Source organism: Streptomyces sp. NPDC005017 (assembly GCF_042873115.1).
In the GTDB taxonomy this organism is placed as follows: Bacteria; Actinomycetota; Actinomycetes; order Streptomycetales; family Streptomycetaceae; genus Streptomyces.
In genome coordinates, this window is record NZ_JBIALD010000004.1 from 343,336 (window position 1) to 399,537 (window position 56,202).

General features: G+C 73.2%; 49 protein-coding genes and 2 pseudogenes (1 of these 51 only partly in view). 28 read left to right on the forward strand and 23 right to left on the reverse strand.

Annotated elements, in window-relative coordinates; all coding sequences use genetic code 11:
• The first annotated feature begins 89 nt into the window (after positions 1-89).
• The 7 genes and pseudogenes from ACFYR0_RS08770 to ACFYR0_RS08800 all read left to right on the forward strand — a co-directional run.
• Entirely contained in the window at positions 90-1,361 is a 1,272-nt protein-coding gene (locus ACFYR0_RS08770; protein ID WP_389323483.1) for a helix-turn-helix domain-containing protein, read from the forward strand.
• Between the two features lie 419 nt (positions 1,362-1,780).
• The gene (locus tag ACFYR0_RS08775) at positions 1,781-2,617 is read left to right on the forward strand and encodes an ABC transporter ATP-binding protein (RefSeq protein WP_389323488.1); all 837 of its coding nucleotides are present in this window, start codon (positions 1,781-1,783) and stop codon (positions 2,615-2,617) included.
• Positions 2,614-3,420, forward strand: a pseudogene (locus ACFYR0_RS08780) (ABC transporter ATP-binding protein); the annotation flags it as partial. The gene ACFYR0_RS08775 and the pseudogene ACFYR0_RS08780, both read left to right, overlap by 4 nt.
• A gap of 173 nt (positions 3,421-3,593) precedes the next feature.
• Positions 3,594-4,490: a branched-chain amino acid ABC transporter permease gene (locus tag ACFYR0_RS08785; protein ID WP_389323491.1), complete on the forward strand. Its 897-nt coding sequence runs from the start codon at positions 3,594-3,596 to the stop codon at positions 4,488-4,490.
• On the forward strand, positions 4,483-5,607 hold the full coding sequence (locus tag ACFYR0_RS08790) for a branched-chain amino acid ABC transporter permease (protein WP_386380120.1): 1,125 nt from the start codon (positions 4,483-4,485) through the stop codon (positions 5,605-5,607). Before ACFYR0_RS08785 ends, ACFYR0_RS08790 begins: the two co-directional genes overlap by 8 nt.
• Positions 5,604-6,875 (forward strand): ABC transporter substrate-binding protein, encoded by a 1,272-nt coding sequence (locus tag ACFYR0_RS08795; protein WP_389323494.1) that lies wholly within the window; start codon positions 5,604-5,606, stop codon positions 6,873-6,875. Before ACFYR0_RS08790 ends, ACFYR0_RS08795 begins: the two co-directional genes overlap by 4 nt.
• Before the next feature lie 190 nt (positions 6,876-7,065).
• Positions 7,066-7,619: pseudogene (locus ACFYR0_RS08800) on the forward strand (ATP-binding cassette domain-containing protein); the annotation flags it as partial.
• Positions 7,620-7,673: 54 nt separating this feature from the next.
• On the opposite strand, the gene tgmB reads toward ACFYR0_RS08800, so the two are convergent.
• The 6 genes from tgmB to ACFYR0_RS08830 form a co-directional block, all read right to left on the reverse strand.
• On the reverse strand, positions 7,674-8,663 hold the full coding sequence (tgmB, locus tag ACFYR0_RS08805) for an ATP-grasp ribosomal peptide maturase (RefSeq protein WP_389323497.1): 990 nt from the start codon (positions 8,661-8,663) through the stop codon (positions 7,674-7,676).
• A 13-nt stretch (positions 8,664-8,676) separates the two neighbouring features.
• Entirely contained in the window at positions 8,677-8,868 is a 192-nt protein-coding gene (tgmA, locus tag ACFYR0_RS08810) for a putative ATP-grasp-modified RiPP (protein WP_386380124.1), read from the reverse strand.
• Between the two features lie 570 nt (positions 8,869-9,438).
• Positions 9,439-10,566, reverse strand: a complete 1,128-nt coding sequence (locus ACFYR0_RS08815) for a hypothetical protein (protein WP_389323500.1) — start codon at positions 10,564-10,566, stop codon at positions 9,439-9,441.
• A 682-nt stretch (positions 10,567-11,248) separates the two neighbouring features.
• Complete coding sequence (locus tag ACFYR0_RS08820) at positions 11,249-12,619, reverse strand: FAD-dependent oxidoreductase (RefSeq protein WP_389323503.1); 1,371 nt, start codon at positions 12,617-12,619, stop codon at positions 11,249-11,251.
• A 470-nt stretch (positions 12,620-13,089) separates the two neighbouring features.
• A complete protein-coding gene (locus ACFYR0_RS08825; protein WP_389323506.1) occupies positions 13,090-13,869 on the reverse strand; it encodes an SDR family NAD(P)-dependent oxidoreductase in 780 nt (259 codons plus the stop codon).
• 174 nt (positions 13,870-14,043) lie between these two features.
• On the reverse strand, positions 14,044-15,603 hold the full coding sequence (locus ACFYR0_RS08830; protein WP_389323509.1) for an APC family permease: 1,560 nt from the start codon (positions 15,601-15,603) through the stop codon (positions 14,044-14,046).
• Between the two features lie 475 nt (positions 15,604-16,078).
• On the opposite strand from ACFYR0_RS08830, the gene ACFYR0_RS08835 reads away from it, so the two are divergent.
• Together ACFYR0_RS08835 and ACFYR0_RS08840 are read left to right on the forward strand one after the other, a co-directional pair.
• Complete coding sequence (locus ACFYR0_RS08835) at positions 16,079-16,816, forward strand: D-Ala-D-Ala carboxypeptidase family metallohydrolase (RefSeq protein ID WP_389323512.1); 738 nt, start codon at positions 16,079-16,081, stop codon at positions 16,814-16,816.
• Between the two features lie 104 nt (positions 16,817-16,920).
• Positions 16,921-17,607, forward strand: coding sequence for a lipoprotein (locus ACFYR0_RS08840; protein WP_389323515.1), 687 nt, complete (start codon positions 16,921-16,923; stop codon positions 17,605-17,607).
• Positions 17,608-17,672: 65 nt separating this feature from the next.
• Here ACFYR0_RS08840 and ACFYR0_RS08845 read toward each other — a convergent pair whose 3' ends face one another.
• On the reverse strand, positions 17,673-18,599 hold the full coding sequence (locus ACFYR0_RS08845; protein WP_389323518.1) for a GNAT family N-acetyltransferase: 927 nt from the start codon (positions 18,597-18,599) through the stop codon (positions 17,673-17,675).
• Positions 18,600-18,821: 222 nt separating this feature from the next.
• Between ACFYR0_RS08845 and ACFYR0_RS08850 the strand changes: the two genes are divergently transcribed.
• On the forward strand, positions 18,822-19,661 hold the full coding sequence (locus tag ACFYR0_RS08850; protein WP_389323521.1) for an alpha/beta fold hydrolase: 840 nt from the start codon (positions 18,822-18,824) through the stop codon (positions 19,659-19,661).
• A 17-nt stretch (positions 19,662-19,678) separates the two neighbouring features.
• On the opposite strand, the gene ACFYR0_RS08855 is transcribed toward ACFYR0_RS08850, so the two are convergent.
• The 3 genes from ACFYR0_RS08855 to ACFYR0_RS08865 all read right to left on the reverse strand — a co-directional run bounded on the left by ACFYR0_RS08855 (position 19,679) and on the right by ACFYR0_RS08865 (position 21,442).
• Positions 19,679-19,951, reverse strand: a complete 273-nt coding sequence (locus tag ACFYR0_RS08855) for a hypothetical protein (protein WP_389323524.1) — start codon at positions 19,949-19,951, stop codon at positions 19,679-19,681.
• A gap of 251 nt (positions 19,952-20,202) precedes the next feature.
• Positions 20,203-20,766, reverse strand: a complete 564-nt coding sequence (locus tag ACFYR0_RS08860; protein WP_389323527.1) for a hemerythrin domain-containing protein — start codon at positions 20,764-20,766, stop codon at positions 20,203-20,205.
• A 223-nt stretch (positions 20,767-20,989) separates the two neighbouring features.
• Positions 20,990-21,442 (reverse strand): YbhB/YbcL family Raf kinase inhibitor-like protein, encoded by a 453-nt coding sequence (locus ACFYR0_RS08865; protein WP_389323530.1) that lies wholly within the window; start codon positions 21,440-21,442, stop codon positions 20,990-20,992.
• 236 nt (positions 21,443-21,678) lie between these two features.
• Here ACFYR0_RS08865 and ACFYR0_RS08870 point away from each other — a divergent pair, with 236 nt between their 5' ends.
• Complete coding sequence (locus tag ACFYR0_RS08870) at positions 21,679-22,161, forward strand: hypothetical protein (protein ID WP_389323533.1); 483 nt, start codon at positions 21,679-21,681, stop codon at positions 22,159-22,161.
• Between the two features lie 241 nt (positions 22,162-22,402).
• Positions 22,403-22,972: a PadR family transcriptional regulator gene (locus tag ACFYR0_RS08875; protein ID WP_386380138.1), complete on the forward strand. Its 570-nt coding sequence runs from the start codon at positions 22,403-22,405 to the stop codon at positions 22,970-22,972.
• Positions 22,973-23,033: 61 nt separating this feature from the next.
• Here the strand turns inward: ACFYR0_RS08875 and ACFYR0_RS08880 are convergent, their stop codons facing one another.
• Positions 23,034-23,423, reverse strand: a complete 390-nt coding sequence (locus ACFYR0_RS08880; RefSeq protein ID WP_389323536.1) for an SRPBCC domain-containing protein — start codon at positions 23,421-23,423, stop codon at positions 23,034-23,036.
• Positions 23,424-23,565: 142 nt separating this feature from the next.
• Between ACFYR0_RS08880 and ACFYR0_RS08885 the strand changes: the two genes are divergently transcribed.
• From ACFYR0_RS08885 to ACFYR0_RS08895, 3 genes are all read left to right on the forward strand, one after another.
• Positions 23,566-25,269, forward strand: a complete 1,704-nt coding sequence (locus tag ACFYR0_RS08885; RefSeq protein ID WP_389323539.1) for a hypothetical protein — start codon at positions 23,566-23,568, stop codon at positions 25,267-25,269.
• Between the two features lie 210 nt (positions 25,270-25,479).
• Positions 25,480-26,835 (forward strand): diacylglycerol/lipid kinase family protein, encoded by a 1,356-nt coding sequence (locus ACFYR0_RS08890; protein ID WP_389323542.1) that lies wholly within the window; start codon positions 25,480-25,482, stop codon positions 26,833-26,835.
• On the forward strand, positions 26,835-27,410 hold the full coding sequence (locus ACFYR0_RS08895; protein ID WP_389323545.1) for a phosphatase PAP2 family protein: 576 nt from the start codon (positions 26,835-26,837) through the stop codon (positions 27,408-27,410). Before ACFYR0_RS08890 ends, ACFYR0_RS08895 begins: the two co-directional genes overlap by 1 nt.
• 57 nt (positions 27,411-27,467) lie before the next feature.
• On the opposite strand, the gene ACFYR0_RS08900 is transcribed toward ACFYR0_RS08895, so the two are convergent.
• The gene (locus tag ACFYR0_RS08900; RefSeq protein ID WP_389323548.1) at positions 27,468-28,571 is read right to left on the reverse strand and encodes a CapA family protein; all 1,104 of its coding nucleotides are present in this window, start codon (positions 28,569-28,571) and stop codon (positions 27,468-27,470) included.
• Between the two features lie 192 nt (positions 28,572-28,763).
• On the opposite strand from ACFYR0_RS08900, the gene ACFYR0_RS08905 reads away from it, so the two are divergent.
• From ACFYR0_RS08905 to proC, 3 genes are all read left to right on the forward strand, one after another.
• On the forward strand, positions 28,764-30,209 hold the full coding sequence (locus tag ACFYR0_RS08905) for a glyceraldehyde-3-phosphate dehydrogenase (protein WP_386380144.1): 1,446 nt from the start codon (positions 28,764-28,766) through the stop codon (positions 30,207-30,209).
• A 129-nt stretch (positions 30,210-30,338) separates the two neighbouring features.
• Positions 30,339-31,226 (forward strand): NAD(P)-dependent oxidoreductase, encoded by an 888-nt coding sequence (locus ACFYR0_RS08910; protein WP_389323552.1) that lies wholly within the window; start codon positions 30,339-30,341, stop codon positions 31,224-31,226.
• Positions 31,227-31,479: 253 nt separating this feature from the next.
• The gene (proC, locus tag ACFYR0_RS08915; protein WP_389323555.1) at positions 31,480-32,307 is read left to right on the forward strand and encodes a pyrroline-5-carboxylate reductase; all 828 of its coding nucleotides are present in this window, start codon (positions 31,480-31,482) and stop codon (positions 32,305-32,307) included.
• 172 nt (positions 32,308-32,479) lie between these two features.
• On the opposite strand, the gene ACFYR0_RS08920 is transcribed toward proC, so the two are convergent.
• Positions 32,480-32,947 carry a winged helix-turn-helix transcriptional regulator gene (locus ACFYR0_RS08920; RefSeq protein WP_389323558.1) on the reverse strand — a complete coding sequence of 156 codons (468 nt, stop codon included), beginning with the start codon at positions 32,945-32,947 and terminating at the stop codon, positions 32,480-32,482.
• A 95-nt stretch (positions 32,948-33,042) separates the two neighbouring features.
• Here ACFYR0_RS08920 and ACFYR0_RS08925 point away from each other — a divergent pair, with 95 nt between their 5' ends.
• Positions 33,043-33,543: a PaaI family thioesterase gene (locus tag ACFYR0_RS08925; protein WP_389323561.1), complete on the forward strand. Its 501-nt coding sequence runs from the start codon at positions 33,043-33,045 to the stop codon at positions 33,541-33,543.
• A 45-nt stretch (positions 33,544-33,588) separates the two neighbouring features.
• On the opposite strand, the gene ACFYR0_RS08930 is transcribed toward ACFYR0_RS08925, so the two are convergent.
• On the reverse strand, positions 33,589-34,182 hold the full coding sequence (locus ACFYR0_RS08930; protein WP_389323564.1) for a TetR/AcrR family transcriptional regulator: 594 nt from the start codon (positions 34,180-34,182) through the stop codon (positions 33,589-33,591).
• Between the two features lie 147 nt (positions 34,183-34,329).
• On the reverse strand, positions 34,330-36,246 hold the full coding sequence (locus ACFYR0_RS08935; protein WP_389323567.1) for a glycoside hydrolase family 5 protein: 1,917 nt from the start codon (positions 36,244-36,246) through the stop codon (positions 34,330-34,332).
• 110 nt (positions 36,247-36,356) lie between these two features.
• Here ACFYR0_RS08935 and ACFYR0_RS08940 point away from each other — a divergent pair, with 110 nt between their 5' ends.
• Together ACFYR0_RS08940 and ACFYR0_RS08945 are read left to right on the forward strand one after the other, a co-directional pair.
• Positions 36,357-36,587, forward strand: coding sequence for a hypothetical protein (locus ACFYR0_RS08940; RefSeq protein ID WP_389323570.1), 231 nt, complete (start codon positions 36,357-36,359; stop codon positions 36,585-36,587).
• Positions 36,587-36,979 (forward strand): hypothetical protein, encoded by a 393-nt coding sequence (locus ACFYR0_RS08945; RefSeq protein ID WP_389323573.1) that lies wholly within the window; start codon positions 36,587-36,589, stop codon positions 36,977-36,979. Before ACFYR0_RS08940 ends, ACFYR0_RS08945 begins: the two co-directional genes overlap by 1 nt.
• A gap of 18 nt (positions 36,980-36,997) precedes the next feature.
• Here the strand turns inward: ACFYR0_RS08945 and ACFYR0_RS08950 are convergent, their stop codons facing one another.
• From ACFYR0_RS08950 to ACFYR0_RS08960, 3 genes are all read right to left on the reverse strand, one after another.
• A complete protein-coding gene (locus tag ACFYR0_RS08950) occupies positions 36,998-38,257 on the reverse strand; it encodes a VWA-like domain-containing protein (RefSeq protein ID WP_389323576.1) in 1,260 nt (419 codons plus the stop codon).
• Positions 38,254-39,495, reverse strand: coding sequence for an AAA family ATPase (locus tag ACFYR0_RS08955; RefSeq protein WP_389323579.1), 1,242 nt, complete (start codon positions 39,493-39,495; stop codon positions 38,254-38,256). Before ACFYR0_RS08955 ends, ACFYR0_RS08950 begins: the two co-directional genes overlap by 4 nt.
• Before the next feature lie 106 nt (positions 39,496-39,601).
• Positions 39,602-40,993, reverse strand: a complete 1,392-nt coding sequence (locus ACFYR0_RS08960) for a hypothetical protein (RefSeq protein WP_389323582.1) — start codon at positions 40,991-40,993, stop codon at positions 39,602-39,604.
• 317 nt (positions 40,994-41,310) lie between these two features.
• On the opposite strand from ACFYR0_RS08960, the gene ACFYR0_RS08965 reads away from it, so the two are divergent.
• Positions 41,311-42,195, forward strand: a complete 885-nt coding sequence (locus tag ACFYR0_RS08965; protein WP_389323776.1) for an aminoglycoside phosphotransferase family protein — start codon at positions 41,311-41,313, stop codon at positions 42,193-42,195.
• Positions 42,196-42,364: 169 nt separating this feature from the next.
• Here the strand turns inward: ACFYR0_RS08965 and ACFYR0_RS08970 are convergent, their stop codons facing one another.
• The gene (locus ACFYR0_RS08970; protein WP_389323585.1) at positions 42,365-42,778 is read right to left on the reverse strand and encodes a VOC family protein; all 414 of its coding nucleotides are present in this window, start codon (positions 42,776-42,778) and stop codon (positions 42,365-42,367) included.
• Between the two features lie 229 nt (positions 42,779-43,007).
• Between ACFYR0_RS08970 and ACFYR0_RS08975 the strand changes: the two genes are divergently transcribed.
• Both ACFYR0_RS08975 and ACFYR0_RS08980 read left to right on the forward strand, forming a co-directional pair.
• Positions 43,008-43,406 (forward strand): DUF4440 domain-containing protein, encoded by a 399-nt coding sequence (locus ACFYR0_RS08975; protein WP_389323588.1) that lies wholly within the window; start codon positions 43,008-43,010, stop codon positions 43,404-43,406.
• A gap of 120 nt (positions 43,407-43,526) precedes the next feature.
• The gene (locus ACFYR0_RS08980; RefSeq protein WP_389323591.1) at positions 43,527-44,132 is read left to right on the forward strand and encodes a TetR/AcrR family transcriptional regulator; all 606 of its coding nucleotides are present in this window, start codon (positions 43,527-43,529) and stop codon (positions 44,130-44,132) included.
• A gap of 105 nt (positions 44,133-44,237) precedes the next feature.
• On the opposite strand, the gene ACFYR0_RS08985 is transcribed toward ACFYR0_RS08980, so the two are convergent.
• On the reverse strand, positions 44,238-44,873 hold the full coding sequence (locus ACFYR0_RS08985) for a hypothetical protein (RefSeq protein ID WP_389323779.1): 636 nt from the start codon (positions 44,871-44,873) through the stop codon (positions 44,238-44,240).
• Between the two features lie 289 nt (positions 44,874-45,162).
• Here ACFYR0_RS08985 and ACFYR0_RS08990 point away from each other — a divergent pair, with 289 nt between their 5' ends.
• Entirely contained in the window at positions 45,163-47,208 is a 2,046-nt protein-coding gene (locus ACFYR0_RS08990) for a discoidin domain-containing protein (protein WP_389323594.1), read from the forward strand.
• Positions 47,209-47,502: 294 nt separating this feature from the next.
• Here the strand turns inward: ACFYR0_RS08990 and ACFYR0_RS08995 are convergent, their stop codons facing one another.
• A complete protein-coding gene (locus ACFYR0_RS08995) occupies positions 47,503-50,877 on the reverse strand; it encodes a pyruvate carboxylase (protein ID WP_389323597.1) in 3,375 nt (1,124 codons plus the stop codon).
• A 244-nt stretch (positions 50,878-51,121) separates the two neighbouring features.
• On the opposite strand from ACFYR0_RS08995, the gene ACFYR0_RS09000 reads away from it, so the two are divergent.
• On the forward strand, positions 51,122-52,789 hold the full coding sequence (locus ACFYR0_RS09000; RefSeq protein WP_389323600.1) for a serine/threonine-protein kinase: 1,668 nt from the start codon (positions 51,122-51,124) through the stop codon (positions 52,787-52,789).
• Positions 52,786-53,781 carry a hypothetical protein gene (locus tag ACFYR0_RS09005; RefSeq protein ID WP_389323603.1) on the forward strand — a complete coding sequence of 332 codons (996 nt, stop codon included), beginning with the start codon at positions 52,786-52,788 and terminating at the stop codon, positions 53,779-53,781. Before ACFYR0_RS09000 ends, ACFYR0_RS09005 begins: the two co-directional genes overlap by 4 nt.
• Positions 53,782-54,025: 244 nt before the next feature.
• Here ACFYR0_RS09005 and ACFYR0_RS09010 read toward each other — a convergent pair whose 3' ends face one another.
• A complete protein-coding gene (locus tag ACFYR0_RS09010; protein WP_389323606.1) occupies positions 54,026-54,313 on the reverse strand; it encodes a hypothetical protein in 288 nt (95 codons plus the stop codon).
• A gap of 90 nt (positions 54,314-54,403) precedes the next feature.
• Between ACFYR0_RS09010 and argG the strand changes: the two genes are divergently transcribed.
• Positions 54,404-55,849 carry an argininosuccinate synthase gene (argG, locus tag ACFYR0_RS09015; RefSeq protein ID WP_389323609.1) on the forward strand — a complete coding sequence of 482 codons (1,446 nt, stop codon included), beginning with the start codon at positions 54,404-54,406 and terminating at the stop codon, positions 55,847-55,849.
• Positions 55,850-55,976: 127 nt separating this feature from the next.
• Here the strand turns inward: argG and ACFYR0_RS09020 are convergent, their stop codons facing one another.
• Positions 55,977-56,202, reverse strand: partial view of an alpha-lytic protease prodomain-containing protein gene (locus ACFYR0_RS09020; RefSeq protein ID WP_389323612.1) — the 3' portion only. It continues 1,130 nt past the right edge of the window; only the last 226 of its 1,356 coding nucleotides appear in the window; its start codon lies off the right edge, out of view; the stop codon is at positions 55,977-55,979.

Below are 56,202 nucleotides of genomic sequence, written 5' to 3' on the forward strand. Positions count from 1 at the left end.
AAGAGATGTTCGACCCCTGGGGACCGACCGGACGGTATGCCATCCTTCCGACAGGACGAGTCAGGTCGCACACCTGGGGGAGGACCGTGATGCACCGAGCCCTGAAGCACCGCACGCCGCACCGCACCGTACCGGCCGTCGTACCGGCACCGCGGACGAGGCCCGTCCGGTCGTTGATCGACGCCGAGGCCATCACGGTCCTGCATCGCGCGGCCCGCGTGCTGCTGGCCGACCTGCCCGAACTGACCGACCGGCTGCTGGCCACCGTGCAGGACCAGGAGCCCGCCTACCGGGCGGCCGTGGCCGACGACCCGGTGGCCGTATGGCAGGAGGTGCACCGCTCGCTGCGGCACAGCGTCGCCTCGCTGCTCGACCCGCGCGGCTCCCGGGACGCCGCCCGCCGCTGCTCGTGGAAGATCGGCGCCGCACGCGCGGAGCAGGGCGTACCGCTGGACGCCCTGTTGCACGCCTTCCGGCTGGGCGGGTCCCTGGTGTGGCAGCGGCTGGTGGAGGAGACCTCGCGGACGGCGCCCGAGGACGTGCGGCTGCTGGTCCATGTCGCCTCCGACATCTGGAACTTCGTCGACGAGCACTGCACCCTCGTCGCGGACGCCTATCACCACGTCGAGCGGCAGCTGGCCTGGCAGCGCGAGAACAGGGTGCGGGTGCTGGTCGGGGCCCTCCTCGACGGCACCAGCCGGATCGCCGACCTCCCCGAGACCGCGCAGGCGCTGGAGCTGCCGGAGCAGGGGCGCTGTGCCGTGCTCGCCGTCACCGCCGGGCGGGGCGCGGGCCCGGGCGCCGCCGGGGCGCGGGCCGCCGTCCTCGTTCCGGGTGTGCGGGTGCACTGGCATACGGGCGGGGACGTGGACTACGGCATAGTCCTGGTCCCGGAGGGCGACATTCCGGTGTGCGAGGCCGTCGAAGCGGGTACCGGGCTGCGGATCGGTGTGAGCGGTGTCGTCGCGGGGCTGGCCGCGGTGGGGGAGGCCCGCGCGCAGGCCGACCTCGCGCTGAGCCTGTGCCCGCCGGAGGGCGGTGCCGTCCGGCTCGCCGAGCAGCTGCCCGCCGCCCTCGTCGTCTCCAGCCCGGATCTCGCGGCCGCCCTCGCCGACCGTGCGCTCGGCCCCCTCGCGGAACTGGACCCCGCCGACCGCGAGGTGCTCCTCGACACTGTCGCCGCCTGGCTGACCTGCGACGGTTCCGCTCAGCGGGCGGGCGAGCGGCTGTACTGCCACCGCAACACCGTGCTGAACCGGCTGCGGCGCTTCGAGCAGCTCACCGGGCGCTCGTTGCAGCGGCCCCTGGACGTGGTGGAAGTGAGCCTGGCGCTGACGGCGCGCCGTGCGGTGCGGGACTGACCGCACCGGGCCCGGCCGCAGGGTCCTCGACGTCCGGGAGGGCGGATCGTCCGCGATCCGCCCTCTCCGCATGCCCCGCCCGCCTCGCGGCGCCATCCCCGCCCGCCTCGCGGCGCCCTCCCGCCTCACCCGCCCCCTCGCGGAGCTCTCCCCGCCACGCCCGCCCGCCCTGCCGCGCCCCTCCGCCACGGTCGCTCACCTGCTACGACCCCGGTCCGCCACGCCCCCGCCCGCCCTGGTCCCGCACCCCTTCGGCACGTCCCCTGGGCGTCGGCACAACGACCCGCCGCCTGTCTTGGGACCTCGCAGCCCTCCTGCTGATCGCTCTGTACCGGCCCCGCGCGGCCGTGTTGTCGTGAGCTCCCCTTCCCGCAGACCCGTGCCCCGTACGCCGGTCGGCACGGACCCGAGGAGCCGCGATGCCCGAAGCACCACCGGACGACGCGCCCGCGCTGCACGTCGAGAACCTGGACGTGACCTACGGCCGGGCGCTGTCCGCACTGCGTTCCGTGTCCCTGACCGTGCCGCCCGGCGCCGTCGTGGCGCTGCTGGGCGCCAACGGCGCCGGAAAGTCCACCCTGTTGCGGGCGGTCTCCGGCACCCTGCGCCTGCACCGCGGCCAGGTCACGGCCGGCCGCGTCCGGTACGGCGAGACCGCGCTCGACGGGCGGGACCCCGTCACCGCGGTACGCGCCGGAGTCGTCCAGGTCCCCGAGGGCAGGCGGGTCTTCGCCGGCCTCACCGTCGACGAGAACCTCCGCTCCGGCGGTCTGGGCCTCGGCCGCCGCGCCCCGGCGCAGGTCCGCGCCTCCCGCGACCGGGTGTTCGCGCTGTTCCCGCGGCTCGCCGAACGCACCCGTCAGCAGGCGGGCCTGCTCTCCGGCGGCGAGCAGCAGATGCTCGCCATCGGCCGCGCGCTGATGGCGGCACCCAGGCTGCTGCTGCTGGACGAGCCCTCGCTCGGCCTCGCCCCGCGCATGGTGCACCGGATCGCCGAGGTGATCCGCGAGATCAACGCCCAGGGCACCGGCGTGCTGCTGGTCGAGCAGAACGCGGGCATGGCCCTGTCGCTCGCCTCCCACGCCTACGTCCTGGAGGTCGGCCAGGTCCGGCTCTCCGGCCCCGCCGACGAGCTCGCCCGCACGGACGCCGTGCGCCGCCTGTACCTGGGCGAGAGCGCCGACGACGAGACCGGCGGCGACACCGGCGAGACCGCGCAGGGTGCCCGGGCGGCCGACGCTCAGGGGGCGGCGTGACCGACCGGACCATCACCCCGCCGCCCGTCCTCGAGGTGCGGGACGTCACCGTCAGGTTCGCCGGGCTCACCGCCCTCGACAGCGTCTCCCTGACCGTCGAACCCGGCACCGTCCACGCCGTCATCGGCCCCAACGGGGCGGGCAAGTCCACCTGCTTCAACGTGCTGTCGGGCCTGTACCGGCCCACCTCCGGCACGGTCCGCCTCGGCGAGACCGAGCTGACCCGGCTGGCTCCGCACCGCATCGCTGCGCTCGGCGTGGCCCGCACCTTCCAGAACATCGTCACCACCGAGGGCACGGTCGCCGACAACCTCCTGGTCGGCCGTCACGCGCTGAGCCGCGCGGGCTACGCCGCCAGTGCCCTGCGGCTGCCCGGCGCCCGCCGGGAACAGCGCGAGCACCTCGCCCGCGCCCGGGAGATCGCCGAACTCACCGGTCTCGGCGACCACTTCGACACCCCGGTCGCGGTCCTGTCGTACGGCGACCGCAAACGCGTGGAGTTCGCGCGCGCCCTGTGCCTGGAGCCGCGCGTGCTGCTGCTCGACGAACCGGTGGCCGGCATGAACGCCGCCGAACGCGCCCGCACCGCGGAGGTCGTCCGGGACGTACGCGAGCAACTCGGCCTGTCCGTCGTGCTCGTGGAGCACGACATGGGCCTGGTGATGCGGCTCGCCGACGAGGTCACGGTCCTGGACTTCGGCCGCACCATCGCCCACGGCACCCCCGACCAGGTCCGCCGCGACCCCGAGGTGCTGCGCGCCTATCTGGGTGAGGGCGAAGGCGAGAGCGACGACGACGCGGCGACCGGCGCGGACAGCGACGACGGCGGCGCCCCGGACCCCGACACCAACGACAGCAACGGCAAGAGCGACAACAACAGCGACAGCGACAACAACGGCAACAGCGACAGCAAAACCGACGCCCCCGACAAGCCCGGCACGGGCGGCGACGGAGAGAAAGAAGGGGAGGACGCCGCATGACGGGATTCCTCGATCACGTCCTCAACGGCCTGGCCCTGGGCTCGGTCTACGCCCTCGTCGCCCTCGGCTTCGTCGTGATCTTCAAGGCGTCCGGCGTGCTCAACTTCGCGCACGGCTCGCTGCTCCTGCTCGGCGGCTATCTCACCGCCGTGCTCCACGACGACCTCGGCTTCGCCGGAGCGCTGGCCCTGGCCGTGCTGGTCACGGCGGCCGTGGCGGGCGCACTCGACCGGCTGCTGCTGCGCGGCGGGGACCGCGACCCGCAGGCCGCCCATGTGCAGACGATCGTCACCATCGGCATCGACATCGTCCTGCTCACCGACCTCGCCCGGCGCATCGGCGGCGATCTGCTCACCCTGGGCGACCCCTGGGGCGACTCCGTCACCCGGCTCGGACCGCTGACGGTCGCCGACAGCCGGCTCGCCGCGATCGCGGTGTCCGCGGTCGTCATCGGCGCCGTCTTCGCACTGTTCCGGTTCACCTCCTGGGGCCTGTCCCTGCGGGCCTCGTCCGAGGACCTGGAGGCGGCGGCGCTGATGGGTGTCCGGCTGGTCCGGGTGCGCACCCTGGCCTGGTGCCTGGCGGGCGCGCTCGCCGCGCTGGCCGCGGTGTTCCTCGCCGCGTTCCCCGCCCCCGGCCTCGAACGCACGACGGGACAGATCGCCCTCAAGGCCTTCCCGGCCGCGATCCTCGGCGGCATGGCGTCCCCGCCCGGCGCCCTGGCGGGCAGCCTGCTGATCGGTCTCACCGAGTCGCTGGTCGCCGGCTACCAGTCCGAACTCCACGTCCTGGGCGACGGGTTCGGCGACGTGGCCCCCTACGCCGTAATGGTGCTGGTCCTCCTGGTGCGGCCCACCGGCCTGTTCGGCGCGAAGGGAGCGGTCCGTGTCTGAACTCACCCGGCGGGCACGGTATGTGCTGCCCGTACTCCTGCTGTGCGCGCTGCCCTTCTACGTGGAGGCGTTCTGGCTGCGGGTCGGCCTGTTCGCCATGGCCGCCGCGATCGGGGCCGTCGGCCTCGGACTCCTGGCCGGCACGGCGGGACAGCTCTCCCTCGGCCACGCCTTCTTCCTCGCCGTCGGCGCCTACGGCTACGCCTGGCTGGCCGGGGATCCCGGGCTCGGGCTGCCACCGCTGCTCGCCCTCGTCCTCGCGGTCCTGCTGGCGGGAGCCGCGGGCGGGCTGTTCAGCCCGGTCGCCGGGCGGGTGCGCGGCATCTACCTGGGGGTGGCCACCCTGGCGCTGGTCTTCCTCGGCCACCATGTGCTGCTCACCGCGGACTCCGTCACCGGCGGCTTCAACGGCCGCTCGGTACCCCCGCTGACGGTCGGCGGCTTCGGCTTCACCGACGACGGCCCCGAACTGGTCCTGCTCGGCGTCCCGTTCGGCGCCGAGGAACGCCTCTGGTACCTCGGTCTGGCGCTGCTCGCGCTCACCTGGTTCACCGCCCGCGGCATCCGGGCCGGGCGGCCCGGCCGGGCGCTGGCGGCCCTGCGGGACAGCGAGACCGCGGCCGCGGTGATGGGCGTGAACGTGGCCCGCCACCGCTCGGCGGCCTTCGTGGTCTCCTCGATGTACGCGGGCCTGGCCGGGGCGCTGCTGGCCCTCGCGTTCCGCCGTATCGTGCCCGACTACTTCGGTCTCGCCCTCTCCGTCGACTACCTCGCCATGATCGTCATCGGCGGTCTGGGCTCGGTGGCCGGCGCCACCGCGGGCGCGGTCTTCGTCACCGCCCTGCCCCTGCTGATGACCCGTTACGCGGACCATCTGCCGCTGGTCGCCACCCCCGGCTCGGCGGACGGTCCGGTCGGCCCGACCGAGGCGGCCCGCTACCTCTACGGCGCCGCGATCGTCGTCTTCCTCCTGTACGCCCCCGACGGTCTGCACGGCCTGGTCCGCCGCCTGGGCGCCCGCCTGCGGCGCCGTCGTACCGAACCCGCCCCCACGACGGACTCCTCGTCCGTCACCCCGCCGGTCACCGCGCCACGAGCCAAGGAGCACACCCCGTGAACGTCAAGCACCCCCGCCCCCGCATCCTCCTCGCCTCGGCCCTCGCGGCGCTTCTGCTCTCCTCCACCGCGTGCAGCTCCAAGGCGGGCGGCGACAGCAAGAGCGACGGAGCCGACGGCGTCAAGTCCGGCCCCGGCGTCACCGACAAGACCGTCCGGCTGGGCGCCCTGACCGACCTGACCGGCCCTTACGCCACCCTCGGCAAGAGCCTGGTCCAGGCCCAGCAGATGTGGGCCGACGAGACCAACGCGGCCGGCGGCATCTGCGGCCGCAAGGTCGAGATCGTCGTGGAGGACCACGGCTACGACGTGCAGAAGGCCGTCACCGCCTACGCCGACATCTCCCCGGACGTCGTCGCCCTGCCCCAGGTCGTCGGCTCCCCGGTGGTCGCGGCCCTGCTGGACGACATCGAGCGCGACCAGGTGCTCACCTTCCCGCAGGCCTGGGCAGCCTCCCTGCTCGGCAAGCAGTCGGTGCAGGTGCTCGGCACGACCTACGACCTCGACATGATCGCCGCCGTCGACTTCCTCACCCGCACCAAGGGGCTGAAGAAGGGCGACAAGATCGGCCACGTCTACTTCGAGGGCGACTACGGCAACAACGCCCTGGAAGGCTCGACCTGGGCGGCCGAACGCGCCGGAATGAAGATCGTCGGACAGAAGATCAAGGCCACGGACACCGATCTGTCCGCCCAGGTCTCGGCGTTGCGCGCGGCCGGTGTGAAGGCCGTGCTGATCAGCGCCGGCCCCGCCCAGACCGCCTCCCTCGCCGGAGTGGCGGCCTCGCGCGGCCTGCTCGTCCCGGTCGTCAGCAACGCCCCCGGTTTCGCGCCCCAGTTGATGAAGACCCCGGCCGCGAAGGCGCTGGTCGCGATGCTCAGCGTGGTCAGCTCCGCCCCGGCCGTCGGCTCGGAGATCCCCGGGGTCCAGAAGATGGTGGCGGCGTACCAGAAGAAGTACCCGGGCTCCCCGGTCGACTCGGGCGTGCTCTCCGGCTACAACGCCGCGCAGTTGATCGGCGCCGACCTCAAGAAGGCCTGCGAGGCGGGCAGTCTCGCCCGTGAGGACGTCATCAAGGCGCACCGCGCGCAGCGCGCCGCCGACACCGGGCTCGGCTCCCCGCAGGACTTCTCCGACGTCAACCGGCCCGCGAGCGTGAAGACGTACGTGCTGAAGCCCGACGCGAAGGCCGTGGGCGGCCTGGTCGGCGTGGAGGAGGCGCACAGCGCGCCGGGAGTGGAGGAGTACCTGAAGTCCCGTAAGTCCTGACTCCGGGACGCGGGGTCCTCTCCGGTGCGGCACGTGGAACAGTAACCGCTTGCCACGCGTACGGCACGCCGGAGAGGACCCCGCCACAGGGCGTCGTCGGCCGAGCCGCCGCTCGGACACCGCTACCGGGACGAACGCCCCGTCCGCACGCTCGCCCATCTCTTCCGCCCCGACCGCCGGCGCCTGACCGCCGCGGTCGGGGCGTTCACCGTCAAGCACGGCCCCGTCTGGCACGCTCGACCTGCGCACCTGCCGGCACTTCGGGTCCGTGGTGCCGCAGGAGTCCATCCTGTCCGACGGCACGGTCCGCGAGAACGTCGCCTACGGCACGGACGACGCCGGCGAGGAGTCGGTGCGCGCGGCGCTGCGCGACGCCGACGCGCTGGAGTTCGTCGACCGGCTGCCCAGGGCCTGGACACACTGGTCGGCGAGCGGGGCGCCCGGCTGTCGGGCGGACAGCGCCAGCGGCTCACCGTCGCCCGCGCCCTGATCCGGGACCCGCGCACCCTCGTCCTGGACGAGGCGGCGTCGGCGCTGGACACCCTGTCCGAGGCACTGGTCCAGCGGGCCCCCGCACGGCTGCTGCACGGGCGCACCACCTTCGTCGTCGCCCACCGGCTGTCCACGGTGCGCGGCGCGGACCGGATCGTGGTGACGGGCGACGGACGGGTCCTGGAGACCGGCACGCACGACGAACTGCTCGCCCGGGGCGGGGCGTACACCGGCCTGCACAGCGGTCAGGTGGTGTCCTGGGCCCCCGGGCGGGACCGTGTGCCGTCCAGGCTCCCCGGAGGGCGCTCAGGGCACGGCGGCGCTGGTACCACCCCGCCCTCTCTGCCGCGGCAGCGACGGCGGCGCCACGGCCAGCCACTCGGCGATCGTGCGCGCCAGCGGCTGGCCCGTCTCCACCTCGATGAAGCCGAACTGCCCCGACTGGTTGCACTCCAGGAACCACCAGGTCCCGTCGGAGTCCTCGGCGAAGTCGAAGGCCCCGTAGGCCAGTTCCGCGTCACGCAGATACGCGAGCACGCTCTCCGCGACCCGCGGCGGCACCTCGACCGGGAGCCAGGGCGTCCCGGACCCGGCGAAGCGCACGTCCACGTCGTCCGGGTCAGCGTCGTCCGCGGTCGCCTTGCGCGCGGCCAGCAGCCGTTCGCCGACCGCCGTGAGGCGGATGTCCGCCCGCTTGGCGACCCGGCGCTGCAGCAGCGTGGGGCCGTAGGCCACGGCCGAGAAGTCCGTGCCCGGCGCCACTCTGCTGGTCGGCACGGCGCGCGGCGGTTCCTGCGGATGCGCCCCGGACACCGGCTTGACCACCAGGTCCGGGAAACGCTCCGCGAACTGCCGCGCGGCCTGCGGGAAGGTGGTGATCAGGGTGGCCGGCACGGGCAGCCCGCTGAGCTGCGCGTGCCGCAGCTGCCAGGGCTTGTGCCGGGCTCTGCGGGCCGCGTCGGGATGGTTCATCCAGCGCGCGCCGCTGCCCCGCAGCATCCCGTAGAGAGCCTGTGAGGACTCCTCGGTCAGCCACGGGGACGGCTCGGCCACCCGGGCCGCCGGCACCCCCGGCCGGCGCACCCAGACGGACCGCAGCCCCTCGATTCCCACCAGGCGCCCCGCGGACCACAGATGGCCGCGGAAGGTGCCGTGCACATACTCGCCCGAGAGCGCGACCTGGCCGGTCAGATCGGCCGGATCGAGTCTCAGCACGGGCACTCCGGCCGCGTGCAGGTGCACGACCACCATGTCCGCCGTCACATCCTCTTCGGATGTCAGGATCAGGACGGTCATCGACGTTCCGTGTTCAGTCGTCGAAGTGCGTCTTGGAGCCCGCGGTCGATGTCGTGGTCCCGAGTTCTCTCAACAGGGCGTGATCGGTGGCGGCGATCCTCCCGTCCAGGAGCACGTTCAACTGCAGACCGGAGTCATAGGTGTACGCAGCGGTTACGTCCAACTTCACGGCCGGGCGGGCGTAGTTGAGCGCGAACGGTTGCATGGTCTCTCCCTCGTCGGTGCTGCTCCGGACAAGTCCGGGAACAGGCCGCTGTCTTGCTGCGCCCCTTGGATCCTGCAGGGCTTCCATCACTTATACGAATCGAACGAGTGAATGGTTTCGTCACACTCCGCTACCGCGGGCGTGAAGGGTAGCTCTGAACCTGAGACGGCCGGGACCGCCCATCGGTTGACTTTTCCTGGGAGATGGGTGACGCCTGTGGGGCCGCGCGTGCGGGCCGCCGCAGGGTCCGACGGTGCCGCGCCGTGCCGCGGTTCCCTCAGTCGCGACGCCCGGCCGGGTGTCCGACGGCCCGTGAGACCTGGTGCGAGTCCGTCGGCGGCACCAGTGCGACGGCGGCGAGCGCGGGGGTGGTCGAGTCCACGAAGCCCTCCTGTGTCCGGTGCGCTTGCGGGGTGAGCGTGGCGCGTGCCACATCCGTGCGCCCCGTGGCACGGCGCGCACGCGCTTCTCTGAGAATTCCCCCTTACGGCGGCTGTATTGCCGCGACAGCGGGCGCCCACACCCTTCCGGACGCCGTGTGCGCCCGTACGCCCCTCAGGGCGCGCTGGTTCAGGCCGGTGCCGGGTCGTCCGGGTTCTCGCCGCCGGAGGAGGGGCGCCGGGTCCGGGCGGCGGGCCTGAAGCGCTCCAGGGTGCGCGTGAGTTGCCTGAACGGCGTCGCCGTGGCGGGCTGCGCAGGGACCGGGAGCCGGTCGCCGACCGCCTCCCGGTAGGCGGCCAGCGCCTCGTTGGCCTGCTCGGCGGCCTCCCGGTACAGGTCCCGCGACTGCGTCATCGCCTCCAGCGCCTCGGCGTACATGGCGACGAGCTTGCGCTCCCGGGCGAGTTCCTCCTCCAGGGTGAGCAGACGCCAGTCGTCCCGCAGGACCGTGAGCGCCGCCTCGGCGTCCTCGGGCAGCGGCCGGGGCAGGGTTGTGAAAAGGGTCACAGCCGCGGTGAGTTCGGCCGGTTCCGACCCGTCCAGGAAGACGCTGCGCACGGAGAAGTCCTCGGCGTCGTAGCCGACCGGGGCGGGCTCCCCGGGCAGCACGACCGCTCCGCCGCGTGGCAGCCGGACGCCGAGGTCGCGCAGGGCGTAGTTCACGGCCCGCAGTTGATGGGGCGCCGCGCGGTGCTCCACCACCCGGTGCCGCAGGGCGGGCGGCAGCCGGTCCGCCAGCGGCATCCGGCCCCGCTCGTCCGGCGTCATGGCCTCGTGCACGACGACGTGGACGGCCCAGCCCGACCGCGCCGCGTCCTTCAGCACGCGCCGCAGGTCCTTCTCGTCCTCCGGCAGCGGGTTCAGCGCGGCGAGCGCGAGGCCGGCGCCGGTGTCGTGGCCCCACTCGGGCTCGGTGTCCTGCGGCCAGAACATGTCCGCGGGCGAGGGCCACCCGAGGTCCCAGGCCCGCTCCGCCTCCGCGGCCAGCGTCCAGGCGCGGTCCCCGCCCGGGCCCGGCGCGAGCGTCAGACGCGCCCGTACGGTGACCTCGGCCACGGGCCGCCAGCGTGCCTCGAACGCCCGCTCGGGGGAGCCTTCTGCCGCGGGCACCTCGACGTGGTCGTCGATCGTCCCCGCCTCCTTCAACTGCCGCAGACGCGCGCGTACGGCGCCTTCCGCGCCGGGTCCTACATGGCGGCCACGGGCCAGCCAGACCGTGGAGGGAGTCATCGGGCGGTCGGTCGTGGAGGTCGACATGGGTCCATCAAGGGAAGGGGGCGGGTTCCACCTGCAAGTATCCCCACCCGGCCGCGGAACCGATCACCCGGGGGGTCGGCGTGTCGCCGCACCGGAGCAACCCCCGTCGCGCGCACGGGGTGTGCGCGCCACGCGCGGGGCACGCGGAACGCACCCCGACGCCGTTCCCCTCACCCCTGTCCCGGAGTGCGGCGCGGCGGCAGGATTCCAAGGCGGACAGGGCACGCCCGCCATCCGCTTCGGGGCGGGTCCTGTTCGCGCGGGAGGACACGGCCGCACCCGGGAGGGCGGCCGCGACCGTCCGCACGGGGGTCTCGGTGTCGCTTCGGGGCGGGTCCTGGACAGACGGAGAGGCGGAGCCGTACGGCCCCACGTTCTCCGTCCGGAGTCCTGTCCCACCCCGAAGCGGCCCACCCCGACGGCTGCCCGGCACGACTCTCCCCCATGCGGGGCGGTGCCTCGTCTGCGGCCCGGTGGGGGCCGTTCGCGCAGTTCCCCGCGCCCCCAAGAGGGGTGGTGTCTCACGTGCGGGCCGGTGGGGGTTGTTCGCGCAGTTCCCCGCGCCCCTGAAAGACCGGTCCGCCCGGCCAAGCCCAAAGGGGCGCGGGGAACTGCGCGACCAGCCACGACGAAAGCCGCACCAGCCCACCGGCAGGTCGCACCCCCGCCACCCCACGGAGTGCTACGCCCCGCTGGCCCGCAGCATGTCCTCCCGCTCGACGATCTTCACACGCTCACGCCCCTCCGCGGAGCCCAACGCCTTCTCCGCCGCATCGAGCCGATACCAGCCCTCCCACGTGGTGAACCGCAGGTTCCGCTCGGCCAGGAACGCGTCCACCGCCTCCGGAGCCGGCGAGTCCGGGGACTGCAGCCGCCCACCCGCGAAGTCCTCCAGCAGGTTCGCCACCGTCTCGTTGGCGTCACCCTTGGTGTGGCCGATCAGACCCACCGGCCCACGCCGGATCCAGCCCGTGACGTACACGGACTCCAGATGCGCACCGCTCTCCTGGATGACCCGGCCGCCCTGGTCCGGCACCGTGCCCGAGGCGATGTCCCAGGGCAGCTTGGGCAGCTTGTCGGACAGGTAGCCGACCGCGCGGTACACGGCGTCGACGTCCCAGTCGGTGAACTGACCCGTGCCCTTGACGTTGCCGGTGCCGTCCAGCTCCGTGCGCTCGGTGCGCAGCCCCACGACCCTGCCGTCCTCGCCGAGGATCTCCACCGGCGACTCGAAGAAGTGGAGGAAGAGCTTGTGCGGGCGGTCGCCGACGTCACGGATCGCCCAGTTCTCCAGGGTCTTGGCGACCATGTCGGTCTGCTTGTTGCCCCGGCGGTCGGCTATCGAGCCCTCGTCGTAGTCGATGTCCTCGGGGTTGACGACGACCTCGATGGTGGGGGAGTGGTCCAGCTCACGCAGTTCCATCGGGCTGAACTTCGCCTGCGCCGGACCGCGCCGGCCGAAGACGTGGATCTCGACGGCCTTGTTGGCCTTGAGGCCCTCGTAGACGTTCGGCGGGATCTCGGTCGGCAGCAGCTCGTCGGCCGTCTTGGCGAGGATGCGGGAGATGTCCAGCGCCACGTTGCCCACGCCGAGGACGGCGACCTTCTCGGCCTCCAGCGGCCAGGTGCGCGGCACGTCCGGGTGACCGTCGTACCAGGAGGCGAAGTCGGCGGCACCGTACGAGCCGTCCAGCTCCACGCCGGGGATCTTCAGCTCACGGTCCGCCATGGCGCCGGTGGAGAAGATCACCGCGTCGTAGAAGGCGCGCAGGTCGTCCAGGTGGACGTCGGTGCCGTAGTCGATGTTGCCGAAGAGGCGGACCTGCGGCTTGTCCAGCACCTGGTGCAGGGCGTTGATGATGCCCTTGATGCGCGGGTGGTCCGGGGCGACGCCGTAACGGATCAGACCGAACGGCGCCGGCATGCGCTCGAAGATGTCGATGGACACGCCGGGCTCGCTGGCGGCCACGTCGGACTTGAGCAGGGCGTCGGCGGCGTAGATACCGGCGGGTCCGGCTCCGACGATGGCTACCCGCAGAGGGCGCGGCGACATGATCAGGTTCCCTTCGAGCGAGGACAAAGGATCTCGAGGGAAGCCTAAATTAAGGCAAGCCTAACTTGGTACGCGGGTCCGGTCTATGGGCTCATAAGCCAGCTTTATGGATGGTCAAACCAGCGCTTGGGGGCCCGCCCCACTCTCGCGGAGAACGCCGCTCACCCGCCCTCCGGGGCCCCGCGCCGGGCCGCGGAACCCTCCCGGTGGACACCGCGCCCCGGTCGTGACCCCGCGCGAGGAGGATCCGCCGCTCCGCACGGGAACTGCTGCTGGCCACCGCGTTCAGCGCGCTGGTGGTGTTCGTGCTGTTTCTGGTGCGGAGCTTCGACGCCCCCTCGGCCACTCCGGCGCCGAGTCCGCCGAACCGCTGACAAGGCTGTGTGTCTGGGGCCCTTCTGATGGATCTCCGCAGCGTCGCGACGCCCGGCACGCCCTCACCCATCAGAAGGCCCTGGGCCTGAGCGGGCTCAGTGCACCGACAGCCCGCCGTCGACGAAGATCGACTGCCCGGTGACGTACGCCGAGGCGCGGCTCGCCAGGAAGACGGCCGCGCCCGCGAAGTCCTCGGGCAGCCCGTTGCGGCCGGTCATCGTGCGGGCGGCGAGTTCGGCCAGTTTGCCGGGCTGCGCCTGGAGCCGGGCGTTCAGCGGGGTCGGCACCATGCCCGGGACGAGCGTGTTGCAGGTGACGCCGTACGGCGACCAGGCCTCGGCCTGTGAGCGGGCCAGCGACTCCAGCGCGCCCTTGGACACGCCGTAGGCGCCGCTCTGGACGAAGGCCCGGTGCGCCTGCTGCGAGGTGATGTGGATGATCCGTCCGTGGCCCCGCTCGGCCATGCCGGGGCCGAAGCGCTGGCCGAGCAGGAAGGGGGCGTCCAGGTTGACCGCCATGGTGGTGTCCCAGACGTCCTCGCCCAGCTCGCCGAGCGGCGGCCGCAGATTGACGCCCGCGGAGTTGACCAGGATGTCCGGCTCGCCGAACCGCGTCACGGCCTCCTCGGCGGCCGCCCGCACCCCGTCGCGGGTGCCGAGGTCGGCGCTCACCCAGGCGGCCCGGCAGCCGGCGTCCGTCAGCTCGGCCACCGTGTCCGCCAGCTCCGCCTCGCGGCGGGCGACCACCACCACGCCCGCCCCGGCGCGGGCCAGCGCCCCGGCGATGGCCCGGCCGATCCCGGAACTGCCACCGGTGACCAGCGCGACGCGGCCGTCGAGCGAGAACAGGTCAGCGAGATAACCGTCCTTGATCATGCGCTCACCCTATGGCGCTCTCCGTCCCCGCGTCCGCCCGTCCCCGCGTCCGCCCGTCCCGGCGTCCGGGCCGTCCCGCGTGCCTGTCCTGGCGTCCTCGTCCCGGTGTCGGTCGTCCGGGCGTCCGGGCGTCCGGGCCGTCCTGGCGTCCGGCCGTCCCCGCGTCCGCCCGTCTCAGTCCTCGGCGACCAGCGCGGGCGTGGACTTCGTGAGCACCTCGCCGCGGAAGAAGGCCGGGCTGTGCCGCTGCATCGCCAGCATGATCACCACGCCGACGGCGAGCAGTCCGACGCCGATGACGAACACCGAGCCGACCCCGAGCACCGACGAACCGCTGCCGTAGGCCGGGTCCCACATGTCGATCAGGGTCTTGGCGAAGACGGCCGTCAGCAGCAGCCCGCCGACCAGCGGGAACAGCCCCTTGAACAGCAGGTCGCGGCCGGACCGGCGCAGTTCGGCGCGGAAGTACCAGGCGCAGGCGAAGGCGGTCAGGGCGTAGTAGAAGCAGATCATCAGGCCGAGGGCGTAGATCGTGTCGACGAGGACGTGCTCGCTGACCAGCGTCATCACCGTGTAGAACACACCCGTCGCGATGCCGGAGGTGACGGTGGCGCGGCCGGGCGTCCTGAAGCGGGGGTGGACCTCGGCGTAGGAGGCGGGCAGCGCGCGGTACGCCGACATCGCCAGCACCGTGCGGGCGACCGGGATGAACGTGGTCTGGAGGCTGGCGGCGGCCGAGGCGAGCACCGCGACGAACAGCAGGATGCCGAGGGCCGGGCCCATCACCGGACCGGCCAGCGCGGCGAACACGTTGTCGGAGGTCTCCGGGCTGGCGAGGCCGAGGCCCCGGTCGCCGGAGCCGACGACCATCTGCGCGGCCACGCCGGTGGCGAGGTAGGAGCCGACCAGCACGACCATGGCGATCAGCGCGGCCCGGCCCGGGGTGCGGCTGCTGCCGCTGGTCTCCTCGTTCGCGGTCAGACAGGCGTCCCAGCCCCAGTACATGAAGATCGACAGGGACAGGCCCGCCGTGAAGGCGGCGAACGAACCGACCGCGAACGGGTTGAGCCAGGACCAGGAGAAGTCCGCGCCGGTCGGGAAGTCGGCCCCGCCCGCCTTGCCGAAGGCCATCGCCACGAACACGGCGAGCACCAGCAGTTGCAGTCCCACGAGCGCGTACTGCACGCCCTTGGTGGCGGTCATACCGCGGTAGCTGATCACGGTGGCCAGGGCGATCAGGGCCAGACAGGTGACGATGTGGACGGCCTTGTTTCCGTCCAGTGCGGCCACCGACTCGCTGCCCGTGACCTCGCCCGCGAGCAGCCAGAAGTACGACGTGGCCACGCCGGCCAGGTTCGACAGCACGATGATCGTGGCGATCACCAGGCCCCAGCCGCACATCCAGCCCACGCGCGGCCCGAACGCCTTCACCGTCCAGGTGAAGGAGGTCCCGCAGTCCGGCATCACCTTGTTGAGCTCGCGGTAGGCGAAGGCCACCAGGAGCATCGGCAGGAACCCCGCGAGGAACACGGCCGGCATCTGGAGGCCGACCTCGCCCGCCGTGGAGCCGAGGGTGGAGGTGAGGCAGTACACCGGGGCGACGGTGGAGACGCCGATGACCGCGCTTCCCAGCAGGCCGACGGAGTTTCCGCTCAGGCCTTTGGTGCGCATGCCTTCGACGGAGCGCCCGTCGCCGTCGTCCGCGGCCCGGGGCCGTACGTCCAGCTGAGTCATGAAGCAGGACGTTAAGTTCTGCGGTTTCCGTGCCGGACGCGTCGAGGGGAAGCGCGCCCGGACGGACGTATGCCGTTTCTTCGATGGTCAATCATATCTTCCGCCTGCGGTTCCAAGGTGAGCCGTCGCTCGTGTCTGGGGCTTCCAGGTGGCCGCTTCGGGTGTCCGATATTCGGTAATCGCAGCCGGGGCCGGAATCCGCCTTCCGGAGTTTTCCGTGTGACCCGCATCACGTGAGTGGCGGGCCGGTGACGGGCGGCGGTCAACGCCGTTGCCGGGCCTGCCGATCGCCGCCGCGGCAAGGGGTTACCGCTGGTCGCGAAGGGGGTGGCGGGCGGGGCGGACGAGGCGTGCCACGGAGGTGCGCCCGACGCTGCGCGTGGATCCGTATCGCCCGGCCGGGGCGTGGTTGACGCGCGTCACATCTCCCGCCACTCTCTGCGGTGCCCGATGTCCCTCCGGCCTAGGGGAGCAGATGCTCAGACGCGCGCTTCGACTCTTCGCCTCACTTGTCATGATCATGTCCGGAACCTTCGCGGGAACCGTCCTCACCGCGGGCACCGCCCACGCCGACGGCTGCTACACCTGGACCCGCACCCTGTCCCAGGGCTCCTCCGGAGCCGACGTCACCCAGCTCCAGATCCGTCTCGGCGGCTACGCGGGCTACGGCTCGGTCCTCGCCGTCGACGGCTCGTTCGGACCGGCCACCACGGCCGCCCTCAAGCGCTTCCAATCCGCCTACGGCCTGGCCTCGGACGGCGTCGCCGGCACCAACACCTTCAACAAGCTGTACGCGCTCCAGGACGACGACTGCACGCCCGTCCACTTCACCTACGCCGAGCTCAACGACTGCAACAGCACCTGGTCGGGTGGCGCGGTCAGCGCGGCCACCGCCAAGGCCAACGCCCTGCGCACGATGTGGAAGCTGGAGGCGATGCGGCACGCCCTCGGCGACCAGCCGATCACCGTCACCAGCGGCTTCCGCTCCTACGCCTGCAACTCGGCCGTCGGCGGCGCGAGCAACAGCCGCCATCTCTACGGCGACGCGGCCGACCTCGGCTCCGGCCCGCACTCCCTGTGCACCCTGGCCAAGCAGGCCCGCAGCCACGGCTTCCGCGGCATCCTCGGCCCCGGTTACCCCGGACACAACGACCACACGCACGTCGACCACCGCGACAGCCAGTACTGGTCGGCGTCCACCTGCGGTATCTGACCACGGCCCACCTGCGGATGATCTTCCCGCCCCGCCCGGATACAGTGTCCCGCCGGATTCCGGAAGGGGACACGAACGTGCGGGTCGGGGCGGGAAGAAGCGCGGTGCGGGCCGGGACGGCAAGGACGACGCGGGGCCTGCTGTACGCGGCGCTGCTGGCGGGGGCGTTGACGGCGTGCTCCGACGGGACCGGCGAGGACGCGAAGCCGTCCGACCCGGGCGTGAACGCCTCCACGGGCGCGAAGGCCCCGGCGAGCGCACCGGCCGATGACGCCGGAGCCGTCGAGAGCGGCGGCACCATCGGCCGGGCCGGGTCCGCCTGTGTACTCCCCGTCAGCTTCGACATCGCCGCCGACTGGGAACCGGAGGCCGTCGAAGCGGCCGCGGCCGGGGACAGCGAGGCCGTCGCCGACCTGCTGCGGCAGGGCCCCGTGAACGCCGCCTGCGAGGTGGACGCCAAGCCCGCCGGGCACATCGGCTTCCTGCGCGTCTGGACCGGCCGGCCCGGCGCCGACGACCCGCGCGAGATCCTCCGGGCCTTCGTCGCCGACGAGGACGGCAACACCGGTGAGAAGTACGGCACGTTCGAGGCGGCCGACGGCGTCACCGGCGCCGAGGTGGAGTACACGCACACCAACGAACTGCTCGAGGAGACCAAGCGGGAGCGCGCCTTCGCCGTCGTCACCGACAGCGGCCCGGTCGTCGTCCACCTCGGCGGGATGGACACCGCGGAGCACCGGAACATGCTCCCGGCGTACGAGCTGGCCAAGCGCACCCTGCGGACGAACTGACCTCAGGGAACGGCCCGAGGTCCGATCCCTGAACGGGCCTCGGGCGTCCTGCGGCAGGACATGCCCTACGAGAGCTCCGCCTCCCAGGTGTCCACCGCGTAGTGCACGGTCATGCCGTGGCGGCGGTACAGCTCCGGCGCCCCGGTGGCGTTCGAGGTGTCCACGCCCAGCCCCACGGTGTCCCGGCCCAGCGCGGCGAACGCGGCGAAGGCGTGCCGCAGCAGCAGCCCGCCGAGCCCCTTGCCGCGCGCGTCGGCCAGTACGCCGACACTGCGGATCCAGCCCATGGCCTCACGGTCGTTGCGCGCCAGCAGGAAGCCCGCGTCGCCCAGTTCGTCGGTCGTTGCGATCCACACCAGGGACCAGTCCACGGTGTCGCCGTCGATGTCGCTGAGCCAGGAGGCGTAGGCACGCGGCTGGAAGTCGAAGTGCTCGGCGAACGTCTCCTGGTAGAGCCGGTGCACGAGTTCCCTGTCCGCCTCGGTGGCACAGGGCCTGATCCGCACGCCCTCCGGCGGGGCGGGCGGCTGGTCCGCCGCGGGGTCCAGCGGCCGGTGCAGCACGTGATAGCGGCGGACGGCCTGCCAGCCGCGCTCGCGCAGCCGGTCCTGGTCGGTCGTGGGCCGTACGTTCAGATGCAGATGGACCACCGCCCGCCGCGCCCCGTTGTCACGCGCCTTCTCCAGTGCCCTGGTCTCCATGGCCGCGAGGACGTCGAACCCCGCCTGCTGGTGGTCGGGCAGCACGTAGTGGTCGATGTCGACGCGCTCGCCGCCCGACTCGTCCCACAGCAGCCCGTACGCCACCAGCCGTTCGCCCTCGAACGCCAGCCAGGAGTCGCGCTCCAGGTCGGCCTCGGGATGCTTCAGATCGGCCTCGACGGTGTGCAGATCGGTCTCGGCCCGCCCGATCTCGATCAGGTCCACGGCGTTGAGGAGGTCGGTGATGGCGGGCGCGTCGGCGAGGGTGGCCGGACGGAGGGTGGCTGGCATGGCGCCAGCGTCCGGTGTCGGGGGACGGGCTCGCAACGGGTTTTCCGCACACCAGTCCGCACATCGCCCATGCGTACGCCCCACATCGCCCATGCGTCCGCCTGGGCTTCGGAGGCGCGGGCGGCCCATTGCGACCGGTTCCCCGGACGTCACCCGCGCGCCGCGCGCCGTACGGCGAAATCCGGTTGCCGGGACCCGGGCCGGCTGAAAAAGTCGCCGATCATGGCCACTTTCTCGGCGTTCGACGGCACCACGCTCGCGTATCACGTCTCAGGACAAGGGGAACCGCTGGTCTGTCTGCCCGGTGGCCCCATGCAGGACTCCCTCTACCTCGGTGACCTGGGCGGACTCGGTGCCCGGCACCGGCTGATCATGCTGGACCTACGGGGAACCGGAGCGTCGTCGGAACCCGTCGACCCGGCCGGCTACCGCTGCGACCGGCTGGTCGACGACGTCGAGGCACTGCGCGCCCATCTCGGCCTCGACCACATGACCCTGCTGGCCCACTCCGCCGGCACGAACCTCGCCCTGCGCTACACCGAGGCCCACCCCGCCCGCGTCGACCGGCTGGCGCTGCTGACGCCCAGTCCGTTCGCCGCGGGCATCACCGTCTCCGGGGAGACACGCCGCGAGACCGCGCTGCTGCGCCGGGACGAACCGTGGTTCCCCGGGGCCTTCGCGGCCCTGGAGGAGATCATGGCGGGCCGGGCCACGGAGGCGACCTGGCAGGCCGTCGCGCCCTTCGGATACGGGCGTTGGGACGACACGGCGCAGGCCCACCAGGCCGCCGGGGCGACCCAGCGCAACGAACAGGCGGCCGCCGTCTACGGCTCGGAGGGGGCCTTCGCCCCGGACGCCACCCGCGCGGCGCTCGCCGCCTTCGACCGCCCGGTGCTCGTCCTGGCCGGTGAGCTGGATCTGAACTCCCCGCCCGCCGCCACGGCCGAAATCGCCGCGCTCTTCCCCGACGCCCGGCATGTCGTCCAGCCCGGCGCCGGTCACTTCCCCTGGCTCGACGACCCGGCCGGCTTCGTCCGGGCCCTGGACGACTTCCTGCCCTGACGGGCGGGAGCCGGGCCTCAGACGGCCGTGACCTCCGCGCGGCCCGCCTCGGGGAAGTGCTCGGCCACGTCGGCGCGTTCGATCAGTAGCCGGGCCAGTTCGCGCGCCTCCGTGGCGGTCAGGGACGCCCAGACACCGGGGCCGCCGTCCTGGTGGCCGCCCACGTCCAGCGTGACCCGGCTGATGGGGCGCTCCTCGGGCGCGAGCCTGAGGCACTTCACCTCGATCCGGCGACCGCACCCGGTCACCAGCGGAATCGCTCCGGCCGCATCAAGCCCTGTCGACGCCATCGGTGTCACGCCCCTTCTGCTGCAACGTCGTTGGCCTCCCCGTCGGCCGAAAAAGCGCAGGGCCGTGTGCCCGCCGGGCACGAGGGGGAGGGCGGGCCGATCCCGTCCGTCCCGGGTCCGGCCCCGCACCTTCCACAACGCCGCTTCGGCCCGCGCCATTCCTGTCCTGCCGCGGTGCCTCCACCGGTTTCCCGGCGATCTCGTTCTCCCCGGGCTCCGGGCTCTCCAGGGCTCCCGTTCTCCCGGGGCCGTCAGACCGACTTGCCCCGCCCCGTGAGCGCGTCGCGCATCCGGTCGACCATGCCGATGCCCGGCGCCAGCAGCTTGTTCGCCGGGGGCGTGGACGGCGTCGACGGGTGCGGCCGGGTCGGCGCGGCCTTCTTCGCCATGCGGACCTTGTCACCGAGGTCGTCCAGCGCCTCCGGCGGGCAGGACGCGCGCAGACCGGGGAAGAGAGTCCCCTCCTCGTCGGTCAGGTGGGCCCGGACCTCGGTCATCAGGCTCGTGATCAGCGCGTCGAACCGCGGGTCGTCCGCGCCGCAGCCCTCCAGGTCCTTCATGATCCGCTCGACCTTGGAGTGGTCCTCGATCTCCCGGTCGGCCAGGGCGTCCCCGTTCGGCAGGTGCTTGCGCACGGCCGGGTAGAGATAGGCCTCCTCGGCCACCGAGTGCCGCACCAGCTCCATCGTGACCTGGTCGGCGTACAGCTTGCGGTCCTCGGCGCCCGGCGGCAGCGCCTCGATCCGGGCGAAGAACTGCTCGACCTCCCGGTGGTCGGTCATCAGCTCGTCGATGACGTTCCCTCCGTGACCCATGTTCCACACCTCCGTGTCGGACGACGGGCTCCGGTCGGGCCCGCCCGCGTCCGAGTGCCCCATGGCGGCGCGGCTACACGAGGGCGCCAGGGAACCGCCGCTGCACGAGGGCGCCCGGGAAACACGCAGGCACGCACGACCCTCTGTCCGCCGGACCGGGCCTCGGTGCGGCGGCACTGCCCGCCGTCGCCGAAGGCTCGTACGGGCCGTGCCTCACCCCGGCTCAGCGCCGGTACATGCCCACCAGCGTGCCGCTGGCCATCTCGCGTTCCTCCAGGATCCGGTGCACCTGGTCCGCGGAGGGCGCGTCGGGCAGGACGACGGGCTCGCCGAGGGCGTAGAGGCGGAAGTAGTAGTGGTGCGCCTCGTCGCCCGGCGGCGGGTGCGGGCCGCCCCAGCCTCGCCGGTGGTAGCCGTTGACCAGGTCGGTGCCGCCGCGGGGGTGCTCCCCGGAACCAGCGCCGCCGCTGCGCGGATCGATGCCCACGCAGACCCAGTGCACGAAGGTGCCCGACGGGGCGTCGGGGTCCTCGCACACCAGGACCAGTTCGGCGGCGTCGTCCGGCACCCCGGACCAGGTCAGCGGGGGAGAGATGTTCTCGCCCTCCAGCGCGTACCGGCGCGGGATGGTCGCGTGGTCGTCGAAAGCGCTGCTGCTCAGTTCGATGCCGGTCATGCTCCCGGCGTACCACCCCTGGGACGGACGTGCATGCGGAGCAGGGTGCGGCCGGTGCGCCGACGCGGCCGGGCCGGGGTGTGGCGGAGGACACGGAACCGGGCTGTTTCCGGGCATGTCCGGCGCGGGGAGGGGCGGGCTACCGTGATGGGACCCCCATCGACCGACGTGATCCGGACGGCCCGGCAGTGCTTCCAGACCTTTCCTCACTCGTCGCGGCGACCGTCCGCTGGCTCATGTCCGCCTACCCGCCCGGCGGCGGTGCCCTGGCCGCCGCGCTGTGCGAGGCGCAGGCCCGCCAGGCGGTGACCGTCGCCGCCGAGCTGCGCTACCCCACGGCCATGGACGCGGCGCTCGTCACCTTCGCCGGGCCAGGCGGCTCGGCGCGCCTGGACCGCATCTCGGGCGCCGGCCTCCACGAACACGAAGGCGACCCGGCGGACGACGCCTGGCGGAGCTGGGTCGACGAGGTCGTCGCCAGCTGGGCCGCGTGTCTCCTCGCCGACCCCGCCCTGGCCGTGCGGTGCGTGGCCGCCGTGGGCCGGTCCGGGCACACCAGCGTGACCCCGCTGGGCTTCCGCCGTCTCACGGCTCCGGACGAACGCGCCCTGCGAGCGGCGCCGCTCCTGCGCCACCCCGACCTGCTGGCCCCGGTCGCCGCTCTGCACAGGGACGGGCTGCTGGACCGCCTGGAGGCGGGGGAAGCGGTGGGCGTCTGAGCCGGTGCGGGTCCGGGCCGCGAGCTCACCGAGGCCGGCCTCGACGAGATCCGCCACGTCTGCCGCTGCGGGACGTACCGCCGCGTCCGCCACGCGATCATGGGGGGGCGCGGAAATACCGAACGGGACCGCGGAAGCACGGAACCGGGTCCCGGAAGTCCGGGTACGGGTCACGGGCCGCACCCGGGGGGAGCGCATAGTCAGCTCGTTGACTACTCAACGCGAGTGCTAGCTTGCTGCCATGGCACTGCGAAACGCGCTCATGGCGGCCCTGCTCCAGGGCGAGGCCTCCGGCTACGACCTCGCCAAGCAGTTCGACGCCTCGGTCGCCAACTTCTGGATGGCCTCGCCGCAGCAGCTCTACCGGGAGCTGGAGCGCATGGAGGGCGACGGTCTGATCAGCGCGCGGGTCGTGGAGCAGGAGCGCCGCCCCAACAAGCGGCTGTTCTCGCTCACCGAGGCCGGGCACGAGGCCGTGCGCGCCTACGTCGCCGAGCCGCCGGCCAAGCCGACCGCGATCCGCGACGAGCTGATGGTGAAGGTGCAGTGCGCGGACGTCGGCGACATGGACGCGGTACGCGCGGCCGTCGCCGAGCGATCGGAGTGGGCCACCGCCAAGCTCGAACGCTACGAGCGGCTACGGCAGCGACTGCTGGACGGCCGCACCGAGGACGAGTACTTCGCCGAGGCCGAGCGGATCGGGCCCTATCTCACCCTTCTGCGGGGCATGGCCTTCGAGCGGGAGAACATCCGATGGGGTGAAATCGCGCTGCGCCGACTGGAGCAGCGCTCGGCGGCGCGCAGCGCCTGACCCGCCGCCCGCGCTCCGCGCCCGTCCTCGAAACCGGAGGCCGCCGGTGTGCGCCCCGGGCTCAGCCCAGCACGGCGGCGATCTCGTCCATGACCCTCCTCCAGTGCGCGCGCCGCGCCTCACGCTCCTCGGCGCCGCGCAGTCGCTCCTCGTGGAACCGCAGGACGGCCCTGCTGCCGCCGCCCGCGGGGGAGACCGTCATCTGCACGGTCGTCGCGCCGTGCGCGAGGCGGATGCGCTCGCCGGGGCGGTAGCCGCGCACCTCGCCCTCGGTACCGTCGGCCGTCCGGTACGCGGACCCGAGCTCCGGCGTCGGCTCCGCCCCGGCGCCCAGCCAGAGGGCGAGCCCCTCGGGGCCGCTGACGAGGTCCCACACCGCGGCCGGCGGATGGGGCAGGGTGCGCGAGACGCCGATCTCCCAGCCGGCGTCCCTGGTGAGTCCCGTGGGCATCGACCCGTCCTTTCCTGAGCCTGTGACGACGTAACCAGTATAAGTGGTTACGCCCCGGGCGGGCCAGGTCCGCCGCCGCTAGGCTGCGCCGCACGACCGCGGCCCACCGGCGGCCCGGGCGGCCGACAGCCAGGGAAGACACATGGACTACTACGACCTCGGCAGCCACACCCGCCCCGTGACGACTGCCTCGTCCACCGCCCAGCTGTGGTTCGACCGCGGGCTGGTGTGGACGTACGCCTTCCATCACGAGGAGGCCGTCTCCTGCTTCGAGAAGGCCGTGGCGGCCGACCCGGACTGCGCCATGGCCCACTGGGGCATCGCCTACGCCCTGGGCCCCAACTACAACAAGCCGTGGGAGTTCTTCGACGAGAGGGACCTCGCGCGGACCGTCGAGCGCACCCACGCGGCCGTGGAGCGCGCCCACGAGCTGGCGGACCGCGCGACCCCCGTCGAGCGCGCCCTCATCGAGGCCCTGCGGGCCCGCTATCCGCAGGACCGGCCCGCCGAGGACTGCTCGGTGTGGAACGCGCCCTACGCCGAACGGATGGCCGCCGTGCACGCGCTCGCCCCCGACGACCTCGACGTGGCGACCCTGTGCGCCGACGCGCTGATGAACCTGACGCCCTGGCAGCTGTGGGACATGCGCACGGGCGAGCCCGCCGAGGGCGCCCGGACGCTGGAGGCCAAGGCCGTCCTCGACCGGGCGCTCGCCACCGAGGCGGGCACGGTCCACCCTGGCCTGCTGCACCTGTACATCCACCTGATGGAGATGTCCCCGACCCCGGAGGCGGCCCTGCCCGTCGCCGACCGGCTGCGCGGCCTGGTCCCCGCCGCGGGCCACCTCCAGCACATGCCCTCGCACCTGGAGGTCCTGTGCGGCGACTACCGCAGCGTGGTCAGCGACAACAGCGCGGCCATCGCCGCCGACCAGGAGATCCTCGCCCGCAACGGCGCGATGAACTTCTACACCCTGTACCGCTCGCACAACTACCACTTCAAGATCTACGGCGCGATGTTCCTCGGCCAGTCCCGGGTCGCCCTGGACACCGCCGCGCAGCTGGAGGCCAGCATCCCGGAGGACCTGCTGCGGGTGGAGAGCCCGCCCATGGCCGACTGGCTGGAGGCCTTCCTCGCCATGCGGGTCCATGTGCTGATCCGCTTCGGCCGCTGGGAGGAGATCCTCGGACTGCCCCTGCCCGCCGACCCGGTGCTGTACTGCATGACCACGTCGATGCTCCACTACGCCCGCGGCGTCGCGTTCTCGGCGACGGGCCGGATCCCCGAGGCCGAGGCGGAGCGCGAGCTGTTCCGCGCGGCCGTGGTCCGGGTGCCCGAGACCCGGATGCTGTTCAACAACACCTGCGCCGACATCCTCGCCATCGCCTCCGCCATGCTCGACGGCGAACTCGCCTACCGCAAAGGCGACTTCGACACCGCCTTCGCGGCCCTGGAGCGGTCCGTGGCACTCGACGACACCCTGCCCTACGACGAGCCCTGGGGCTGGATGCAGCCCACCCGGCACGCGCTCGGCGCCCTGCTGCTGGAGCAGGGGCGGATCGAGCGGGCCGAGGCCGTCTACCGGGCCGACCTGGGGCTGGACGACACCCTGCCGCGGGCCTGCCAGCATCCCGGGAACGTCTGGGCGCTGCACGGCTTCCACGAGTGTCTCGTCCGGCTCGGCAAGCTCGGCGAGGCGGGCGTCGTCGCCCAGCAACTGAAGATCGCCACCGCCCTCGCGGACGTACCGGTCGAGGCGTCCTGCTTCTGCCGGCTGGACACCTCGGCCGCCGACTCCGACGGGTCCGGCGGGTGTTGCGGCGAACCGCACGAACACAAGAGCTGAGCACTTCTCGCGTTCAACGGCTCGTCCGCCGGTCCGGTGCGATCCGCCCGGCCGCACGACCACGGGCCGTCCCCGTGTCAGAGGGCGGTCTCCCGCGCCTGACGGCCCGCGAAGGGCCATCATGAATCATGAGATCGTCGACGGCGCCGCCGGATTGACGCTCCGACGGCGGGGCAGACGACGACGATCGGACGGAGGGCAGGGAGAGGGATGGCTACAGCGGTGGGATCCGGCTCGGGCGGCAGTGCGGCGGGCGACGGCCGGGCCCGCACCTGGGCGCGACTCGCCCTACTGTGCGCCCTCGGCGCCTTCGCGTTCATCGCCGCGGCGGCCGGCTCCGGCGGTGTCCTGCTGCTCGTCATCGGGCTGCTCGGCTCCGCGCTCACCGGCGCCGGTGTGTGGTGGGCCCTCGCCCATCGCCGGGCCGCGCGGCTGCTGGGCGTGCTGCTGGCCGTGGTCACGCCGATCGCCGTGCTGGTGCTGTTCGCCGCGACGGGCGTGTGGCTCCTGGCCGTCGCCGTGATCGCCCTGTGGGCGGCCGCACTGGGCTTCGCCCGCGCCTGTCTGCGCCGGCTGCGCCAGCCGTACGGCATGCACGCGCGCGGCACGCCGCCGCCGCGCCGCCCGGTGCTGATCATGAACCCGCGGTCCGGCGGCGGCAAGGTCGAGCGCTTCGGTCTCGTCGACCGCGCCGAGGCGCTCGGCGCCCGCGTGGTGCTGCTCGAACCCGACGGACCCGATGTCGAGACCCTGGCCCGGCGGGCGGTCGCCGAGGGCGCCGACCTCCTGGGCGCGGCGGGCGGGGACGGCACCCTCGCCATCGTCGCCTCGGTGGCCGTCGAGCACCGGCTGCCCTTCCTCGTCATCTCCGCGGGCACCCGCAACCACTTCGCCATGGACCTCGGCCTCGACCGCAACGACCCCTCGACCTGCCTCGACGCCCTCACCGAAGGCGTCGAACTCCGCGTCGACCTCGGCGACGTCGACGGGCGCCCCTTCGTCAACACCGTGTCCTTCGGGGCGTACGCGCACATCGTGCAGAACCCCGACTACCGCGACGCCAAGACGGCCACCGCCCTCGAACACCTCCCGGACCTGCTCCAGGGCAGCGAGGGCGCCCATCTGGAGGCCGACGCCGACGGCACCGAGGTGTCCGGTCCGCAGGCGCTGCTGATCAGCAACAACCCCTACGCGCGCGCCGACCCGTTCGGCGGCGGCCGCCGGCCCCGGCTCGACCGCGGCAGCCTGGGCGTGATCGCCGTACGCGTGGAGGGCGCGGCCGGGGCCGCCGGGGTCGCGCTGCTCGGCGAACGGGCCGGGGGCATCACGGTGCTGACCGCGACCCGGGTGGCCGTACGGGCCGACACCGACACCGTCCCGGTGGCCGTGGACGGCGAGGCCCTCGTCATGCCGGTGCCCGTCGTGTGCACCGTACGGCCCAAGGCGCTGCGCATCCGGGTGCCGCGGCACCGGCCGGGCGCCGCCTATGTGACACCGCCGGTGGACTGGCGACGCATCGTCCACCTGGCACTGACCTTCCGCACAGCACCACAGGGAGCCGAGTGATGTCCGACCACCCGCCCAACGACCGCCTGCCCCACCGTCGCCTCGCACGCGACCTCGGTGCCCTCGACCAGGCGCTGTACGAGGCGGTGACCGTCACCGAGACACCGGCGCTCGACAGGGCGCTGCGCCGGCTCTCCGCCGCCGCGGACCACTCGAAGATCTCGTTCGCCGTCGCGGGGCTGCTCGCGCTGGTACCCGGACGGCCGCGCCGCGCGGCACTGCTGGGCATGGCCGCCGTCGGCGTCGCCTCGGCGAGCGCCAACCTGGTCGGCAAGAAGCTGGTACGACGGCGCCGGCCGCACCGGGCCGAGGACTCGCCGTTCCCCGGGCGGCACGTCGCGATGCCGGACTCGGCGTCCTTCCCCTCCGGCCACACGGCCTCCGCCGTCGCGTTCGCCGCCGCCGTCGGCCCCGCGCTGCCGGTCGCGACCGTCCCGCTCGGCCTGATCGCCGTGGCCGTCGGCTACTCCCGTGTGCACACCGGCGTCCACTACCCGGGTGATGTGATCGCCGGGGCGCTCCTCGGCACGGGCGCGGCGGCGGTGGTGCTGACGGCGGCACGGTCGACGCACTGACGCGCGGGAGAGGCCGCAAGCGACGGTGGTGGAACGGGTGTTCTGCGCGCCGGGGTCCTATGCGGCCGGCCGGGCCACCAGCGCGTCGCCGTCCGGGTCGACACGGACGCCGTAGGGGTGGCTGACGCGGTCCAGGGTGTCGCGCAGCCACCGCGTGTCCTGCGCGGGTGCCCGTTCCAGACGCAGCCGGCGGCTGCGCAGGGGGATCAGGCGTACCCGGCGCAAACGGCCGTCGCCCGCGTCGAGTTCGACGAGGTACAGCAATCGCAGGTCGTCGCGGTAGTGCTCCTGGCCGCCGATGCCCTCGTAGTCGTTGACGAGGTCGCCGCAGCCGTGCAGGACGAGCCGGCCGCGGTACAGCTCCAGCGGCCGTGGGTGGTGCGAGGAGTGCCCGTGCACCACGTCGGCTCCGGCGTCGACCAGGGCATGGGTCAGGGCGCGGTCCGAACGCGCCGGTGGATAGCCCCAGTTGGAGCCCAGATGCACCGACACCACGACCAGGTCCCCGGCCCGCTTGCGTTCCGCCACCGCCGTCAGCAGCCGGGGGAGCGTGCCGTCCCCGGCCAGATGGACTCCGCTGCGCCCGGCCGTCGCCGCCCAGTCGCGGGGGACCCCGCTGGACTCGGCCGCCAGACCGAACACGCTCAGCCGCACGTCGGGCCGTAGGCGGAGGGTCACCGGTGCGCCCGCCTCCCCGAGGTCCGCTCCCGCTCCGGCCGTCGGCAGACCGGCGGCGGACAGCGCGGCCAGGGTGTCGGCGAGACCGCGGCGGCCGTAGTCGAGGACGTGGTTGTTGGCCAGCACGCACACGTCCGGGCGGGCCACGGCCAGCGCCGGGAGGTTGTCCGGGTGCATCCGGTAGTGCACGGCCTTACCGGGCTGGAAGGCGTCGTGGCAGGTCACGGCCGTTTCGAGGTTGAGGATCCGGGCCTGTGGCGCCGCCGCGTCCAGCAGCTCCGGCACCTCACCCCACGGGTAGCCGAACCCCCGGTCCCGTGGCACGGCCCCGTTGCGGTCCTCCGCGAGGGCGACATAGACCCGGGCGTCGTGGACGTACTGCTCGGGGATCGCCGGATCGAGCGGGCGGGGCAGGAGCTGGTCCACTCCCCGGCCGAGCATCACGTCGCCGCAGAGGAACACCGAGACCGGCTCGCCGCCCATACCTCATGACACCCGGCACGGCCGCGGCACGCAAACGAGCGCGGGCCTCGCCGAAAGGAGAGGGGAGGGGGATCGTAAAAGGCGCCTACCGGGACGGAAGCCCACCCGAGTGCGGCCTCCGGGCCACCCCGTGAACGGCCGGATTCTCATCGGGTTAGCATATGAGCGCCGTCTAGCTCGAAAGTGAAGACTGTGACTGTCAACGACGACTCGTTCACCAACTGGAAGAACCGCGAGGAGATCGCGGAGTCGATGATCCCGATCATCGGGAAGCTGCACCGCGAGCGGGACGTGACCGTCCTGCTGCACAGCCGCTCCTTGGTGAACAAGTCGGTGGTCAGCATCCTCAAGACCCACCGCTTCGCCCGGCAGATCGACGGCGAGGAACTCTCCGTCACCGAGACGATGCCGTTCCTCCAGACCCTCACCACGCTGGACCTCGGCCCCTCCCAGATCGACATCGGCATGCTCGCCGCCGAGTACAAGGCCGACGACCGCGGCCTGTCGGTCGCGGAGTTCACCGCCGAGGCCGTCGCGGGTGCCACCGGCGCCAACAAGCTCGAGCGCGGCGAAGGCCGTGACGTCGTCCTGTACGGCTTCGGCCGCATCGGACGCCTCGTCGCCCGCCTGCTGATCGAGAAGGCCGGCTCCGGCAACGGCCTGCGCCTGCGCGCCATCGTCGTCCGCGGCGGCGGCGAGGCCGACCTGGTCAAGCGCGCCTCGCTGCTGCGCCGCGACTCGATCCACGGCCAGTTCCAGGGCACGATCACCGTCGACGAGGCGAACAGCACGATCGTCGCCAACGGCAACGCGATCCGTGTGATCTACGCGAACGACCCCTCCGAGGTCGACTACACGGCGTACGGCATCAAGGACGCCATCCTCATCGACAACACCGGCAAGTGGCGCGACCGCGCGGGCCTGTCCCAGCACCTGCGCCCCGGTATCGACAAGGTCGTCCTGACCGCCCCCGGCAAGGGCGACGTCCCGAACATCGTCCACGGCGTCAACCACGACACCATCAAGCCGGACGAGCGCATCCTGTCCTGCGCCTCCTGCACCACCAACGCGATCGTCCCGCCGCTGAAGGCCATGGACGACGAGTACGGTGTGCTGCGCGGCCACGTGGAGACCGTCCACTCGTTCACGAACGACCAGAACCTGCTGGACAACTACCACAAGGCCGACCGCCGGGGCCGTTCCGCGCCGCTCAACATGGTGATCACCGAGACCGGTGCCGCCTCCGCCGTCGCCAAGGCGCTGCCGGAGCTCAAGGCCCCGATCACCGGCAGCTCGATCCGCGTCCCCGTGCCGGACGTCTCGATCGCCATCCTGAGCCTGCGCCTGGGCCGCGAGACCAACCGCGAGGAGGTCCTCGAGTACCTCCGCGACGTCTCGCTGCACTCGCCGCTGAAGCGCCAGATCGACTTCACCACGGCCCCCGACGCCGTCTCCATGGACTTCGTCGGCTCCCGCCACGCGTCCATCGTCGACGCGGGCGCCACCAAGGTCGACGGCGACAACGCCATCCTCTACCTCTGGTACGACAACGAGTTCGGCTACTCCTGCCAGGTCGTCCGCGTCGTCCAGCAGGTCTCCGGGGTCGAGTACCCCACCTTCCCGGCCGCTCAGGCCTGAGCCCGGCCACGGTGTCCCCGCCCGAACTGTGCGGCGGGCGGGGACACCGCGCGGACTCTCGCCGCTCCAGGTCGCAAAGACCCCGGAGCGGCTTGCTCCGCGCCCCGCGGACCCGGGAGGGTGGAGGTCATGACCGACGAACTCACCGTCGCCGTGCTCGGCACCGGCATCATGGGTGCCGCGATGGCCCGCAACCTCGCCCGCGCCGGACACACCGTCCGCGCCTGGAACCGCAGCCGTGACAAGGCGGAGCCACTGACCGCCGACGGCGTGCGCGTGGCGGACACCCCGGCCGAGGCCGTCGAGGGCGCCGACGTCGTCCTCACGATGCTGTTCGACGGCCCCGTCACCCTCGACGTCATGCGCCAGGCCGCCAAGGGCCTGCGCGCCGGGGCCGCCTGGGTGCAGTCCACCACGGCCGGCCTGGACGGGATCGCCGGCCTCGCCGCCTTCGCCGACGAGCACGGCCTCGTCTTCTACGACGCCCCCGTCCTCGGCACCCGCCAGCCCGCCGAGGCCGGACAGCTGCTGGTCCTGGCCGCCGGCCCGGAGCAGGGCCGCGACCGCGTCAGGCCCGTCTTCGAGGCCGTCGGCGCCCGTACCGTGTGGACCGGCGAGGACGGTGCCGAGGGCTCCGCGACACGGCTGAAGCTCGTCGCCAACAGCTGGGTCCTCGCCGCGACCAACGCCGCCGGAGAGGTGCTCGCCCTGTCCGGGGCACTCGGCGTCGACCCGCAGAAGTTCTTCGACCTCATCGCCGGCGGCCCCCTGGACATGGGCTACCTGCGCGTCAAGAGCGACCTGGTCCGCGAGGGGCGGCTCTCACCCGCCCAGTTCGCCGTGTCGACCGCGGCCAAGGACGCCCGGCTGATCGTCGAGGCCGGACAGCGGCAGGGCGTCCGCCTGGACGTGGCCGAGGCGAGCGCGGCTCGCCTGGCCCGCGCCGCCGAGCAGGGGCACGGCGACGAGGACATGGCGGCGGCCTACTTCGCCAGCTTCGACGAGACCGACGCCTGACACAGCCCCGGCCCCCGCCCGGAAAACCGGGTGCGGGCACCGCGCCGTCCCGCATAGGCTGACGGCCGTCCAGGTGCGAAGGCTGTGGCTACTTCCTTGCAACGGTTCCGTGCCACCGCCGGCCATGACCTCTGGACGCCAAGGACACGAGCCGCCCGCCACGGGGGAGATCCGGCGGGCGGCTTCGTCGTGCCCGGAGCCCGCGCCGAGCACTCGGCGGGCACGTCCCCGGACCGCGGGTTACGGTGCAGCCATGATCTCGCTGTTCGGCGCCGGAGAGATGGGCGAGGCACTCCTCGCCGGTCTCGTGCGCTCGGGCCATGCCCCGGAGGAGATCCTCGTCGTCGAACCGCGCGCGGAACGCGCCGAGGAACTCAAGTGGAAGTACGGCGTCACGGCCGTGGCACCGCGGCACGCCGCCGAGGCGGCCGACACCGTGCTGATCGTGGTCCGGCCGCAGCACGTGGCGGAACTGCTCGACGAGATCGCCCCGCACCTCGGCCCCGACTGCCTGGTCGTCTCGGCCGCGGCGGGCATCCCGAGCCGGTTCGTCGAGCGGCGGCTCGGCGGGGAGCGGCCCGTCATCCGCGTCATGCCGAACACTCCCGTCCTCGTCGAGTCGGGCATGTCCGTGATCTCCCCGGGCCGCCACACCACCGAGGAGCATCTGCGCCGGGCCCGGCACCTGCTCAGCCCCGTCGGCAGGGTGATCCTCCTCGACGAGGAGTGCCAGGACGCGGCCACCGCCCTCTCGGGCAGCGCACCGGCCTACTTCTTCTACGTCATCGAGAACATGATCAAGGCCGGGAACGAGCTCGGCGTCCCCGAGGAGGCCGCCCGGGACATGGTCCTCCAGGCCGCCGAGGGTGCCGTGGCGATGATCCGAGGCACCGGCGAGCCGCCCGGCGCGCTGCGCGAGTCCGTCACGTCCCCCGGCGGCACGACCCAGGCGGCCGTGACCACCCTGGTCGACGAGGGCGTCGGCCGGGCCGTCCGCGAGGCGGTCGAAGCCGCCGCCCGACGCAGCCGCGAACTGGGCGAGCGCTACGCGGGGGAGCCGGGCACCGGCCCCGACGCCTGAAACGCCCGGGAGTCGAGAATCGGGGGCGGGGGGCGGGTTGCCGGCCCGACGCCTGAAACGCCCGGGAGTCGGGAGCCGGGGGCGGGTCGCCGGGCCCGACGCCCGAGACGCCCCGGGAGTCGATGTCACCGCCGGCATCCCCTCCGCCTCGTGCCGGCCCCGGCATCGCCCCTCACCCCAACCGCCGAGCCCCCGGCCCCGGCCTCGCGACCACATCCCCCGGCGTCAGCGCCACGCTCTCCGCGCAGCACTCCACGACCACCCGCACCTCGGCCCCGCACTCCTTGTGCCGGATGTCCAGCACCGGCCCCTCGGGCTCACCGGCGTACGTCTCGCCCCACTGGCCCAGCGCCATCAGGACCGGCCACAGATCCCAGCCCTTGCGCGTCAGCCGGTACTCCTTGCGCGCCCGGCTGCCCGGCTCCTGGTAGGGCACGGCCGAGAGGATGCCGGCCGCGGTGAGCTTGCGCAGCCGGTCGCTGAGCACCGCCTCGGACAGGCTCATATGACGGCGGAAGTCGTCGAACCGGCGCACCCCGTTGGCGGCGTCGCGCAGGATCTGCAACGTCCACTTCTCGCCCACCACTTCGAGCGTCCGCTGGACGGGGCAGTTCTCCGTGCTCGTCTCAAGCCACTGCATGGCGTCATCGTAGGCGCCTGACTTCGTCGTTGACAGTCAGCTCACGGCACGGCTAACTTCGATCTACGAAGCCAGCCGAGGGAGGCAGCGCACCCATGGGACGGACCCGCACGTACGAATGGCAGGACCCCGGGATCACGGCCGGGGCCGTCGGCAAGGGCACGGGTCTGGACCTGCTGCGCGACATGGTGGCCGGACGGCTGCCCTCGCCGCCCATCACGGCCACGCTCGGGTTCACGCTCGACGAGGTCGACCACGGCTACGCGGTGTTCTCCCTCGAGCCGGGCGAGGAGCACTACAACCCGATCGGCAGTGTGCACGGCGGCGTCTTCGCCACCCTGCTCGACTCGGCGGCGGGGTGCGCCGTGCAGTCGGTGCTGGCCGAGGGGATGGGCTACACCTCGCTCGACCTGAGCGTGAAGTTCCTGCGCCGGGTGACCGTGGACACCGGCCGGGTGCGGGCCATCGGCCGGGTCGTCAACAGCACCCGGCAGACCGCGCTCGCCGAGGCCACGCTCGTGGACGGCAACGACCGTCTGCTCGCCCACGCCACCAGCAGCTGCCTGCTGTTCCCGGTTCCGTCGGCCGAGGCGTGACGTGCGACGTGGCTCCGGCGGAAGACGCTCCGGCCTGCCGACGGGTCAGCCGGCCGCCGGGTCCGCCGGCACCGGGTCCGGCCAGTTCCGCAGCAGCGCGTCGAGGGCGTCGATGATCCGGGTCCAGGTCTCCTGGGTGTCGGGTGCGCTGTGGCTGAATCCGCCGCCCATCTCCAGGGTCACGTATCCGTGGAAGACGCTGCCCAGCAGCCGGACGGCATGGGTCTGGTCGGGTTCGGCCAGGTCGTAGCCGCGCAGGATCGCCCGGGTCAGCCGCGCGTGCCGTACCCCCGCACTGGCGGCGGCCGCCTGCGGGGTCAGCCGGAACTGGGCCGCCGAGTAGCGGCCCGGGTGCTCGCGGGCGTAGTCGCGGTAGACGTCGGCGAGCGCGCGCAGGGCGTCCTTGCCGGCCCGGCCCGCGAGTGCGTCGACCGCGCGGTCCGCGAGCTCCTCCAGGGAGAGCAGGGCGATCCGGGTCTTGAGGTCCTGGGAGCTCTTGACGTGCGAGTACAGACTCGCGACCCTCACCTCGAACCGCCGGGCGACCGCCGACACGGTGACCTGCTCGAAACCGACCTCGTCGGCCAGCTCCGCCCCGGCCCGGGTCAGGCGCTCCGCGGTGAGTCCGGCGCGCGCCACGGCGGCCCCCTTCCCTGTTCCTGAAGTGTGTGCCTCCCCGCCTGAATGCTTCAGGCAGGTCACGGCCACCCTAAGGCAGCCCGACCCGGTGGGTCGGCGTGATCAGGCCCGACGCCGGCACGGCCGGTCCGCACCCGGCGCCGTGGGTCAGCGCAGCCTGCGGCAGTACAGCGCGTCCGGTGTGCGGGAGGAGCCCAGGCGGCCCGTGTAGGCGATGCCGGCCGCGTACTCGTCGTCGGCGCACTGGCCCTTGTAGCGGCCGTACGCGAAGTCGCCGCCCTTCGGGGCCGGGCCGCGGTTGTCGCCCCGGTCGAACCAGAGGGTGCGGGCACCGGTGCCCGTGATCGTGCCGGCCACGGCCGGCGCGCACAGGGCGGCGGAGACGGCGGCGCCGCGGACGCTGTAGCCGATGAGGAACTGGCCCTCGGCGCACTGGAGTTTGCTGTAGCCGGAGGCCCAGTCCGAGCGGACGTGGCGCTCGTCCCTGACCACCTCGTGGGCGCGGGCGGAGTCCCAGCGCGGGCCCGCCGCCACGTCGGTGCACAGGCCCCGGTTGCCCGTGTGGCTCAGACCGATCAGCCGCTGTCCGTCGGGACAGGCCGCCTTGCGCGCCCCGGAGTCCCAGTCGCCCGCGGCCCGCATCCGGCGGGACCGGACGAAGTCGCCGTGGTCGGGGCTGAGCATCGGCCAGTGCGTCGCCGGGGCGATGTGGCCGGTGCGGCTGGGGGCGGACATCAGCCGGGTCCAGGCCGCGGCGCGCCAGTCGTCACCGTCGTACAGGCCCATCCGGTGGCCTCGCGCGTCCCAGTGCAGCAGGGCCCAGCCGTTGCCCCCGCGGTTCTCGTGCCAGCCGACCAGCGGCCAGTAGGCGAAGTCGGCGTCGGCGCGGATGAGCTGGTCGACGAAGTTCTCGAACCAGGCGCGCGGCTTCGGCCCGGTCTCCTCCCGGCCGCCGACGCCGAACTCGCTGATCCACAGCGGGGCGGTGTAGTGGCGGTCGCCCTCGGTGACGAAGAACGCCTGGCGGTCGAGCACGGAGATCAGGTCGGCCGGGCTGAGGTCGCGGTAGCGCGGGTCGGTGGTCTCGCCCATGCCGGTGGCGCCGGTGTGGTGGGGGCCCGTGTAGTCGTAGAAGTGGGCGGAGTACACCAGCTTGTCGGAGCTCAGGAGCGTGTGCGAGAGGTTGCGGGCCGGTTCCAGGGTGGGGCGGCCGTGGGGGAGGCCGTCCACCGGGATGCCGTACCAGTTGATGCCCTCCACCATGATCAGCAGGTCGGGGCCGGCCTCGGTCAGGATGCGGTCGGCGACGCGCTGTGAGGCGGCGAACCAGTCGTGGTCGTCGCCGAGGCCCCAGTTGGGGTCGTCCCAGACCGAGCGCCGCACCTCGTTGTAGAGGTCGGCGCCCACGACGCGCTTGTTGTCGCGGTAGCGGCGGGCCATGAACACCCAGTCGTTCTCCCACGCCGTCGTGGACAGGCTCGCGTTCCAGCGCTCGTTGCCGTCGACCCCGCAGCACCAACGGGTCGTGTTGGTGTGGTTGTTGAGGATCACCGCGAGCCCGGCCGCCGTCAGCTCGCGCACCACGACGTCGTACACCTGGAGCGGAGTGCTGCCCCGCAGCCGGGGGTTGGCGGCGACGGAGGCGTCGGTGACCGGGCGGCTGTCGTGGATCATCTCGTTGGAGAACGGCAGCCGGATGCTGTTGATCCCCAACTCCTGGAAGCCCGCGATGATGTCCGCCATGGGTGCCCGGTCCAGGCCGAGCGGCATCCGGCCGGAGTTCTCGCCCGCGTGGTGCTGGGCGTTGTCGTCCTGGCTGCCCGAGCCGTTCCAAGTGCCGCTAGCTCCGTGCCAGTTGCCCGACCGCAGCCGGAAGCGTTCGCCGTCGGCGTCCACGATCCAGCGCCCGCGTGTGCTGAGCGGGCCGGTCCAGTCCGCCGCCCCGGCGGAGGCGGCCGAGGGCGGGGTGGGGGCGGCGGCCGGTTCGGCCGAGGCGTCGGGGACGACCGCGAGGGTGCAGAGCAGTGCGGCGGCCAGCGTCCGGAGCACAGGCGTCTTTGTCATGGTCGCGCCATGATGGCGGATGTGGGGGGAGAAGGCCAGAGTGACCCGGGGCGGGGGGCCGGAGTCGGCCACGGCACGGCGGTGTCAGTGCCCTCTGCCATGATCCCCGCATGTCCGACGACCGGCCGAACCAGCCCCGCGTCACCGGCCGGCGCGGCGGCCCCACCGCCCCGTGCCGGCCGGCGCCCCCCGTTCCCGACCGTCGCGCGGCTCGGCGAGGCGTGCTCCTGCCGTTCGACGACGCACGGCAGGCGCTGATCCTCGGCAAGGCCTTCCCGCTCGCCGCCGACCGCGAGATCACCGACCCGAGCGTTCTCCGACAGACCGAGCGAGGTGCCTGATGGCCACCGTGACCTTCCGGGACGAGACCGCGACGGGCAAGGCCGTCGCCGAGCTGGCGGTCGAGGGCCTCCCCGACCGGATGAGCGTGCGGGAGCTGATCAGGCTGCGCGTGCGTGAGGAGGTCGCCCGCCACAACGACCGGCCGGGCGACCGGTTCCACGGCCTGGTCAGGCCCGACGACGCCGAAGTCGAGCTCAACGGCTACCGGCTGCGCGAGCCCCGCCGCATCGACTGGGAACGCCAGGCCGACATGGCCGAGCAGGCGTTCCTGGCCAACGGGTACTTCGTGCTGACCGGGGACCGGCAGATCGAGCACCTCGACGAGCAGATCGACCTCACGGCCGAACCGGACCTGGTGTTCATCAAACTCGTGGCGCTGGTCGGGGGCTGACCCCCATGGCGGCCCGGCTCATACGCCCGGGCCCCTCGGCCCGATGTCCACCACCCGCGCCCAGGCGGGCGGGTGTTCGGGCGCATGGTCCGGATCGTCCTCCCGCCAGGAGTCCGACGTCCCACCGCGCGGGAACAGCCCGATCACCGTGCGGCAGGCCGGCCGGACGGCCGGCCACGGGGTCTGCCCGTCGGTGAGGGCCACGACGACGTCCGGGCGGGGCCGTGCCGCGAGAGCCCTGGCGAAACCGCTGCGCAGATCCGTGCCCCCACCACCCAGCAACGGGATGTCCTCGGCCCGGCACAACGGCCCCACCACGTTCGCCGCCGCGTCGCAGGACAGCACGCTCACCAGGTCGCGCCGCCCCCCGACGGCACGGGAGATCGCGGCGATCTCCAGCAGGGCGCTGCCCAGTTCGGCGTCGCTGACCGAGCCGGAGGTGTCCACGACGACCGTGACACGCGGTGGCGTGCGGCGCAGACTCGGCAGCACCACACCGGGCAGGCTCGCCGAACGCCGGGCCGGGCGGCCGTAGACGTAGTCCTCGCCCACCCCGGCCGCGGACGCCGCCGAGCGGACGGCGGCACCCAGCAGTTCCCGCCAGGGCTGCGGCGGATGGACCACCTCCTCCGCCCACCGCCGCCACCCCCGCGGCGCGTCCCCGGGCCGGCCCGTGATCCCCCGGGCGACCCGGAACCGTACGGCGTCCCGCTCCTGCTCGCTGAGTCCGTGCGCCCCGTCCGGACCCAGCTCCCACTCCCGGGCCACGCCGTCGGCGCCGCTGCCGCAGTCCAGCCAGGCCAGGTACCGGGTCATCGGCCCGAGCCGGATCTCCCCCGCGTACTCCTCCATGAGCAGCCCGCCGGACAGCAGCAGATGACGCGGGAACACCGCGCCCTTCGGGACCACGAGACCGTCGCCGAACGCGTCGTCGTTGATCTCGCAGTCCGCCGCGAGGTTCATCCGCAGCCGGTCGCCCGCGCCCGTCATACCACGGTCGCGGGCGAGCCGGTCGCTGCGGCCGTGGTGGTCGCGCAGCAGATGCGACACCTCGTGCACCCACACCGCGGCCAGGTCCTCCACCGGCATCCGGTCCACGAACCCCGGTGAGACATAGCACCGCCAGTGCCGGTCGACCGCCATCGTCGGCACCGCGCGCGACTCGACGACATGCAGGGCGAACAGGGCCGTGGCGAGATAGGGCCGGGCCCGCGCCGCGTGCAGCCGGGCCGCGAACAGCTTGTCCAGGTCCAGCGCCACTGCCGTCGCCGCGCTCATCGGGCACCCTGCCCGGCGAGCGGGGCCGCGACGGCGGCACGGTCGGCCGCCCGGTCCGCGCGGCGGGACAGGGACACCGCCCCGGCCAGCCGCTCGATGGCCTCCGGCACGTCCCAGTCCTCGCGGCGCAGCCCGGCGAGCGCCGTGGCGGGGGCGACCACCAGATCGGGCGCCCCGGTCTCAAGGGCCCGCACCAGCAGCGCCCACGCGGCGTCCCAACGGGCACGCTCCGGACGGGCGTTGACCGCCGCCACCACCGCCTCGAGGCTCGCCTGCCGCAGATCCCCCCGCTCGGGCAGCTCGGCCCGGCCGGGGTCGGCGAGCAGCAGCTCGGGGTCGGGCAGGTCCATCCGGTCCATCGCCGCCAGCAGCTCGAATCCCGGGCCGTCCCCGACCGTTCCCCTGACCAGCAGCGACAGCACGTCCCGGGAGACCCCGGCGGCGGTCGCGAACGCGATCAGGGTCAGCGTCATGTCCCAGCTGCGCGGCGAGGGCCAGGCGCCGCCCCGGCGGGTCTCCCCGCTCGGCAGCCGGTGCACAAGGGTGGGCCGGGCCGTGAGGAACTCGCACACCGCGCGGCGCGCGAAGGCCACGGCCTCGCTCAGCAGGGCCGGGTCGAGCCGGGGCAGGGTGGCCCGGGGCCAGGTCCCGGCGAGGCCCCGTACGACGACCTCGTGGTCGTGGGTCCACTGGAGATGCACGAAACGGTTCGCCAGCGGAGGGCTCAGTTCCCAGCCGTCGGCGGCGGACGAACGCGGGTTGGCCGCCGCCACGATCCGTACCCCGGGCGGCAGCCGGAGGGCACCGATCCGCCGCTCCAGGACGAGCCGCAGCAGCGCGGCCTGCACGGCGGGCGGCGCGGTGGACAACTCGTCCAGGAACAGCAGCCCCCGGCCGGCCCGCACCAGGCGCACGGCCCAGTCCGGCGGTGCCATCGGTACGCCCTGCTGCGCGGGGTCGTCACCGAGGACGGGCAGTCCGGAGAAGTCGGACGGCTCGTGCACGCTCGCGATCACCGTGGTCAGGGGCAGATCCAGGGAAGCGGCCAGCTGGTTGAGCGCGGCGGTCTTGCCTATGCCGGGCTCACCCCACAGCAGCACCGGCAGATCGGCGGCCACGGCGAGAGTCAGGGCCTCCAACTGGGTGTCCGGGCGGGGTTCGGTCGTCGTGTCGCGCAGCAGGGTCAACAGCTCGCCTGCCACGTCGAGCCGGGAGGGGGAGACAGAAGTCTGGGGCATGCGTCATCACCTGGGGAAGGTCGTCGGGGCAGGGCGCGGCCCGGCACCCGGAAAGCCGGAAGGGAGAAGGAGGGGAGAAGAAGGGAGCAGAAGAGGAAGCGAGTTGTCAGCGCGCGGTCGTGTGGCGCGGGTGGGAGCGGTGGCCGCCTGGCCGCTTGGGTCCCGGCCAGGCCGACCGGTGCGGTGACGGCTCGGCCAGGCCCGCCCTGAACAGCCCGTAGGCGACCCGACGGCCGGCGGCCGCCTCCAGTTCGTCCAGCAACGGTCCACTGCGCAGCACCGCTTCGGGCCCGAGCAGCCCCTCCACGACGGCCAGTGCCCCGGCGATGTCGCCGTGCGCGAGACGTTCGCGGACACCTGTGAGGCACTCGGGCCTGCGGTGGGCCTCGTCGATCGCCCGCAGACAGGGCAGCGGCGGTCCGGAGAGCGCGGCGAGCAGTTCCTCGCGCCGGACCTCCGCCGGGTCGTGGTCGAGCGGGGCCAGTACGCCGTCGACCAGCCCGATCCGGTGCCGTGCGCCCCGGCACTCCACCAGCCGCGCCCCTCCCACCGGATCCGCGGCAGGCGGCGGGCCCGGCGCGTGTCCCGGTGCCAGAGCCTCGGCGACCAGGGGATGCAGCAGCCCGGGCTCGATCAGTCCGGCGCGCAGCAGTTCCAGGTCGGGCGGTACCCAGGTCGCCGCCTCGGGCAGCACGGGGAGTGTGGACACCCGCCCGTCGGCCGGAGCCGGAGTGATGCTGGCGTCCGCCGGTCCCGTGGGCCGGACCAGCAGCCGCTGCCGGGCGCCCAGACGTACGGCGACCGCTTCGCCCGGCCGCTGCTCGGCGTCCAGCAGGATCTCCGCCTCGGCCGCCCACCGGCCGACGGCACAGCGCGCCATGCCGGGCGCGTGCGGATCGGCCATGGAGGACAGGGCGGACAGGACGGGCAGGGCGGAGGGCGCCTCGTCGGACCCGGACCGTGCCCGTAGCTCCGCCGACCTGCGTACGTCCCACAGATGCCGGTGCAGATCGAGGCGGAACCGCCTGTTCGGCCGGGCGTGCGGATGCCCGCCCGTCCCGGAGGCGGGGCGGGCCCCGTCCCACAGGGCGAGGCTCATCCGCTGTCCGGCGTCCGCACGGGCCGGCGGGGTCCGCACGACCAGATGCACCGGACTCGCACCGTCCCGTCCCGCGCCCTCGTAGCGGGCCAGGGAGACGGTCAGGCCAGGACGCAGCAGCCCGTCGGGCGCGACGCGCGGCATGTGCCAGCGCAGCAGGTCGGGGGCCATGCAGCGGAGATCCGCGCGCACCCGGGCCGCGAACTCGCGCCCGTGGAGGTCCGCCGTGGACCGCAGACTCAGATCGACGTCGACACCGGCGGCGGCACACGCCCCGGCCCAGTCACCGGCGCGACGACGGACGGTCGCGGTCTCGATCATGGACGTGGGCACGGCGTACTCACGCACGCGCAACCAGAGGGAAAGACGGGGATCGCCGTTCGCGATGTGAGTGGTCATCAGCACTCACCTTGCGCGGACGGTTCCCCCAAACTCTGAAGAGAGGAAGTAGTCATCGCGGCGATGGTAACCACGAATCCGCGGATGTGTCAGGTGGTTTGATCCCGGCGGGCGGCGGGCGGCGGGCGGCGGGCGGCGGGCGGCGGGCGGCGGGCTGCGAGGGCGAGGGGCGGACGCCGGCGCCGGCGGGCGTGGCACGCGCCCCGGTCGCGGTCGATGACTCCGAGGCGAGGCCCGACGCGGCGGCCCGGCGGACAAAAGGGTTTGACCGCCCGCGAGGGTCACGGGTCGGATGGGACGCCATGGACGCAGTGCGGATGCATCCCGGTCAGCAGGCCGTCGACGGCGACCTCGTACGGCGGCTGGTCGCCGGCCAGTTCCCGCGCTGGGCCGCGCTGCCCGTCGAGCGGATCGCGTCCGGCGGCACGGTCAACGCCATGTACCGCCTGGGCGAGGACCGGGTCGTACGGCTGCCGCTGGTCCGGGGCGGTGTCGCCGATGTGGCGCTGGAGCAGGAGTGGCTGCCCCGCCTCGCGGCCCGGCTGCCCGTGGCCGTGCCCGAGGTGCTGGGAGCGGGGAGGCCCGCCGAGGGGTACCCGTGGCCCTGGTCGGTCTACCGGTGGCTGCCGGGCGGGAACCCGCGCGCGGGAGACCTCGCCGAACCGGTGGAACTGGCCGAGGGCCTGGCCCTGTTCGTCGCCGCGATGCGTGGCGTCGGCCTTCCGGGCGCGCCCCGGGCCCACCGCGGCGGTCCGCTCGCCGAGCAGGACGTGGAGACCCGCGCGGCGATCGAGCGACTGCGCGCCCTGCCGCAGGAGGGCGTGGACTGCGACGCCGTGGCCGCCCGGTGGGCCGAGGCGATGCGTGCCCCGACCTGGGACGGTCCTCCCGTGTGGCTGCACGCCGACCTGATGCCGGGCAACATCCTCGTGGACGGCGGCAGGCTCGGCGCGGTGATCGACTTCGGCTGCGCGGGCCTGGGCGACCCGGCCTGTGACCTCTTCCCCGCCTGGAACCTGCTCCCGCCGCCCGCCCGGCGGGTCTTCCGCGAGGCGTTGGACGTCGACGACGTCACCTGGCGGCGCGGCCGGGCCCGCGCGCTGTCCCAGGCGCTCATCGCCCTGCCGTACTACCGCGAAACGAACCCGGCCATGGCGGACAACGCCCGGCACGTGATCCGCGCGGTCCTGGACGACGACTGAGAGCGAGAGCGGGTCCCGGACGGTTTCATCCGCCGCCTGCCCCAACACACCACCCGGGAAGAGGAGTCGCCCCACGCCGCTCCGATAGAGCCGTTGCCCCCGGCGTACCTGCCGGCGCTGGCGGAGACGTGGTTCGGCACGGCATGACCTCCGCAGGGCCCGGTGCGGCTCAGCCCTGCGGCTGGACGATGTCGATCATCCAGGGGACGCCGAAGCGGTCCGTGCACATGCCGAACACATCGCCCCACATCTGCTTCTCCAGCGGCACGGAGACCTGGGAATCCGCGGACAGCTTGTCCCAGTACCCACGCAGTTCGGCCTCGTCCTCGCCGCTGACGCTCACCGAGAAGTAGTTGCCTCGTGTCGCCTCCATGCCGGGCGGGGTGTCGGCGCCCATCAGTGTGAAGCCGGCGTCGGTCTCCAGCATGCCGTGCATGATCTTGTTCTCGTCCGGTGTGCCCGTCTGGCCGAACTCGCCGAACGTGTTGAGCTTGAGCGTGCCGCCGAAGACCTCCCTGTAGAACTCCATCGCCTCCCGCGCGGTGCCGTCGAAGCTGAGGTAGGGGTTGAGGCGTGACGCCATGAGAACCTCCCGGAACGGGCAGATCAGTCTATTGCGCGCACAGTAGCGCGGGCCACTGACAGCGGCCCGCCGGGCGCACCCGCCCCGGCCCGCCTCGGTCTGGTCCGCCTCGGTCTGGTCCGGCCCAGCCCACCCCGGCCCGGCCCGGACGATCGCGGTCCCGGCGATCCCGGCGGTCTCCCGAAAACGCGTTCACCCGTTCGCGGGGCGCGTGATAGTGCTTGGGCGCATGACGACGATCAGCGCCGATCAGGGCAGTGACGATCCGCAGGTGGCGGAGGCGATCGCCGCCGAGTACGAGACGCTGTCCCCGGACTGCCGTGCCGACGCCGACCGTCTGCGGAGCTTCCTCGCCCCGGACTTCCACGAGTTCGGCGCCTCGGGCGGCGAGATCGTCTTCGAGGGCACCGCGGAACGCGTCGCTTCCGGCACCGATCCGGAGGGTGAGCCCATCACGGTCGAGCGGATGCGGGGCGTACGGCTGGCCGAGGGACTGGTGATGCTCAAGTACACGGTGAACATCGACGGCCGCTGGTCCCACCGAACCTCCCTGTGGCGCCGGGCCGCCCCGGGGCGCTGGCAGATGTTCCACAACCAGGGCACGCCGACCAGTCCTCCCACGGACTGACCCGGTCCGTCGCGCCCCGCCTACGCCCGCGCCGTTCCATCGCACCAGGGTCAATTCACTGCACCTGTAGTAGTCTACCGACACCACGGTGGCCGTAGTACTGCAAATGGAGTGGTTCGATTGGTGCGCAGGAACGATCAGCGACGGGCCGCCCTGGTGGACGCCGCCATCGAGGTGCTGGCGCGGGAGGGGGCGCGCGGTCTGACCTTCCGGGCCGTGGACGCGGAGGCCGGTGTACCCGTCGGGACCGCCTCCAACTACTTCTCGCACCGCGACGACCTGCTCATCCAGACCGGTGGACGGGTCTACGAGCGGCTCCAGCCTGACCCGTCGGAGTTCGACCGGCTGCGCGCGGTCGAGCGGGACCAGGACCGGGACCTGTACCGGCAGGCGATGTACGCCCTGGTCGACCGGGTCGGCGGGTTCCGCTCCGGATACCTGGCGCTGCTCGAACTGCGCCTGGAGGCCACCCGGCGCCCCGGGCTGCGCAGGCTGCTGACCGAGCAGGTGCGGGGCGACCTGGACGCGAACGTCGCGTACCACGAGGCGAGCCGTCTGCCGGGCGACGCCCTCACCGTCAAGCTGCTGTACCTGGCGCTCAACTGGCTGATCGTCGAGCAGCTCACCCTCCCGGACGTGCTCTCGGAGCGCGAGCGCGAGGAACTGGTCGACGCGGCGGTCGAGCGCCTGCTGGGGGACTGGCCGGGCGAGGCCGGCACGGCGTAGGGCCCCTCGGACGGCTCCGCCGCGGCGCCGGGACCGCCGTGGAGGCCGAGGCCGAGGGGCCGCGCCCGGAAACACCTGGGCCGGGCCCGGCCCCGTCCGCCGTGATCAGTACAGCTTGTTGACCGCCGTCTTGGTCGTCCGCCTGAAGTCCGCCACCTGCGCGTGCCGGAAGTCGCCCATCCGGGCCCACTTCACGAAGGTGACGGTCCTGCCGTCGCGGCCGACCGACATCAGGGCGACGTCGGAGGCGCCCCAGGTCGTGCGGGTGTGCAGCCCGTAGACGTGGGCGCCCTCCTCGACGGCGAGCTTGCCGTAGTACCTGCCGGTCGCCGACACGTCCGGGTGCTGCTTCTCCAGCGCGGTCGCGCAGTCGCGGATCTTCTTGCGGAGCAGGGCGGCGAAGTCGGCGGCCTTCGTCGCGTCGCGGGCCACGACGGTCACCTGGAGCGCGTTGGTGTCGTACTCGGTCCAGAAGGCGCGGTGCCTGGAGGTCGACGGCAGTGCCTCGCCGACGCAGACCGGGAGCGGGTCGGGCTGTCCGGCGGTGACCGGACCGGCGTACCAGGCCGAGGAGGCGTGCGGCGGCAGCTCGGCCGGCTTGAGGAACTTCGGGCCGGTGGCGGCGGTCGCCGAGGGTACGGCCGCGGTGAGGGCCACGGCGGCGCCGGTCGCCACCGTGGCGAGTGCCAGCTGGATGCGCCGAGGGTGCGTGCCGGGCGTCGCGACGCCGCGGAGATCCATCAGAAGGGCCCTGGGACGGACGGTCATGGTTTCCCCCGTGGGTGGGTCGTGTGCGGATGCGGTGCCACGGCAGTGACTGTGCCTCGTACGACCTGTGGACACCCCCGACCGTTGCCCCGTGTTCCGCCACAAATCGGTTCCATTCTTCACGGAAGGGCAACATCCGTGTCCGTCTGGGGCGTTCGGTGAATGACGCACGGCTCTTGACTCCTCGGACCCCCCATTCGATCCTCGTCGGTAACTTTCGCTGGGCATGACAATTTCAGCCGTCCGATCTAGGGATGTGGCCATGCACCGACGCCCTCACGTCGCCGTCGTCTCGCTGCTGCTGCTCTTGCTGGCCATGGCCCTCGGCCCGGCGCCGAGTTCCGCCGCGGCGGCCGACGACTGGTGGAATCCGTCCGCGCGGCCCGCCCAGGACTCCGGGACCGGTGTCACCGGCGAACCGTTCAAGGGCACCGACTCCCGTGGCAAGGTGCGCGGGTTCGTCGACGCCCACGACCACATCTTCTCCAACGAGGCCTTCGGCGGGCGCCTGTTGTGCGGCAAGCCGTTCTCCGAGGCCGGTATCGCGGACGCGTTGAAGGACTGTCCCGAGCACTACCCGGACGGCTCGCTGGCGGTCTTCGACTTCATCACCAAGGGGGGCGACGGACGCCACGAGCCCGTCGGCTGGCCCACGTTCAAGGACTGGCCCGCCCATGACTCGCTCACCCACCAGCAGAACTACTACGCCTGGATCGAGCGCGCCTGGCGCGGCGGGCAGCGCGTCCTCGTCAACGACCTGGTCACCAACGGTGTGATCTGCTCGGTCTACTTCTTCAAGGACCGCTCCTGCGACGAGATGACCTCCATCCGGCTCCAGGCGAAGCTGACCTACGACCTCCAGGCGTACATCGACAGGCAGTACGGCGGCGCCGGCAAGGGCTGGTTCCGGGTCGTCACCGACAGCGCGCAGGCCCGGCAGGTGATCGAGCAGGGCAAACTCGCCGTCGTGCTCGGCGTGGAGACCTCCGAGCCGTTCGGCTGCAAGATGATCCTGGACATCGCGCAGTGCAGCCGGGAGGACATCGACAAGGGCCTCGACGAACTGCACGCGCTCGGGGTGCGCAGCATGTTCCTCTGCCACAAGTTCGACAACGCCCTGTGCGGCGTCCGCTTCGACTCCGGCACGCTCGGAACGGCCATCAACGTCGGCCAGTTCCTGTCCACCGGCACCTTCTGGCGCACCGAGAAGTGCACCGGCCCACAGGCCGACAACCCCATCGGCTCGGCCTCCGCGGCCGCCGCCGAGAGCAAGCTCCCCGCGGGCGTGTCGGTGCCCTCGTACTCGGGCGACGCCCGGTGCAACGTGCGCGGGCTGACCGACCTCGGTGAGTACGCCGTGCGCGGCATGATGAAACGCAAGATGATGCTCGAGGTCGACCACATGAGCGTCAAGGCGACCGGGCGGGTCCTCGACATCTTCGAGGCCGAGTCCTACCCCGGCGTGATCTCCTCGCACAGCTGGATGGACCTCAACTGGACCGAGCGCGTCTACGCCCTCGGCGGGTTCATCGCCCAGTACATGCACGGCTCCGAGGGCTTCAGCGCGGAGGCACGGCGCACCGAGGCGCTGCGCGACAAGTACGGCGTCGGCTACGGCTACGGCACCGACATGAACGGCGTCGGCGGCTGGCCCGGCCCCCGCGGCGCGAACACCCCCGACCCCGTGAAGTACCCCTTCCGCAGCACCGACGGCGGCTCGGTCATCGACCGGCAGACCACCGGCGAGCGCACCTGGGACCTCAACACCGACGGAGCCGCCCACTACGGCCTGGTACCGGACTGGATCGAGGACATCCGGGTGACCGGCGGCCAGGACGTCGTCGACGACCTGTTCCGGGGCGCCGAGTCCTACCTCGGCACCTGGGGCGCGGCCGAACACCACCAGGCCTCGGTCAACCTGGCCAAGGGGGCTCCGGCCACGGCCAGTTCGAGCGAGTGGAGCCTGTTCACCAGCTACGCGCCCGGCCGGGCCGTGGACGGCAGCCGTGACACCCGCTGGGCGAGCGACTGGAGCGACGGCCAGTGGCTGCGCCTCGACCTCGGTTCGACCCAGCGGGTCGGCCGGGTCACCCTCGACTGGGAGCGCGCGTACGGCCGTTCGTACCGCGTCGACCTCTCCACCGACGGCGTCGACTGGCGCACCGTCTGGTCCACCACCGGCGGCGACGGCGGCCTCGACACCGCCGACTTCGCGGGCACACCCGCCCGCTACGTCCGCCTCCAGTTCCTCGGCCGGGCCACCAACTGGGGTTACTCGCTGCACGAGGTGACCGTGCACAGCGCCTGACGTCATCTCGGGAAGGCCGGTCTCAGGAAGACCCTCGCGCGAGCGGCCGGGCGGCCGCGGCCGCCCGGCCGAACTCGTCGTCGGCCAGGCCGGTACCCATCTGGGCAGTCTGCGCGGCGGCCTCGTCGCGGGCTGGACCTCGGGCGCCACCGCCCTCGTCCCGGGCGGCCCGCTGTGCCCGGCCGCCGTGACCTCGGTGGCGGCGACCACGCCCGGACCGCGCGGAACGCGGCAGGCGGGCACGGGACCCGAGGCCCCCGTGCCCGCCGAAGCCCGACGGGGTCACCGCCGCACTCAGCCGATGACCACCAGCAGGTCGCCGCCCTCCACCTGCTGCACCCGGTTCACGGCCAGCCGGGACACCCGGCCGGCCTTCGGCGCGGTGATGGACGCCTCCATCTTCATCGCCTCGATGGTGGCCAGCGTGGCACCGGCCTCCACCTCGTCGCCCTCCGCGGCCACCAGCGTGACCACACCGGCGAACGGCGCCGGGACATGGCCCGGGTCGGCGCGGTCGGCCTTCTCCGTGACCGGGACGTCGGAGGCCGCCGCCCGGTCACGGACCTGGATCGGACGGAGCTGGCCGTTCAGCGAGGACATCACCGTGCGCATGCCCCGCTCGTCGGCCTCACCGACGGCCTGGAGCTCGATGAGCAGCCGCACACCGGGTTCCAGGTCGATGGAGTACTCCTGGCCGGGGCGCAGACCGTAGAAGAAGTCCTTGCTGTCCAGGACGCTGGTGTCGCCGAACGCCTGCCGGTGGGTGTCGAACTCCCGGGTCGGCGCCGGGAACAGCAGCCGGTTCAGCGTGGGCCGCGGCTCCTTCTCCAGACCCTCGCGGTCCTCCGCGGACAGCCGCGCCATCGGCTTTGCCTCGGCCCGCCCCTGGAGCGCCCGGGTGCGGAACGGCTCGGGCCAGCCGCCGGGCGGGGTGCCCAGCTCACCGCGGAGGAAGCCGATCACCGAGTCCGGGATGTCGAACCGGGACGGTTCCGCCTCGAAGTCCCTCGGGTCCACGCCCGCGCCCACCAGGTGCAGTGCCAGGTCGCCCACCACCTTCGACGACGGCGTGACCTTCACCAGCCGGCCCAGCATCCGGTCGGCCGCCGCGTACATCGCCTCGATCTGCTCGAAGCGGTCTCCGAGACCGAGCGCGACCGCCTGGGTGCGCAGGTTGGACAGCTGACCACCCGGGATCTCGTGGTGGTAGACCCGGCCGGTCGGCGCGGACAGGCCCGCCTCGAAGGGGGCGTACACCTTGCGCACGCTCTCCCAGTACGGCTCCAGGTCGCCGACCGCCGCGAGGCTCAGCCCGGTCGGCCGCTCGGAGTGGTCCGTCGCGGCGACGATCGAGGACAGCGACGGCTGCGAGGTCGTGCCGGCCATCGAGGCCACCGCCCCGTCCACCGCGTCCGCGCCCGCCTGGACCGCGGCGAGATAGGTGGCGAGCTGCCCGCCCGCGGTGTCGTGGGTGTGCAGATGCACCGGCAGGCCGAACTCCCGGCGCAGGGCCGAGACCAGCTTCGCCGCGGCCGGGGCCCGCAGCAGGCCCGCCATGTCCTTCACCGCCAGCACGTGCGCGCCCGCGTCGACGATCCGCTCGGCCAGCCGCAGGTAGTAGTCCAGCGTGTAGAGCTTCTCGGACGGGTCCGACAGGTCGGAGGTGTAGCAGAGCGCCACCTCCGCGACCGACGTCCCCGTCTCCCGCACGGCGTCGATCGCGGGCCGCATCTGGTCGACGTCGTTCAGCGCGTCGAAGATGCGGAAGATGTCGATGCCGGTGGCCGCGGCCTCCCGTACGAACGCGTCGGTGACCTCCGTCGGGTACGGCGTGTAGCCGACGGTGTTGCGGCCGCGCAGCAGCATCTGCAGACAGATGTTCGGCACGGCCTCGCGCAGCGCGGCCAGCCGCTCCCACGGGTCCTCCGCGAGGAACCGCAGCGCCACGTCGTACGTCGCGCCGCCCCAGCACTCCAGGGACAGCAGGCCGGGCAGCGTACGGGCGACGACCGGGGCGACGGCCAGCATGTCCTTGGTGCGCACCCGGGTGGCGAGCAGCGACTGATGGGCGTCGCGGAACGTCGTGTCGGTCACGCCCAGCGTCGGCGACTCGCGCAGCCAGCTCGCGAAGCCCTGGGGGCCCAGCTCGGCCAGCCGCTGCCGGGAGCCGGCCGGCGGCTCGCCCGCGGGCAGCGGCGGCAGCTTGCCCGCCGGCTCCGCCAGCACCGGGCGCTCGCCGTGCGGCTTGTTGACCGTCACATCGGCCAGGTACGTCAGCAGCTTCGTACCGCGGTCCGCGGAGTGGCGCGAGGTGAGCAGATGCGGACGCCGCTCGATGAACGAGGTCGTGGCCCGGCCCGCCTGGAAGTCCGGGTCGTCCAGCACCGCCTGGAGGAAGGGGATGTTGGTGGCCACACCGCGGATACGGAACTCCGCGACCGCGCGCCGGGCGCGGTTCACGGCCGTGGTGAAGTCCCGGCCCCGGCAGCTCAGCTTCACCAGCATCGAGTCGAAGTGCGCGCTGATCTCCGAACCGGCGTGCGTGGTACCGCCGTCCAGCCGGATGCCGGAGCCGCCGGGGGAGCGGTAGGCGCTGATCCGGCCGGTGTCCGGGCGGAAGCCGTTCGCCGGGTCCTCGGTGGTGATACGGCACTGGAGCGCGGCGCCGCGCAGCGTGATGTTCTCCTGCGCCAGACCGAGGTCGGCGAGCGTCTCCCCGGAGGCGATGCGCAACTGCGCCTGCACCAGGTCGACGTCGGTGACCTCCTCGGTCACCGTGTGCTCGACCTGGATGCGCGGGTTCATCTCGATGAAGACGTGGTTTCCGGCGGGGTCGACGAGGAACTCCACCGTGCCCGCGTTGCGGTAGCCGATCTGCCGGGCGAACCGCACGGCGTCCGCGCAGATCCGGTCCCGCAGCCCGGGGTCGAGGTTCGGCGCGGGCGCCAGCTCGATCACCTTCTGGTGGCGGCGCTGCACCGAACAGTCGCGCTCGAACAGGTGGATGACCTCGCCCTCGCCGTCCGCGAGGATCTGCACCTCGATGTGGCGCGGGTCGACGACGGCCTTCTCCAGGAACACCGTCGCGTCACCGAACGCCGACGCCGCCTCCCGCGAGGCCGCCTCGATCGACTCCCGCAGCTGCGCGGGGTCCTCGACCCGGCGCATACCGCGCCCGCCCCCGCCCGCGACGGCCTTCACGAACACCGGGAACCCGATCTCCCCTGCCGACTGCACCAGCTCGTCGACGTCCGTGGAGGGCGCCGAGGAGCCGAGCACCGGCACCCCGGCCGCGCGCGCCGCGGCCACCGCACTGGCCTTGTTGCCCGTCAGCTCCAGGATCTCCGCGTCCGGACCGACGAAGGTGATGCCCGCCTCCCGGCACGCCCGCGCCAGCTCCGGGTTCTCGGAGAGGAAGCCGTAGCCGGGATACACGGCGTCGGCCCCCGCGCGCAGGGCGGCGCCCACGATCTCCTCCACCGAGAGATACGCCCGCACCGGGTGTCCCGGCTCGCCGATCTCGTAGGCCTCGTCAGCCTTCAACCGGTGCAGAGAGTTGCGGTCCTCGTGAGGGAAGACGGCAACCGTCCGCGCGCCCAGCTCATAGCCGGCGCGGAACGCGCGAATCGCGATCTCGCCACGGTTGGCGACCAGTACCTTGCGGAACATTCGGGATCCCTTCAGCCTGGCGATGACCCGCCCATGGTGGCTTCCGTACCGTCCGGACGCTATGTGACCCGGCCCACGGACAGCATCGCTGACATGAGGCCCCGTCGGGATTTCCTCCGCGGAGTTTCCGAGCTGAGACCTCCAGGGGACTGCCTCACCGCAACCGCCATGGCCGAAACTGTGTCTCTCATCGCGTCCGCCGCTCTGGAACGCCCGCGGCGGCACGGCGGCCTGGGGGGTCGGAATGAACGTATGGACGGTGCCCGGATACGCCGAGTCGCAGGAACTCGGCTCCGGGGCGAGCGGACGGGTCGTACAGGCCGTGCACCGCGACTCCGGTGTGCCCGTCGCGGTGAAGTACCTCAACGACTCGCTGCGCACCCGGCCCGGCTTCGTCCAGGAGTTCCGCGCGGAGGCCCGGCTGCTCGGCGGGCTGGACAGCCCGTACGTCGCCGGGCTCTACGAGTACGTCGAGAGCCCCGACGGCGCCGCCATCGTGATGGAACTGGTCGACGGCGTCTCCCTGCGCACCCTGCTGGCCCGCCAGACCGAGGCGCTGGAACCCGAGGCCGCGCTCGTCCTCCTCAAGGGCTCCCTGCTCGGCCTCGCCGACGCCCACCGCCTAGGCGTCGTCCACCGCGACTACAAACCCGAGAACGTCCTGGTCGCCCCGGACGGCACCTCCCGCCTCGTCGACTTCGGCATCGCGGTGGACTCCGGGATCAGCGCGGGCATCGCCGGCACGCCCGCCTACATGGCCCCCGAGCAGTGGACCGGCGCCCCGGCCTCGCCCGCCGCCGACGTGTACGCGGCGACGGCCACCTTCTTCGAGTGCCTCACCCGCCGCAAGCCGTACACCGGCGAGAACCTGGCCGAGCTGGCGCTGCGCCATGTCGACGCGCCCATCCCCGCCGAGCAGGTCCCCGCGCCGGTCCAGGGCCTCGTGCGCCGCGGACTGGCCAAGGACCCGGACCAACGCCCCACCAGCGCCAAGGACTTCGTACGGGAGCTGGAGACGGTGGCCGGCGCGGCCTACGGGCCCGACTGGGAGGAGCGCGGCCGCGGCCGGCTCGCGGCCCTGGTCGCCCTGCTGCCCCTGCTGCTGCCCTCGCCCCGCACGGCACCGCGGGGGACGACCGACGTCGCGCGCACCGTCCTGGCCCCGGCCGCCCCGGCCGGCGGCGGGCTGCGTCCGTGGCTGCCGGGCCGGGCGGGAGCCCTCGTGTCCGCGGCCCTGATCGTGGTGGCCGTACTGCTGGCCTACGGGGCCCGGCCGGCCACGGGCGCGTCACCCGGCGAGGCGGCGCAGGCCCTGGCCACCACGAGCGCGGGGCCGGGCACGGAGACCACGGACCCGTCCGCGCCCTCGGCCTCGGCGTCGTCCTCCGAGAGCTCGTCGCCGTCCGCCTCGGCCTCACCGAGCGAGTCGGTCTCCGGATCGGCCTCCGCGGAGCCCTCCGCCTCGGCGACCTCGACGCCGCCCGGCGGAACGACGCCGCCGCCGGACGGGGAGACGCCCCCGCCGGGCGGCGGCACCCCGGCCCCGCCGACCACGGACCCGCCGACCTCACCGCCCGGGCCCGTCGTACCCGCGGTCAAGGACGTGGCGGTGGTGGAGTTCCGGCAGACCGGCCCGGTCACCGCGACGGCGACCCTCACCGTCACCACGGACGGACCCGGACCGGTGTCCATCACGGTGTCCTGGTCCACGAGCGACACGACCTCCGCGCTGGGCACCCCGGACGGCAGCGAGACCTTCCAGCGCAGCGGCGCCACCAGCTACACGATCACCGTGGACCACACCTTCGTGACGCGCGGGTGCTACTGGTCCGTGCAGGCCGCGACCAGCCCGGCCTCCGCCGACGGCGGCGCGTCGCAGACACTGCTGACCAGGCAGTGTGACATCCGATGACAGGGACCGACGACCGCATGCCCGAGCCCGAGGACAGGACTCCCGCTTCCGAGGAGGCCGAGTACAGCGCCACCGTGCTGGCCAGCCACTGGATCCAGCGGCCGGACGACGAGGAGGAGGGCGCGGCCGGGTCCACGCGCCGGGAGACCGCCGACCCGGCCGGCGTCGGCGGGCCGACGCTGCGCGAGCCGGTGGCCGGGCCCGCCGAGCCGACCGTACGCGAGACCGGGTCCGGCCTCTTCGAGCCCACACGGCGCGAGAGCCCGGCCGATCCGTTCGAGCCCACGGTGCGCGAGCCCGGGGCGGGCGTGGCGGAGCCCACCCGCCGGGTGACCGGAGCCGGCCCCCTCGAGCCGACCCGCCGCGACGGCGGGGCCGGTCCCGCGGCGCCGGCCTGGCCCGAGGCGGCCGGGGAGTACCCGGACGAGCCGACGCGACGGGCGCACCCCAGCGGTCCGGCGCCCCCGGACGGGCCCGGCGAGACCGCGCCGGACCGGGTCGAGGGCACCCTGCTGCGGTTCGGCCCCGGAGTCACCGCGGCCGTCGCCCAGCGCACCCAGCGGCCGCTGCCGGTCGTGCCCGCGCCCCGCGTCCCCCTCCGCCGGCGCCTGCGCCGCCACACCCTCCCCGCCGTGGTGTTCCTCTGCGTGCTGGCCTTCCTCGCCTGGCAGCGGCTCGGAGCGCCGATCGAGGTGCGCACGGTCACCGTCACGACCAGCCCGTCGGCGCTGGAGTGCGGCGGCACGACCGACGTCTTTGCCCGTGTGTCCACCAACGGCCGTCCCGGCACGCTGACCTACCGCTGGGTCCGCAGCGACGGCACCTCCTCCGCCGTACTGCGCGAACGCCTCGCCCGGGGCCAGCGGCACGCGAACCTGCATCTGCGCTGGACCTTCGAGGGCGAGGGCCGTCACCAGGGCCGGGCCGAACTGCGCATCCTCAGCCCGTCCGGGCGCACGGCGACGGCACGGGTGACGTACGACTGCCCCTGACGGCCTGCGGACGCCGGGGCAGGGCCGGTCAGGGTCACCGCCATGGGGCTGGACATCACCGTGCTGATCGCCGACTGGTCCTGGCTGACCGAAGTGCCGCCCGGCGAACGGCCGGAGCGGCTCCGGGACGCCTGGTACGACGACGCCACGGGGCCCTGGGAGCCCGACGCCCCGGTGGCCGACTCCGGCCGGTTCCGGCCGCGCGGCCCCGGCCACCTCGAGCTCCGTGGCCCCCGGATGCGGGTCACGGCTCCGCGGACGGTCCCCCCGGATGGCGTACGGCCTTCTTCACGTCGTCCTCGACCTGGTTGCGGGCGGTGCCCTGTTCCTGGGCGAACTCCGTGACCGACTGCTGGACGTCACGGGCCAGGTCGCGCCAAGCGCGCCAGGCCGTCTCGTAGACCTCGGTCTGGTGCCCGGTCCACGGGTGCTGCGCCGGGGGTCCGTACTGGTCGCGCAGGTCCTCGACGCGTAGGTGCGCCTCGTCGGCCGCGCGCTGCTTCTCGATCAGCTCTTCGAACGTATGCGCCACCTTGTGATCGTAAGAAGGTCCGGCCGATCCCGCGCGGCGACGACTCCACCCCTGGTTGCATGGTCATGCATTGTGATGCATACTCTTCCTATGTCCAAGGTCCTCACCTCCCTTCCGGCCGGCGAGCGCGTCGGTATCGCCTTCTCCGGCGGCCTCGACACCTCGGTCGCCGTCGCGTGGATGCGCGACAAGGGTGCAGTCCCCTGCACCTACACGGCCGACATCGGCCAGTACGACGAGCCCGACATCGCCTCGGTGCCCGGCCGCGCGAAGACCTACGGCGCCGAGATCGCGCGCCTCGTGGACTGCCGGGCCGCGCTCGTCGAGGAGGGCCTGGCCGCGCTCGCCTGCGGCGCGTTCCACATCCGCTCCGGCGGGCGGGCGTACTTCAACACCACGCCGCTCGGCCGTTCGGTCACCGGCACCCTGCTGGTCAGGGCGATGCTCGAGGACGACGTCCAGATCTGGGGCGACGGCTCGACCTACAAGGGCAACGACATCGAGCGGTTCTACCGCTACGGCCTGCTCGCCAACCCGCACCTGCGGATCTACAAGCCCTGGCTGGACGCGCACTTCGTGACCGAGCTGGGCGGCCGCAAGGAGATGTCGGAGTGGCTGCTCGCCCACGAGCTCCCCTACCGTGACAGCCCGGAGAAGGCCTACTCCACGGACGCCAACATCTGGGGCGCCACCCACGAGGCCAAGACCCTGGAGCACCTGGACACCGGCATCGAGACCGTCCAGCCGATCATGGGCGTACGGTTCTGGGACCCCTCGGTCGAGATCCTCGCCGAGGACGTCACCATCGGCTTCGAGCAGGGCCGCCCCGTGACGATCGACGGCAAGGAGTTCGCCACCGCGGTCGATCTCGTCCTGGAGGCCAACGCCATCGGCGGGCGGCACGGACTGGGCATGTCCGACCAGATCGAGAACCGGATCATCGAGGCCAAGAGCCGCGGCATCTACGAGGCGCCCGGCATGGCCCTGCTGCACGCGGCCTACGAGCGCCTGGTCAACGCCATCCACAACGAGGACACCCTCGCCCAGTACCACAACGAGGGCCGTCGCCTCGGCCGGCTGATGTACGAGGGCCGCTGGCTGGACCCGCAGGCGCTGATGATCCGCGAGTCGCTCCAGCGCTGGGTCGGCGCGGCCGTCACCGGCGAGGTGACCCTGCGGCTGCGGCGCGGCGAGGACTACTCGATCCTCGACACCACGGGCCCGGCCTTCAGCTACCACCCCGACAAGCTGTCGATGGAGCGCACCGAGGACTCGGCCTTCGGCCCGTCGGACCGCATCGGCCAGCTCACCATGCGCAACCTCGACATCGCCGACTCGCGCGCCCGGCTCGAGCAGTACGCGAGCCTCGGCCTGATCGGCACCGCGGGCCCGGCGGTCGGCGCCGCCCAGGCGGCCGCCACCGGCCTGATCGGCGCGATGCCGGAGGGCGGCGCCGAGGCCATCGCCTCCCGCGGCGAGGTCTCCGAGGAGGACGAGGTCCTGGACCGCGCGGCGATGGAGTCCGGCACGGACTGACCGCCCCGCCACAGGGAGTGACCGCACCGGCCGCGCGGACCGACCGCACGGCCCCCGGGACCACGGACGACGGAGCCCGGGTACGGCGATGCCGTACCCGGGCTCCGGCCTGCGCCGGCGGGCGTCGTCAGGCGCGCTGCCAGAGCGCGGGCACGTTCGGCGGCTCCCAGCCCGGCTGGGCCTGGTGGCCCTGGAGACACCGGTAGGTCGCGCCGCCGTAGGTCACCGTGGCGCCCGCCTGGTAGACGGTGCCCGCCTTCCAGGTGCCGCCCGGCTCACCGGGTTCGCCCGGCTCGCCCGGTCCGCTGGTGGTGGTCTTCAGGGTGAGGCCGTAGGACTGGAGGATCGGGTTG

Coding starts and splice junctions, on each gene's coding strand:
- ACFYR0_RS08945 (WP_389323573.1), top strand. CDS start 36,587: ATGGCCACCGTGACCTTCCGGGACGAGACCGCGACGGGCAAGGCCGTC.
- ACFYR0_RS08865 (WP_389323530.1), bottom strand. CDS start 21,442: ATGACCGGCATCGAACTGAGCAGCAGCGCTTTCGACGACCACGCGACC.
- ACFYR0_RS08960 (WP_389323582.1), bottom strand. CDS start 40,993: ATGACCACTCACATCGCGAACGGCGATCCCCGTCTTTCCCTCTGGTTG.
- ACFYR0_RS08870 (WP_389323533.1), top strand. CDS start 21,679: ATGTCCGCCTACCCGCCCGGCGGCGGTGCCCTGGCCGCCGCGCTGTGC.
- ACFYR0_RS08835 (WP_389323512.1), top strand. CDS start 16,079: ATGCTCAGACGCGCGCTTCGACTCTTCGCCTCACTTGTCATGATCATG.
- ACFYR0_RS08850 (WP_389323521.1), top strand. CDS start 18,822: ATGGCCACTTTCTCGGCGTTCGACGGCACCACGCTCGCGTATCACGTC.
- ACFYR0_RS08785 (WP_389323491.1), top strand. CDS start 3,594: ATGACGGGATTCCTCGATCACGTCCTCAACGGCCTGGCCCTGGGCTCG.
- ACFYR0_RS08965 (WP_389323776.1), top strand. CDS start 41,311: ATGCATCCCGGTCAGCAGGCCGTCGACGGCGACCTCGTACGGCGGCTG.
- ACFYR0_RS08920 (WP_389323558.1), bottom strand. CDS start 32,947: ATGCAGTGGCTTGAGACGAGCACGGAGAACTGCCCCGTCCAGCGGACG.
- ACFYR0_RS09005 (WP_389323603.1), top strand. CDS start 52,786: ATGACAGGGACCGACGACCGCATGCCCGAGCCCGAGGACAGGACTCCC.
- ACFYR0_RS08950 (WP_389323576.1), bottom strand. CDS start 38,257: ATGAGCGCGGCGACGGCAGTGGCGCTGGACCTGGACAAGCTGTTCGCG.
- ACFYR0_RS08925 (WP_389323561.1), top strand. CDS start 33,043: ATGGGACGGACCCGCACGTACGAATGGCAGGACCCCGGGATCACGGCC.
- argG (WP_389323609.1), top strand. CDS start 54,404: ATGTCCAAGGTCCTCACCTCCCTTCCGGCCGGCGAGCGCGTCGGTATC.
- ACFYR0_RS08815 (WP_389323500.1), bottom strand. CDS start 10,566: ATGTCGACCTCCACGACCGACCGCCCGATGACTCCCTCCACGGTCTGG.
- ACFYR0_RS08880 (WP_389323536.1), bottom strand. CDS start 23,423: ATGCCCACGGGACTCACCAGGGACGCCGGCTGGGAGATCGGCGTCTCG.
- ACFYR0_RS08900 (WP_389323548.1), bottom strand. CDS start 28,571: ATGGGCGGCGAGCCGGTCTCGGTGTTCCTCTGCGGCGACGTGATGCTC.
- ACFYR0_RS08875 (WP_386380138.1), top strand. CDS start 22,403: ATGGCACTGCGAAACGCGCTCATGGCGGCCCTGCTCCAGGGCGAGGCC.
- ACFYR0_RS08830 (WP_389323509.1), bottom strand. CDS start 15,603: ATGACTCAGCTGGACGTACGGCCCCGGGCCGCGGACGACGGCGACGGG.
- ACFYR0_RS08935 (WP_389323567.1), bottom strand. CDS start 36,246: ATGACAAAGACGCCTGTGCTCCGGACGCTGGCCGCCGCACTGCTCTGC.
- tgmB (WP_389323497.1), bottom strand. CDS start 8,663: ATGACCGTCCTGATCCTGACATCCGAAGAGGATGTGACGGCGGACATG.
- tgmA (WP_386380124.1), bottom strand. CDS start 8,868: ATGCAACCGTTCGCGCTCAACTACGCCCGCCCGGCCGTGAAGTTGGAC.
- ACFYR0_RS08820 (WP_389323503.1), bottom strand. CDS start 12,619: ATGTCGCCGCGCCCTCTGCGGGTAGCCATCGTCGGAGCCGGACCCGCC.
- ACFYR0_RS08885 (WP_389323539.1), top strand. CDS start 23,566: ATGGACTACTACGACCTCGGCAGCCACACCCGCCCCGTGACGACTGCC.
- ACFYR0_RS08845 (WP_389323518.1), bottom strand. CDS start 18,599: ATGCCAGCCACCCTCCGTCCGGCCACCCTCGCCGACGCGCCCGCCATC.
- ACFYR0_RS08910 (WP_389323552.1), top strand. CDS start 30,339: ATGACCGACGAACTCACCGTCGCCGTGCTCGGCACCGGCATCATGGGT.
- ACFYR0_RS08985 (WP_389323779.1), bottom strand. CDS start 44,873: ATGGATCTCCGCGGCGTCGCGACGCCCGGCACGCACCCTCGGCGCATC.
- ACFYR0_RS08890 (WP_389323542.1), top strand. CDS start 25,480: ATGGCTACAGCGGTGGGATCCGGCTCGGGCGGCAGTGCGGCGGGCGAC.
- ACFYR0_RS08860 (WP_389323527.1), bottom strand. CDS start 20,766: ATGGGTCACGGAGGGAACGTCATCGACGAGCTGATGACCGACCACCGG.
- ACFYR0_RS08895 (WP_389323545.1), top strand. CDS start 26,835: ATGTCCGACCACCCGCCCAACGACCGCCTGCCCCACCGTCGCCTCGCA.
- ACFYR0_RS08955 (WP_389323579.1), bottom strand. CDS start 39,495: ATGCCCCAGACTTCTGTCTCCCCCTCCCGGCTCGACGTGGCAGGCGAG.
- ACFYR0_RS08825 (WP_389323506.1), bottom strand. CDS start 13,869: ATGATCAAGGACGGTTATCTCGCTGACCTGTTCTCGCTCGACGGCCGC.
- ACFYR0_RS08995 (WP_389323597.1), bottom strand. CDS start 50,877: ATGTTCCGCAAGGTACTGGTCGCCAACCGTGGCGAGATCGCGATTCGC.
- ACFYR0_RS08990 (WP_389323594.1), top strand. CDS start 45,163: ATGCACCGACGCCCTCACGTCGCCGTCGTCTCGCTGCTGCTGCTCTTG.
- ACFYR0_RS08775 (WP_389323488.1), top strand. CDS start 1,781: ATGCCCGAAGCACCACCGGACGACGCGCCCGCGCTGCACGTCGAGAAC.
- ACFYR0_RS08975 (WP_389323588.1), top strand. CDS start 43,008: ATGACGACGATCAGCGCCGATCAGGGCAGTGACGATCCGCAGGTGGCG.
- ACFYR0_RS08940 (WP_389323570.1), top strand. CDS start 36,357: ATGTCCGACGACCGGCCGAACCAGCCCCGCGTCACCGGCCGGCGCGGC.
- ACFYR0_RS08855 (WP_389323524.1), bottom strand. CDS start 19,951: ATGGCGTCGACAGGGCTTGATGCGGCCGGAGCGATTCCGCTGGTGACC.
- proC (WP_389323555.1), top strand. CDS start 31,480: ATGATCTCGCTGTTCGGCGCCGGAGAGATGGGCGAGGCACTCCTCGCC.
- ACFYR0_RS08970 (WP_389323585.1), bottom strand. CDS start 42,778: ATGGCGTCACGCCTCAACCCCTACCTCAGCTTCGACGGCACCGCGCGG.
- ACFYR0_RS09000 (WP_389323600.1), top strand. CDS start 51,122: ATGAACGTATGGACGGTGCCCGGATACGCCGAGTCGCAGGAACTCGGC.
- ACFYR0_RS08770 (WP_389323483.1), top strand. CDS start 90: ATGCACCGAGCCCTGAAGCACCGCACGCCGCACCGCACCGTACCGGCC.